Origin of the sequence: Bombella sp. ESL0385 (assembly GCF_009725755.1) — a bacterium.
GTDB classification, from domain to species: Bacteria; Pseudomonadota; Alphaproteobacteria; order Acetobacterales; family Acetobacteraceae; genus Bombella; species Bombella pollinis.
The window spans coordinates 1-56,929 of record NZ_WNIJ01000001.1; the positions used below are offsets into that span (position 1 = coordinate 1).

The window sequence follows — 56,929 nt, forward strand, 5'->3', positions numbered from 1 at the left end:
ATCCCTTCCAGTCTCTACTTATTAACCAATATTCAATTCTCAATGACCACCCAAACAACCCCAGAACTCCCGCCCCAGCGCCGCCGGTAGAGCGCCTTATACCCACACCACAAAACCCACGCAACCCCAAAAAATAGGAAAATGAAAAAAACTTTTCATTCCTCTCATAAAGGTGAGTTTTGCATGAACCACGCACCAAAACTCTGTACGCCATCCTCCAGCGAGGTCCGAGCGCGCCATGGAACAGTTTGCTGAAGCAATGTTGTATCAGCCCATGTTTTTAAAACATCTTCGAATGGTTTTGGAGCTCTCTGCACAATAGCCTTTTGACCCAAAGCTACCTCTAGCCCCTTGATAAGCTCCGCCACAGGGCGTGGCTGACCATAGCCAACATTAAATACGCGGCTTGTGCCCCGCTGAGGTGGTGTATCCATCAATAAGAGAATCGCCTCTACAACATCATCAATATAGGTGAAGTCCCGTGCGAGGCCGGCTTCGTCCCACAATGTCAGGGGAATACCATCCCGAATCGCGCGGGCAAAACCATAACACGCCATATCGGGTCGCCCCATTGGGCCATAGACTGTAAAAAACCGTAAGCCTGTTTGCGCAAACCCGTAAAGATGACTGTATGTCTGCGCAGTAAGTTCGTTCATCCGTTTAGTTGCTGCATAAAAGGATGCCTGCCCTTCTAAAGGCACGGATTCGGAAAATGGCAACGGAGTCGCTGGTCCGTAAACCGAAGACGAAGACGCATAAAGGCTGTGCCTTAAATGCGGTAAAACACGGCATGCTTCTAATAAGGACACCTGCCCTGCTATATTATCCTTAATATAGGCATGAGGATTCAGGCGCGATTGCCGCACGCCTGCTCGCGCCGCGAAATGCAACACCGTATCAATTTCTGTATGTTTGGCGAGGAGCGTTGTGAGAGCGTCTTGGTCGCATACATCCATTTTAACATATTGAAACCGCGCCATCCCCCGTAAGGAAGCAAGCCTTAAAGGGGCTAGGGCGGGGGCTGATTGCTCTGTGTCGATTCCTAAAACGCTCCAGCCCTGTGTACATAGAGCCCGTGCGACATAAGAGCCAATAAAGCCTGCAACGCCCGTTATGAACGCTACCCGTGAATTACTCACTCTACGGAGCCTGACAAAGCAAAACTTGTAACGCGATCCCCAACAACAATCCCTAAAGTTTCGGTCGTACCCGCAGGTAGTTCTAACACAGCACGAACAGGACCATGACTACTAATAATGCCTTCACTCAAAGGGGTTGTGCGCTCTTCTATCGCATGAATACGATTCTGATCATCTATAAAGACCATATCAAGCGATACATAAGTGTTCTTCATCCACATGGCGGTGTTTTGCGCGACCGGCCAAATGAATAACATGCCTTGATTGGCAGGAATCTGCTTGCGAAACATCTCCCCAACCTCTTGCTCATGTGGGGTCTTGGCGAGCTCTACCGTAAAAGGATGTTTTTGTCCTTTTTGGTCGGTAATCGTTAAAGAAACGGACGGTAAAGGAGGTTGTGCTTGTGTTATGGGCTCTGCCGCCTGCGTACTATAAAATCCCCCACAGCAGCCTCCAAGAATAAGGATACAATACCCTATTATCTTTCCTAATTTCACAGCTCTCTCCTCCTTAAAGCCCTACCGTTGGAAGGCTGGATTATGGCGACGTTCCTCACCTATTGTGGTGGGTAAGCCATGCCCGGGCAAAACGACTGTCTCATCTGGCAAGCAAAACAGCCGCTCCCAAATGCCTTCTAACAACTGACGCCCATCCCCATAAGGGAAGTCCGTCCGCCCCACAGTGCCACGAAAGAGCGTATCCCCCGTTAAAGCAAGCTTTTCCTCATGCCATAAAAACACAACATGCCCCGGTGTATGACCGGGAATATGTGCGACTTCTATCTTGCACCCTAAGAAAGACAGAATCTCCCCATCACGCAGAAAGCGATCGGGCTCTACACTTTTCATCCCCTCTAACCCCAATGTGGCGGCTTGTTCTTCAATCCTTTGTAGAAGAAACGAATCCTCCTTGAGGGGCCCAAGAATCGGAAACTCGCTTTTTTGCCGCGCCTCCACTATTTTTTTGAGGTCTGCCGCACCACCTGCATGGTCTAAATGCCCATGAGTGAGCAGAATCGCCTCTAACTGTAGCCCCTCCAGCTCTTGGGCTAAGCGCACGCTCTCCCCACCGGGATCAACAATAACTGCACGACCCAACTGGTCTGACAGGATAGTGCAATTTTGCCGAATCGGTGTAACGGTTACTTTTCGCAGCGTTAATGTCATGAAAAAACCTATAATCCATGTTATATTGCCCCTATAATTTATAGGCTCTCATGACATTCAACAAGAAATGACCCCTTATCACGGCAAAGAGCCTTATTTTTGACAAAATATTCTTTAAAATAAAAGTTAAATGAAGCGAGCTTAATATATGCACCATCTTTACAATCGAAGATTATGTCTCTCTTTCTATATTGTTGGTAAATATTTAGTTAAGGTCTTTTTTATTCTTCTCAAAAATCTTTCTTTATTATTTATGTTTACCAATGTTAAATCTTGTTTAGATTATATGCTCATGAAAAGCTGATATTTAACTTGTCATAAAGATAGAGTCTCTGGTATATCCCTCCCCATCGTCGGGTAAAACGACATTCATTTCGGTTTGGATTTGTAAGACGGGAAGATGCACCATGCGCCGTACCGGTAATCGGTTGTTTTTATCATGCTTGATTTTTTCTGCAGCGGCCTGTTGTACCCCTAACGCAGAAGCACGTCATTATACGCGTCACGCAAGCCGATTGATAAAAACAGGTCATGGAAGCCATAGAACATCCCGTCATCACGGGCATATTCTCCAGTGTGTTGCTTTCGTCCGTCAAAATACAGATTTCAATATTCGTGGGAATGCACGTGACTGGTGGAGCCATGCTGAAGGGATTTATGCCCGTGGTACACAACCAGAGGCGGGAGCTGTGCTAAGCTTCCGTCCCACACGCCACATGCCTCTCGGCCATGTCGCTGTGGTCCGCAAACAGATTGATAGCCGCACCATCCTCATTGACCAATCCCATTGGAGCTCCAACGGCGTCAGCCGTAATGTGCGTGTTGTGGATGTCTCTCCTGCCAATGATTGGTCAGCTGTTCGCGTGGCTCTTGCTGGTAATGATGGCCGCTTGGGAAGCATCTACCCAACACATGGCTTTATTTATGCGCGCAGCGAAGGGAGCCAGCCTGTCAATGCACCTATTCGTAACGTATTGGCAGAAAACACCCACCTAGAGACGGCCTCTGTTCCTTCCGATATTTTTGGCGAGGAAGCCCCGAGCCGCTCTCTCCAATAAGACCTCTGTAGAAAAAACTTCCTTAAAAGCCGCCCCCCTAGGGACGCCCGGCTTTATGATATGGATGCCCCGTTTGAATCGCTTGCGCTCGGAAAAGCTGCTCTGCGAGCATCACACGCACAAGCATATGAGGCCATGTCAGCTTGCCTAGTGAGAAAAGAGCATCGGCGCGCTGAATAATAGCGGCATCTAGCCCTTCTGCCCCGCCAATCATGAAGCACACAAGTCGGCCTGTTTCCTGCCATTGCTGTAACTTTGCAGCAAAAACGGGACTATCCATCAGCGGGCCACCTTCATCCAATACAATAACAAACGCATTATCGGGACAGGCCGCTAAAAGGGCGTCAGCCTCTCGCCGTTTTTGTTCAGTAGGGGAGCCACGCCCTTGAGCAACCTCAACAACTTCAAGCTTGGGCCGCAGCCGTGCCCTATAACGTGCGAGTAACTCTTGCTCTGGCCCAGCTTTTAACTTCCCAACGGCGATGAGCTTCATCCCATATGCCCCACGCCTTGTTGTCTCTTACTCAACGGCGATTTCTTCATCCGCATGGTCAAAATCGCCGCCCCACATGCGCTCTAACGCGTAAAGCTCCCGGCTTTCTGGCATAAAGAGATGTACTACAACATCGCCAGCATCCAACAAAACCCAATCGCTCCCTTGTTCCCCTTCAATCTGCGGGCGAGCTAGCGACTCTTCTTTTAAACGGGTTTCTAAATGGTGGGCCATAGCGGAAATCTGACGCTCAGACATACCAGAGGCAATAACCATGCGCTCCGCAAAACCGGCGCGGCCTGTCAGGTCCAATGTAATGATATTCTCAGCTTTATCCTCATCCAAACTCTCGGTAATGACGGATAAAAGACGGGCCAACCGTGCCTCATGAGACGAAGGGGAGGAGGATTTAGTCATGGTGATAATCGTTTTTACTCCTAATGGCGCGCAAAGCCGTTGATGAAATAGCGTTTTGAGGGGCTAGTAAAAAGGTCCAGCCCGGCCCCCCTTCTGCTTTTAGCAAAAGAGACGCTGCCCTGCCATCATGACGATACCGCCGCAAAACAGAACTCGCGCGCCCTTTTAGCGCAGGGATGACACTTCCAGGCCGCGGTAATACCGCTATGGGGACCAAATGAGCCAGCTTCCGCCAACCACGCCAGCGGGAGAACTGCGCTAGGCCATCCGACCCCATAAGCCATATAAAACGACAATGAGGGAAACGCTGCTTGAGCAACGCCACTGTCTTAACCGTAAAATGCTGGCCTAATTGATGCTCAATATCCACAGCGATGATGCGCCGCCCATCAGCAAGATGCCGCGCACTAGCTAAACGCTGCGCAAAAGGGGCCATCCCTATGCGGGATTTTAGCGGATTCCCCGGCGAGACCATCAGCCAAACTTGGTCGAGCTGCAAATGTGCCAAAGCTTTACGGGCAAGTTGAATATGCCCTTCATGCGCTGGATTAAACGACCCCCCAAGGAGACCGATACGCATATGCCGCCCATCGCCGAATCGCGACATTGCTGCCCCTAAAGGACGCTTACGCGATGAGCGATGAACGGTCTGTGCCTTCATCAATAACAATCACACATTAAAGCGGAAGAGCAGCACATCGCCATCTTGTACGACATAATTCTTGCCCTCTACGCGCAATTTACCAGCCTCACGCGCACCAGCCTCGCCTTTATAGGTGACATAATCATCATAAGCGATGGTCTCACACGCAATGAAGCCACGCTCAAAATCATTATGAATCACGGCCGCGGCTTGGGGAGCTTTAGTGCCCGCGGTGATTGTCCAAGCGCGTGTCTCTTTTGGCCCAACAGTAAAATAGGTTTGCAGGCCCAAAAGCCGATAGCCAGCAGCAATTACGCGGTCCAATCCGCTATCTTTCAGCCCCAAACCATCGAGGAACTCAATGCGCTCCTCCTCCTCAAGCTGACTGACTTCTGCCTCAATCGCCGCAGAAACAATCACAACGCCCGCCCCTTCTGCCTCGGCGCGTTTTTTCACCTTTTCTGAAAGGGCATTACCGGTAGAAGCCGCGGCCTCCTCCACATTACAGACATAAAGAACAGGCTTTGTTGTCATAAGCTGAAGGCGCGCAACTTCAACCTCCTTCCCCGCAGGGATGGCCGTGCGAGCTGGTTTGCCTGCTTGCAACGCCGCTAATAGAGGCTCCATAAGCTCTAGCTGCTCTTTCGCCTCACGGTCATTGCCACGGGCGCGCTTTTCCAAACCTGTTTTGCGGCGTTCTAAGCTTTCTAAATCCGCCAGCATTAATTCTGTCTCGATGATGTCAGCATCACGCACAGGGTCCACACCACCCTCTACATGGGTAATGTCATCATCTTCAAAACAACGCAGCACATGGATGATGGCGTCCACCTCACGAATATTCGCAAGGAACTGATTACCAAGTCCTTCCCCTTTGGAGGCCCCCCGCACCAGACCAGCAATATCCACAAACTCTAGGCTCGTGGGTAAAATACGCTGGGACTGCCCCACTTTAGCAAGGACCTCTAGCCGCTCATCAGGCACAGCCACGCGGCCCGTATTAGGCTCGATCGTGCAGAAAGGATAATTTGCCGATTGCGCCGAGGCCGTTTGCGTCAACGCATTAAACAAGGTGGATTTGCCAACATTGGGGAGGCCCACGATCCCACAATTGAACCCCATGCACTCTCTCCCATTTTCCTAAAATGCCGCTGTTTTATGGTCTGCCTTTATCCCATAGCAACGCGCATATTACAATTTACCTTAGCTCCGCCACAGAGCTGTCTTTGTCATAAAGGCTTCTGGCTCATCCTGCGCGAGTAATGAAGTCGCATCGGCCAGCTCATCTAACCATCGCTCTAAATCTGGCCGCTCCGTGCTAGAGAAGTCCCCCAACACATGGCCATGCACCCGCTCCCGGCTACCGGGATGGCCAATGCCTAGACGCACCCGCCAATAATTAGGGCTAGGCAATGCTTTATCCATAGAGCGCAACCCATTATGGCCCGCTGCACCGCCCCCTTGCTTGACGCGCATTCTCCCAAAAGCGAGGTCCAACTCGTCATGAAAAACAGTCATATCCTCAAGGGGGATTTTATAAAAATGCGCGGCTTGCTGCACGCTCTCGCCAGAGAGATTCATGTAGGTCAGCGGCTTGAGGAGAAGAATCTTCTGCCGCCCGACCATACCTTCTGCCGTCTCCCCGCGAAAACGCTTACGCCACGGGCTAAAACCGTGGCGTAGCGCAATCGCATCAACGGCCATAAAGCCGATATTATGCCGGTTGCGGCTCATTGACGCCCCCGGATTACCGAGTCCGATCCAGAGCTTCACAACCGCATAACCTCTTTATTTGGACTCAGCAGGAGCCGCTGCGCCTTCAGCCTCAGCACCGGCCTCAGGCTCCTCCTCCACTGTTGGCGGAGCGATAGAGGCAATCACAAAGTTGGGGATATGCAGCGTTGGTGTTGCATGCTCCGTGCCTTGGAGGTCATCCCAACGCACATTGTCGTTGATGTCTAGCTTGCTGAGGTCCACAGTGAAATGCTCTGGAATATTCTCAACAGGCACTTCCACATCCACAGAGTGACGAGCAATATTCAGCACACCACCGCGCCTAATGCCGGGGGCGTCTTCCTCACCGGTAAAGGTGATGCCAACCTGCACATGCACGCTCTGGCCGGGGACCAAACGCAGGAAGTCGATATGAATCGGCGCATCAGACACCGGATGGAACTGAATATCACGAATCAGCGCGTGAACTTGCTCACCACCAATATTGAACTGATAAAGGCGAGACTGCCAGCTACCGCGATGCAGCTCCTTCATGATGATGCGGGGGTCGATGGAGACGAGGGCCGGCTCCTTCTTACCACCATATACCACGCCAGGGACGAGCCCTTCACGTCGTGTAGCGCGCGCTGCCCCCTTACCTGCTTTGGCGCGCTGGGAGATCTCCAGTGTCGTTATTTTCGCCACGTTATACGCTCCTGCGTTCTAAAAATGAATATAACCGTACGGCCTCCAGGGGTGCCTACGGCTGCTCTGCCCTAACCGAAAAACACGCAAAAGACAATTTTTTTATCACGATGATGGTGTAATTGCTCGAATAATAGAAAGCTGCCGCCCTGTCCGCCCATCACCTCTCAGCGTAGCTCGGCGATGGCTGAAGAAGCATGATTCCGCTGCGGTATCACGCCCTACCCACTCTGCGCGCACATGAAGAGCCTCTAACCGCGCACGACAAAATGCGGGAAGGTCGAACTGGTAATGCCCAGTGCGTGCAGCCGGTGTAAAGAACCTCTCCCCAGAGGACTCATGAGCCAATACAGCGCACCGCATATCCTCACCGACCTCGTAAGAAGCAGGCGCAATGCACGGACCAATCACGGCGCGAATCCCCTCGGCCCCCAAAGCGCGCATCTGCTGTACCGTAGCTTCCAACACACCGGCTACAGCCCCGCGCCACCCCGCATGAGCAGCCCCAACAACACGCCCATCATGCGAGGCAAATAACACAGGCGCGCAATCTGCTGTGGCAATCCCTAGTGCAATGGTGGGGCAGTCCGTCACCAGGCCGTCCCCTTCTGGTAAAGCACCACAAGAGAAGGACGGCACATCTTCAGAGCCTCGCAACGTCACGACCTCTGCCCCATGCACTTGTTGGAGGGCGGCGAGATGCACCTCCTCCACCCCTACAAGTGCGGCAATACGCCGTCTATTTTCCTGCACATAGGTAGGGTCATCCTGCGTATTGACCCCGCCATTCAAACTCTCATAAGGCGCGCGGGACACACCGCCTTGCCGCAAGCAAAAGCCATGCGGGACAGGCAATAAAGATGAATGAATGACCGGCGGCAAACTCATGACGTTACCCAATCACGCTCCCGCGCAGGACGGCGGAAGGCATAGACCATCAGCGCAATCCCCGCGATGGCCATAGGCACACAGAGCAACTGCCCCATTGTGGTGCCCCCAGCAAGGAAGCCGATATTATCATCAGGCTGGCGGAACAGCTCACAAAAGGCGCGTGCGAACGCATAGCCAAAAAGGAACAAGCCAGAGAGAAAGCCCGCCCGCGCCCGCAAAACAGGCCGCCCCACGGCCATCAACATAATGATGAATAATAAAAGCCCCTCTGTTAGGGCCTCATATAACTCAGAAGGATGGCGCGGCTCTGGCCCAACGGCTGGGAAAATCATCGCCCATGGCACCGCATGGACTACAGGCCGGCCCCATAATTCCCCATTGATGAAATTAGCACAACGGCCTAGCCCCAACCCAATAGGCACCACCACGACAATCCGGTCCGCAAAGGCAAGGAAGTTCAGACGCCGCCGCCACGTAAACCAAGCCAGCGCGATAATGACCCCTGCTGCCCCACCATGAAAGGACATACCGCCCCGCCATGTTGCAAAAATCTGCAACGGATGAGCTAGGAAGAAAAGAGGACGATAAAAAAGGACATAACCTAAACGCCCCCCCACCAATACGCCAAGCACGGCATAGACGAGAAAGTCATCCACAGCGAGACGAGTGGCAACCTTCGGCCCTAATTGAACCAACTTCCGTGCGATAGGCAGGGCTATGAGAAATGCCGTTATATAAGCAAGCGCATACCAACGGACCACCAATGGCCCTAGATGAAACGCCACCGGGTCCAACCCCGGAAAGATAAGCGGTTGTGTCACAAATACGGCCTTCCTGATGCCAGATAATCTTTAATATAAAAGCGGATACCATCTTCTAAGCTGGTAAAGGGTGCATCATACCCCGCTTTACGCAGTGCCTTCATATCCGCCTGCGTAAAGGATTGATACTGCCCCTGTAAGCTTTCTGGCATAGGAATATACTCGATATTTACCCTTTTCCCTGCCGCATCGCATACAGCCCGCGCAAGGGATTCATAAGAGCGTGCCTGCCCTGTCCCGCAGTTAAACAACCCACTGACTGTAGGATGCTCCAACAGCCAGAGCAGCACCTTCACCACATCCCCAACCCAGATGAAATCCCGCTTCTGCTCGCCATCGGCTAAGCCGGGTTTATCTGATTGAAAGAGCCGCACAGGGTTGCCAGCCATGAGCTCATCATATTTTACCTTAATGACCGAAATCATCCGCCCTTTATGATATTCATTCGGCCCATAGACGTTAAAGAACTTCAACCCCGCCCATTGCGGGGGAGTAGGCTCACCTGCCTCTATCGTCCGCTTTACCCAGAGGTCGAACGCGTGCTTAGACCAGCCATATAAATTGAGTGGTTGGAGCGCCTCGATAGACTCCAACCCATCTTGAAAGAGGGCGGGTTGGTCTGCCGCGCCATAGGTCGCTGCGGAAGACGCGTAGAGAAATGGGACCTCCTGCTCTGCACACCATCGCCATAGCTGCTGAGAGAGGGCAACATTACTCTGCCATACGAGGTCACCATCCCGCGCTGTAGTCTCGCTAATGGCCCCCATATGAATGACAGCCTCCACCCCCTTCGCCTCTGCCAAAAACGCCGTTAAGCCCTCTGGCGGCACGATAAGATGAGGGGGGTGCGTGGCAAGGTTACGCCACTTCCCTTGGTCGTGAAGATAATCCACAATAACAGTCCGCCGCCCCTGCTGAAACAGAGCGTGATGCAGACAAGACCCAATAAATCCGGCTCCACCGGTGACGATAATCATTCTTCCTGTATAGTCTGGTAGGAAGCGGTATCCAACATAAGAACGCACAGAAATGAGGGAGAATTGGTTGACAGACCTACCTTTGCTTCTGAAAGAATTGCGACAGACAGATAGGTCCGTTTTGGAAGACCACCTATAAAGGAGTTGATAATATGGCCATACGCCCCCGTTTCTTCGATGATATAGCCGGCTTTGCTGGAACGGCGTTCTCTGCCGCGACTGGTGTACGCGAGGAGATTCATACGCTTATTCGCAGCCAGATTAACGAGATTCTTTTCTCCCTTCATCTTGTCCGCCGTGATGAGTTTGAGGCCGTGCAAGAGATGGCAAGCCACGCTCGCCTCGCTCAAGAAAAGGCCGAGCATCGCCTCGCTGCGCTAGAAGCCCGTTTAGACGAGCTAGAGCAAAGCCTTACTGCTCCTTCCTCACAGCGTTAATCCCTTTTTGGAGTTTCCTCATGACCATCCCTGCACTTCTTCTCGTTGGTTGCGGCAAAATGGGCGGGGCCCTTATGCGTGGGTGGGTAAGCAGCCCAACCCCGCCGCGCATCTTTATCCTAGACCGTAAGCTCCAAGACGCCCCGGCAGGATGCACCATCTTCCGCACGCCAGAGGAGATTACGCCTGACGTAAAACCCGATATTATCGTGCTGGCCGTTAAACCTGCGGGGGCAGAGGCGATGCTCTCATCCCTTAAAACCGTTTTGGGCGAGCGGATGAATCATACAGCTCTCCTCTCTGTCATGGCTGGTAAGAGCTGCGAAAAACTAGCAAGCTGGTGTGGCCGTGCGGATATGCCTGTCATCCGCACCATGCCCAATACGCCATCCTGCGTTGGGGCCGGGGCGACGGGGCTTTATGCCTCCCCCCATGTCAGCCAAGCGCAAAAGGACCTCGCCATCCGCTTGATGGAACAAGTAGGTACCGTTGTTTCCGTCCCGCATGAGGAGGACCTCCGTACCGTCATTGCCATTGCTGGCTCTGCCCCGGCTTATGTATTCTACCTTGCTGAATTGCTGGAGAAAGTCGGGCAAGATTTCGGCTTAGACGCTCATGCTTCACGCGCTCTTGTCCGTGGCATGATTTATGGTGTTGGCAAGATGCTCCATGAACTTCCTGAAGATGCAGAAACACTCCGCAAAAACGTCACCAGCCCCAACGGCACAACCGCTGCGGCTTTGAGCGTCTTTATGAAGGAAGAACATTGGCCACGCCTCATCCCTGAAGCGGCCAAAGCTGCGATTAAACGCTCACGCGAGCTTGATGATTAACCATCCCATCGGACCGGTGGAACATAACCCGCTCTATCGGTCCATCTCACACGCTTAGGCATAAAACGCATAATGATGACCAATTCCCCCCACGACCCTTCTTTTGACAGGGCGATGATTGATGCCACGTTACAGCTTGCTCAGCAGCATGGTTGGCAGCGTACCTCCCTCGTAGAGGCAGCGCGCGAAGCAGGCTTGCCCCTCGCCCGTGTACGCCAACGCTTCCCCTTTAAAGCGATGATTTTATTACACCTGAATCGCCACATTGATGAAGCGGCCCTCTGTGGGGAACGCTATGGCACCACCGTGCGCGAGCGGCTTTTTGACCTCCTCATGCGCCGCTTTGATGCAATGCAAGATTATCGTGCAGGACTATGCGCTGTCATGCACACTCTCCCCCGTGACCCAGCCCTAGCGGCCTTCCTCGCTGCAACGACAATGGAAAGCCTACGCTGGATTGCCGATGCAGCCGGGCTAGAGTGTCGCGGCTTGGGAGGCATCATCCGCCAAAATGCTCTGCTCGCCTTATGGTCGCGTACCATTGTCAGTTGGGAGAAAGACAGCTCACCAGACCTCACTACGACCATGCAAACACTTGACCAAGCCCTTACTCGTGCGGAGCGGCTGGGTTTGCTCAAAGCGGCATCCTCTCATCACCTCTCCGATTCTCCCTTACAGGATGAAGGCGGACTGCCCGACTATGTCGCCCCCAAAGATGAGGACGAGATTTTATAACATCTTATGTAAAAAAAACGCTTACGCACCCTTTACCCATTCGTCTGTTCGGGATATTAAGGAGCCAGCGTTGGGGCGTAGCCAAGCGGTAAGGCAGCGGATTTTGATTCCGCCATGCGGAGGTTCGAATCCTCCCGCCCCAGCCAATGACTCTCCCAAAAATTAAGATAAAAAATACCGCCCCATCGGGACGGCATTCTTGTACGCTCTGTATACAGCTCATAAAAAATCACCCCTCCGAAGAGGGGTGAGTATCTATTAGAAGCTATGGAAATCTTTAGGATGCAACTGCTGTTGGTCTAAGAAGGTAATCTGACCTTGGTCGTTTGGCAAATCAACCGTCACATTACCACCAGTGATTGACTGATGCTCAAGCATCTGACCAATCTCCTGCTGAGTTGCTTTAAGCCCAACCTGATTGCCTGCAGCCTTCCCGAAATCGGCGATGGTATAATGCCCGCCCTTATTATTCAGGAACTGGAAGAGATTAGCAGACCCACTACCGCCGCTTAATGTCGCGCCAGCATTGGTCCCGTTAACCGTGTTCTGAACCGAAATCGTATCAGAGGCATCACCACCTTTGATGGTGTCCCCAAGGCCAGCAAGCGCATCCAAAGACTGATGGGAGTTCGAAGCATCAAACAGAATATTATCTGCGCCCGGTGCTGCCCCATAAAATTCTGGACGGAACACGCTGCTCCCATCCGTTGCCTGCTGAGCGTAATGATACACGCTATTAGCGGTGCCAAAGATGGTGGCATTATCCCCGACCGAACGCGTCCCGGAGCCAACACCACCGAGGAAGCTTAGCGTCCCCCCGAGAGAAAGCTGGCTAGAGCTCCCGTTGGTCCCATCTCCTGCAGCAGAAATTGTATCCTGCCCGCCAAGAAAACTTGCCTGAGAATCGTCATCGGAATCCAAAGACTGCCGAAGGTCAAGTCCGTCATTACCCACACCAGAGGAGAGGGATGACATCCCACCTTCGTCATCGTCAAAACCGGAACGGTTCATTAGCGACTGGAAGGAGTTTGCAAATAAAGCACCGAGATCCTGCGCCCCCTGACTAGGAAGCCCAAAGAAATACTGTTGCCGCAAACCTGATACTGTTGGAATTGCCAAGAGACTACACCTTACACAACATAATCATACGACCCAAACTGACAAGCTGCTCTTATTCCGGCCCCTTCTTGCCCTCTGATGACAGAGAGAAGATTGCCTACCTTCGTGGCTCCCTCACGTCAGAAGTGAGAAAACTTTATGGCAACCTACAAAGAGCCCCTCCTAAGAGACGCTGTCGGAATTAGGTCGAAATGACCCGCAACCTGTTAACAACAGATAACAGATTAACCAATGGCTTACAAATGTTTTGTGTGTAATTTCTATTCGATTTCAAAATTGATAATGAGAATGTATACGCAATTTTTTGATACATTTTTGATAGAAATCACACAAATATACTGAAACGATAGAGAGGAATAACAAAAAAATTTTCTTATATATTTGTTTGATAAAAATAAATCTTATTTATTTCCAGATAAAGAAAATTATTTTCTCTTTATTTTAGTAGATTTTTTGTATGACTATCCTTGCGGCATTATATGGCCACACAAAAAAATTAACTTTATCATAATGATTTCTGCATCATCGCTCAAATAAGGGGCGCACAGTTATCACGACCTTGCCTTCGCAGAACCCCCTTATAAGGAATTGTCATCTCACAGTTTATACGATTCGATGTCATCCAAATCGGCCAACCATAGAGTCGCCGTACCGTCCGATGGCGCGCGCCAATCGCCCCGAGGCGATAAGCTCCCCCCTGCAACAACTTTCGGGCCGTTAGGCATGGCCGACCGCTTAAATTGGCTTGTGCCAAAGAATCGCTTTAGAAAAACGCGACTCCAATGGATGATTGTTGGCAGATCATAAGCAATACGGTCTTGCTCTGGGTAATTAAGGGGCCACTCACCCTTTTTTGCATCGCCCCACGCATGTAATTGCAAGAAGGCAATCTTCTTAGGTGCGAATCCATAACGCAGAACATAATAAAGCGTGAAATCTTGCAACGCGTATGGGCCAATCATTTGTTGGGTACTTTGCACACCCTGCCCCTGATTCGGCACAAGCTCTGGGCTAATCTCTGCTGCGACAATCGACTCCAACACCGCACGCGCTGCCGGGGATACGCTCTTATCATGACCCGAGGCCCAGCGAATCACATGCTGGATGAGCGTCTTAGGCAGGCCCGCATTAACATTATAATGAGCCATCTGGTCACCGACTCCATAGGTACACCAGCCCAAAGCTAGCTCGGACATATCGCCCGTACCGATGACCAACCCTTGATGATGATTGGCTAGACGGAAAAGAAAATCCGTCCTTAACCCTGCCTGTACATTCTCAAAGGTAATGTCATATACAGCTTCGCCACGCCCATAAGGGTGATCAATCGCTGCCAACATGGCCTGCGCGGTCGGCCTGATATCCAGCTCTCCAGCACGCACACCCAAACTCTCCATCAAGCCATGCGCCAACGCGAGGGACTCGCCGCCTGTGGCAAAGCCGGGCATGGTCCGGGCGATAATTTGCGTCCGCTCCCAGCCAAGACAATCCGCCGCTTTGACCGCCACCAAGAGGGCCAGCGCACTATCTAACCCACCTGACACGCCAATAATCATTGTTTTGGCATGAGCGGCTTTTAACCGCTGGCACAAAGCATGGACCTGAATATTCCATGCTTCCCGGCAATCTTGCTCACATAAGGCAAGGCGCAAAGGCACAAAGGGGAAGCGTGGCACCTCACGCTTTAACCCCCAATCCTGAAGAGGAGGATTTACGGCAAAACGAATCCGGCGAAAGTTTTTCGCGTGAGTTGATGCGAAATACCCCGTCTGGAGTCGCTCCTGCCGCAAACGGTCGAGGTCTATATCAGCGACCACCATATCCCCTTTCGGGGCAAAACGGTCTGATTGGGCAAGGCACTCCCCGGCCTCATAAATCAAAAGCTGCCCATCCCATGCGAGGTCCGTTGTCGATTCCCCCACCGTGGCAGCGGCATAAAGATACGCACTACTCGTCCGCATAGACTGTGCAGCACATAATAAAGCGCGATGCTCGGCGCGCCCAACCGTTACGGGAGAGGCAGAAAGATTCGCAATAACGGTCGCCCCAGCCACCGCCAAAGCCCCGCTTGGTGGTTGCGGTGCCCAGAGGTCCTCACAAATCTCCACCCCGAGGGTTAAACCGGCAATATCCTCTGCCTCAAAAAGCAAATCGGCCCCAAAAGGCACCTCTTGCGTACCAAGCCTGATCGTACCAGAACAACCCGCCCCGCTGGTGAAATGCCGTGCTTCGTAAAACTCGCGATAACGTGGGAGCATAATCTTCGGCACAACGCCCAAAATACGGCCTTTATGAAAGATGACCGCGCAATTATAGAGGCTATCCCCCCAACGCAATGGCATCCCAACAATGCCAACGCTCATGAGGTGAGCCGTGCGCTCCACCAAGGCTAACAAAGCCTCTTGGCTGCGCTCTAACATCAGTTGCTGGAAGAACAAATCCTCCAACGTATAGCCTGTCAGCCCTAATTCTGGGAAAACCGCAATCGCAACCGCTTGCTCATGGCACCGCTCTAACCATTGCTGAAACACTATGGCGTTATGATGAGGCTCGCCCAGCGCAATCGGCGTTGTACATGCAGCAACCCGTGCAAAGCCTTGCCGGTATAAGCATAAGAACTCATCTAAAGCCATAACCGCCCTCCCGCGCTTTCTATCTATAATCTCATGCGTCCACTTGTTGCCGCACAAAGCGGAATAACCGCCATGTTTCCCACAGTGCGAGAACAAACACACCAAACGCATAAAGAGCCGCAAGACTCGTCAGTGACACAGGCAAACCCAACGGGTAATCGGGCTGGTCGCAAGGTTTAGTCGGATGAGCGGGTAAATGTGCCATCCAGTCTTTAAAATCATGCGCTTCGACAGGGGTCACGTGGCATTCCGCCGCGGGGCTGGGCCAAAGCCCATGCTCTACGCCCACATGCAAAATACCTAACCCCACACTCACCAACAAACACACCAACCCTATACAAGCGAGCCAACGCGCATAACGCGGGGAAAAGACCAGAACCAACACGCCAATCCCTATCAGCACCCGCCACGGCCCACGCTCCCACAAGCACAGCTCACAAGGGACCATATGCAAGAAATTTTCCGCAATGAAGGCAATAAGAAGAGCAAAGAGGGCGGATAGAATATAAAGCCCTCCGACACGCCATACAGCACGTATCTGTTGTTTATCCGTAAACAGCATGTCCCTCTCCTTCTTTTATAAACATCACGATGCTTCCATCCACCATACCCCTATGGGGTGGAAAAAGCACTTCATCCCCTCACACCATCCCCTTAGGGCTGCGTCCCTTCACCCTGCCCAGCCTGCGGTGCTGGGGCAGGTGTTGGCGGTAATAAAGAGACGGGCCCAGATGCCCCATTATCCCCTTGATGAACATTCTGCCCTGCCGTGGGAGAGGAGGACTTGCCCTCGCCATCGGCCTCCACATGTGGGGCCCCTGCTGTTGCAACCGACGGTACAGATGGATGGGGCAACGGCCCTACCATAGGGGCCACAGCATCACCATCGCATGAGACGACCTGCACATCATACAACGCCCCAGCATAAGCCCCTAAAGCGGGGTCATTGGTAAACATCCATCCCTCAAATGTAGGGCTGCCAGCCTCTTGGTTTTCCTCAATCTTTACCTGCGCTGCGGCTTGGGCGGGAAGGCCTTCAGGTTTTTGCAAGCAACGCTCTAACGTTAAGGACAAAGTGCCATATTGCACCACCTCCCCAACATGCAGCGAGACAAGCCCGACATGAGAATCCAACCGCCGCATAATGCGCATCACCGCCTGATTACGCCCCTGCCAACTTGTTGCGGGATACGTCGCAGGAGGGGCTACAGCACGCACACCCTCAGCATGCAAGGAGGATAATACCGCCCCACCCAGCATAGAGCCTAACAAACAGACCACCAGCCCCCTAAAACGCCGCTTTTTTACGCCCATAACCCTCATCCTTCCCCCTGTTCCATCGCATCAGCACCATTGGTACTTTTTGTGCCCTCTATGGCCTCTGCGACTATCGCAGCCATAAGCTGCTCCATATGTTGGCGCAAATAAGCAGGGGCTACATCCATCAATAAGGCATCCGCACAAGCCTCTTTAATAACTTGCCGTAACTCCTCCTCATTCTCCCGCAAAACACGCAATTTACCTGTACAATGTATCGGCTGCCCTGCACTATCGAGCCAGTCTTGCTCTGCCATAAAAATGGTCTCACGGGGTCAGTTGAGCAGGGGCTTGTGCTGAGGAAGGATTTGGCTCGGTAGGCGGCGTGGCGGGAGGAGCCTTCTTTTGTAATGAATCCGTGACGGAGAAAATAAACTTGCTCAAAAGTTGCTCTAAACTAATCGCCCCCTGCGTTTCCCCAATCACACCATCTGCTTTTAACATGGTCGCATCCCCGCCAGGGGTGAGGGCAATATATTTCCCCCCTAAGAGAGAATCAGAAGTAATAATCGCACCGCTATCAGCCGGGAGCTGAATATTCGGCGCAACACTGAAAGTTACCTCTGCTTGAAAATTATGCGGGTCCACCTGCAAATGCCGCACATGCCCCACTGTCACACCAGCAAGGCGGACATCCGACCCCACGCCAAGCCCATCAATATGACTAAATGCCGCATGGAGAGGGTAGCCCCGGTCTTGTGGATGCTGCCGCCCGATAAAGGCAATGACAATTAACACCGCTAGAACACCTGCTGCAACAAGCCCTACAGCGAGTTCTAAGCGGTCCTTTCCAGCTCGTCTTACGGCCATATCCCCCACATTGCCCGTAACCATCGCTCTATCCTTTTTACCGTCACAAAACCATCACATGCGTGAATGTCCTTAACGCTCTAGCGGACTCCACGCGTTACGTCCAATCCCCTGCCACACTCACCAGCATTTTTCTCTTTTACGGGCTGATAAAAAGTTATCCACTATATCCCCGTTTTCCTGAACGCTTATGCCCGTTATCCCCCTCTAAGGATGGTTTCCTCCTCACTGCTTCATGACTAGACTCGTCATCATGAAAGCGCATCTTCACTGGAATGGCGTTCATATGAGAACGCTTCAAATAAGCATAGACTCGGACAGCTCTAACCTGCGTTCGGTGACCGTTCCCTCTGTGTGGAGTGATGATGCCGCTCAGGCACTCATCCAGCTCACCCCGGCAGAAGGCGGGCCTATCCGCCTCGCAAGTGAAGCCGCGCGCTGGGTGGACCTTATTGATTCTACACCGCTCTTACCCCACACCCCCCAAGGGACCCCACCGGCGGGGCGGAGCTTATCGTATCTGCTTTTAATGCAGCAAATGGCCCCCAATGCTGCCCTATGGCGCAATGACCCTGACGGACAACCGGGCTTTATTGTAAGGCTCTCCGGCTTTGTGCAGGATGGTCTTTTTGCAACTGAACATTTTGCCGCTTGCCTTAAATTAGCCTGCGATAGCTTGCGCCGGTTAGACGCAGCGCAGCGGCCTTATCGCAGTGGGGAACTTCCCCTCTTTGATGATCCTGCCCCTGCTCACCATGATGATGGGCCTGTCGGGCTAATCTTATTGAGCGACCTTGATGCCTGCCTTGCCGCCCTTGGTATGGAATATGACAGCACAGAAGGGCGTGATTTTGCCAAAGCGATAAGCCATCTTACGCAGCTCATTGCCCGTGCTGGCACAGCAAAACCGGCTAAGGCCTTCCACTGCCCTCATCATCCAGAAATTGAGAAGACCGCTATCGCCATCACTAGCGCACTACAGAGCGTAACCACCCTCAGCCCTATCGAGACGGGCTTTTCTAGCCCCGGCATGGTTGATGCTCTACTTGATGTCGAAGCCTGCGGCTTAGGGCCAATTTTCTCCCTTGTTACGCAACACGGCACATTGCGAGCCTCAACTCTCAACCGCCTCGCCCATAAGGGCCTCTCCCCAGAGGCCGCTTTAGCCCTCACATTGGAGGGACAAAGCCCACTTCATCCCGCCGGTGCGGAAGCTCATGCACAGATGCATGAAGCTGTTATGCCTTTTTGCGATTATCTTCCTGCTCTGCCTGAGCCAGAAATAGATGACCTAAAAGACAAGCTAGGCCGTGGCGTCCGCCGCCCCTTACCCATGCGGCAAGGCGGCTTTAGCCAGCGCACCTCCATTGGCGGGCATCGCCTTTTTATGCGGACCAGCGAGTTTGAAGATGGCAGCCTCGCCGCCCTATCCCTCGCTCCCCCACGGGAAAGCCCCATGGCACGCGGCCTGATGGAGTGCTTCAGCCAAGCCGTGAGTATTGGCCTGCAATGCGGTGTACCTTTAGAAATGTTTGTCGAGCAATTTGCTTATTCTCGCTTCGGTGCGTGCGGTACCGTTGAAGGCGATGATGTGGCCCGCTATGCGACCTCTATGCTAGATTATGCCTTCCGTGCGTTATCGGATGCGTATCTTGGTCATCATATGCCTGATGCTCCAGCGGACTCTAACGATAAACAACAAGAGCCGCCCATGCTTCCTTTTGGGCCAGATGAGCATAAAACATCCTCTCGCACAAAAAACCAAAGGTTGCGACTTGTTAGCTAAGGGTTGTTTTTTCACTATAATTTAGTAGCCCTTCGCTCAGTGGGCAGGAGGGATGCGCTCAGGTCGTTGACATCAGCCTCATGCCCTGTCTAGCTACTTTGTGTCCATCGCAATGATGCAGGACATTTTGGGGTATTGTAGCGTGAGCAACCACGACACAACCAGATACAGCCAGTTCAATGAGCGTCTTGCTCATATGGAGCAAAAGCTGACCCCAAAAAATACCCCCCGAAAAACTGCCGCCTTGTCCGAAGATTCTGCATTAGGAATGGCCTTCCGTATTGCAAGTGATCTCGTGGCTGGTGTTGCCGTTGGTCTGGGCATTGGTTATGAACTTGACCGATGGACAGGATGTAAGCCTGCGTTTATGATTGGCTTTGCTATGCTTGGCATGGCAGCCGGCTTGCGGAATGTCTGGCGTGTTGTGAATGTTACAGATGCCCCTCAGAATAGGGCACAAGAAAACGGGAGAGACCAGCGTGGCCAGCGGATCGAAGATTGACGCGCTCGGACAGTTTGAACTGCATCCGATTTTGGGTTCTTTCGGTGAGGCACTGCGGTTATCCCAGTCCCCGCTATTTATGGTAATCTCCGCCGCTGTGGTGCTTACGTTCCTCTATGTTGGGATGAAGCCAAAAGCCGTGGTGCCTGGTCGCCTACAAGCCGCCGCAGAGGTGAGTTACGACTTCATCCACGGTTTGGCCGTTGATACTATCGGGGAGGCGGGAACGCGCTTTTTCCCCTTTGTGTTTGCCTTATTCTTCTTCATTCTGACGGGGAATTACATCGGCCTACTGCCGTTCTCCTTTACCTTCACCAGCCATATTGTTGTTACGCTGGCTATGGCAATGGCGGTGTTTATCCTTTGCATCATCACATCTTTGCGTGTGCAGGGGCTAAACTTCTTCAAGCACTTCATGCCGGAGGGTGCGCCCATTGCCCTCTCCCCTTTGCTTGTACCGATTGAGATTCTCTCCTACATCTCCCGGCCCATCAGCCTGTCCATTCGTCTTTTTGCGAATATGGTAGCAGGGCATGTGCTGTTGGAGGTTTTTGCAAGTTTTACGATCATGCTTGCCGGTCTTGGCGTTGTCGGCGATGTGCTGGCAATTACCCCTGTTGTTCTCAACATCGCTTTGACGGCACTTGAGCTGCTGGTAGGGCTTCTACAGGCTTATGTTTTTGCCATCCTTACCTGCATTTACCTGCGTGAGGCTGTCGCCCATTAATGGGCTGGCAGTGCCTGCGTTTCTCTTTGTCCTGTCCTTATAAAGGAAGCTGAACCATGGATCTTCTTCATCCCGCTCGTGAGATTGGTGCTGGTCTTGCCGTGATTGCTCTTGCCGGTGTTGGTGCTGGTATCGGTAACATCTTTGCTGCGCTGGTAAACTCTATCGCTCGCAACCCGGCGTCTCGCCCGCATGTGTTTGGCCTGGGTATGCTTGGCTTTGCCTTGACAGAGGCTATTGCCCTCTTTGCCCTGCTGATCGCCTTCCTTATCCTTTTCGTCTGAGGGCAAGACCGATGCGCCTTACGCCTCGTTTCCTCCTGTCTGCCGCCGCCCCCCTTGCGGCCTTACCGGGCCGGGCCGTGGCGGAAGGCATGCCCCAGCTCCACTTTAACGACCCTTATGTGCAGGGCCAGGTGCTCTGGGGTGCCATCATCTTCTTCATCTTCTATCTGCTTCTAAGCCGCTCTGCTTTGCCACGGGTTGCTAATGTGCTGAAGGCGCGTGACCAACGCATCAAGAGCGATCTTGACCTTGCCCGCCGCGCTAAGCAAGATGCTGACAAAGCCCAAAAAGAGCTCCATGAAGCACGCGATAAAGCTTTTGATGATGCTCACGCTATCATTCAAGAGATTCGCGATACAGCTAAGAAGAACATTCAGCATGAGGTTAGCGAGACACTTGCTCGCCTTAATACTGAAATCCGTGATGCGGAGACCCGCATTGCACAATCGCGCACCAAGGCCCTCAATCATGTTAGTGGCATCGCTACAAATACCGCCACAACTCTTATTGAACGCCTCATTGGTAAAGCCGATCATCACTCTGTAGCCTCTGCTATAGAGCGCGCTCATACTGCAGGAGGTGAGCATGTTTCATGAACCCCGTTTTTGGTCATCTCTCGCTTTCGTTCTGTTCTTCGTCATCTTTGGGCGTAAGCTCTGGAAAACCATAGCCTCTAAGCTTGATGAACGCGCAGATGAGATCCGCAAGGATTTGGATGAGGCAACACGCCTCCGCCGTGAAGCTGAGCAAATGCTTGAGGATTCCAAACGCGACCTAAAGCACGCTCAAGAGGAAGCCCAACAGCTCATCACATCCTCCAAGCTAGAGGCACAGCGTCTGCGCGCCCAAGCTGAGCGTGATGTTGATGATATGGTGGCCCGCCATGAGAAACTTGCTCGCGAGCGCATTCATATTGCAGAGCAAGCCGCCCTGCGTGACATTCGTGAGCAAGCCGCGGCCCTCGCGCTTGCTGCTGCAAAGGATGTCCTCCAAAAAGACCTCGCGGCAGATTCCTCCCTTGCTCATAAACTCATCACTGATGGGCTAAAGCAACTGCCGCAAGCCCTTAATGACAAGGCTGCATGACCAGCACACTGACAGCCAGTAAGCCACATAATCCCTTGCTGGCTGTCGTCATTACCGTTTTTAACGAGAGCGATAATATCCTCCCCGTATGTGAGGAACTCTGCACAGTTTTAACGGACCTCCCTCCAGCGGAGGTTATCATTGTTGATGACGGTAGCACCGATACAACACAGCAAAAGCTGCTAGAGGCTAAAGTACACCTCCTCCCCCAGTTGCGGATTATCGTTCATCCCACGCGTATGGGAAAATCCGCCGCACTCCGCTCCGCTATTCGTGCCGCGCATGCGCCGTGGATTGCCACAATGGATGGTGATGGGCAGGACAATCCCGCTTTCATCCAAACCATGCTGGCTGCGCGCCACACTTATGAGACAACCCATGGGGTGAAAAGCCCAGCCCCGCTCATTGTTGGGGTCCGCCGGAAAAGGCGTGATTCCTTCTCTCGCCGCTTTGCGACCCGGCTTGCAAACACCCTTCGTCAACATCTTCTACACGACCATTGCCCCGATACCGGCGGGCCGCTAAAGCTCTTTCAACGCGACCTTTTCCTTACCCTTCCCCATTTTGAGGGGCTTCATCGTTTTTTACCTGCTTTAATGCAAAGCTATGGTGCCCCGCTCATTTGTATAGAAACACAACATCGCGCAAGACTGCATGGGCACTCTAAATATAATAATATGAATCGTGCCCTCGTTGGTATTTTCGACCTTTTGGGTGTTCTCTGGCTGCAAAAACGGACACGCCCTCTCCCACCGTTAAGCGAGCGATAAGCCTCTCTCTGTATCCTTCCCCCTTTGCAAGCCTGCCTTTTATGACCCTCTCATCCCGTCATTATATTGTGCTTGGCTTGTTAGCCTTTTTACTCGCTCTGCCAGGGCGGCTTAGCCTCCCCCCGCTAGACCGGGACGAGCCACGCTATATGCAAGCTACCGCGCAGATGCTGGCAACGGGTAACTTCCTCGATATTCGCTTCCAAGACCAGCCTCGCTATCATCAGCCTGCTGGCATCTATTGGTTAGAGGCCGGTGCTGTTAAAATCACAGAGTTCATCACGCATGATACAACCCTGCGCCATCACACTTGGCCGTATCGTCTGCCCAGCCTCGTAGCATCTATTTTAAGTACACTCCTCACCGCATGGATTGGCGCGCGCCTCTTTGGGCCAAAAACGGGGCTGCTCGCTGCTGGCTTTCTATTGGTGACGCCTCTCTTTGCCGCAGAAAGCCGAATGGCCACGATTGATAGCGTCCTTTTGCTAGATATTCTGTGCTTGCAAGCCCTCCTCCTCCGGCATTTTGAAGATGCACGCGCCCATATAAAAACACCTTGCGGCTACAGCATCCTTTATTGGTGCGCCCTTGGCATGGGGTTGATGCTCAAAGGCCCCATCGTTCTCATCCCTAGCTTTGGGACACTCCTCGCCCTTTGTTTGGCCACACGCACCCTTACCCTCTGGCGGCATTTACGGCCCGCTTGGGGATGGATAATCAGTGCGTTAATCGTTTTGCCATGGTGTATAAGCATTGCTTTTGTCAGCCATGGGGAGTTCTTCCGCCGTGCTGTAGGCCATAATCTGCTCGGTAAAATCACCAGTGGACAAGAAGCACATGGCTTTCCTCCCGGCTATTACCTTCTGCTTGTCTCGCTCGCATGCTGGCCATGTGCCCTTTATGCCCTCCGCGCCTTACCCACCCTTTGGCAGAAACGAAAAGAGCCGGAGCTTCTCTTCCTCCTCTGCTGGATTGTCCCTCATTGGCTGTTTTTTGAGTGCCTCGCGACTAAACTCCCCCATTATGTTCTGCCCACCTATCCCGCCATTGCCATTCTCACAGCCGCTAGCTTGCTCAACTGGCCATGCACCCCACTGCGTACCCTCTGGGCCAAAATAGGGGTCGGGATTTATGCAACCCTTTGGTTAAGTATAGGGCTGCTGCTCTCTGCTGCGGTGCCTTTGCTCCTTTACGCTATGGAAGGGCACTTCTTTACCGATAGCTTCATCCCCCTTTATGGTAGCCTCCCGCTCCTCATCGCCACGGGGTGGTTTATCTACCAACAAAAATGGCGAGAAGGGGCCTTTTGCTCCCTTGGTGCCGCGTTGTTAAGTGAGATGGGGCTTTTCTTATGCCTAATCCCCTACCTTACCAGCATCCAACTTTCGCCTCGTATAGCCCATAGTTTTGAGCAACTTCGCCCCTGCCAAGAAAGCCCCCTGCTCTCCCCATCCTATAAAGAGCCAAGTCTCATCTTTTTAACTGGCGGGGCGACACGCATCCTACCCACCATAGCCGCTGCTCAAGCCTTACATGAAGATGCACATTGTGCCCTCGCCCTGATAGACCAACGCGATGAAGCAGAGTTTCTGCACGCTTTAAAACAGCAAGGAGAAAGCGCAATTCTTTATGATCAATTTGAGGGGCTGAATTACTCTAATGGCCGGAAAATGCATCTGCGACTTTATGCCGCACATGAGTAATTCCCTTTCTAAAAACCTCTTGAAATATAGAAATAATCTTACAGCATACCCTCTCCCGCCCCCTCGCTTTTCTTACATTTATGTTATAGGGTTTTCATTATGAGACGCTTTATTGGCATAACGATGTCGCATCCTACCCAACGCCCCACAGTAAGGGCACAGCAAGGACTGGCCTTATGCCTGTGACGGAAATGCGAGCCGCTACCTCATCTCCTGCACCCTCTTGGGCCCTCCAAGAGAGCAAGGGGCGTTTGTGCCTCGCCCTCAAGGGCACATGGAACATCCAAACGCAGAATGGCATAAACTTCCCACAAGATAGCTTCGCCTCTGTTGCCTCTATTGCAGATAAGACAGTAACGGTTGATGTCACGGGCCTCCAGAATTGGGATGTCAGCCTCATCGCCTTTTTATGGGACGTTAAAAAAGCGGCGTGTCAGGCCTCTCTTACCTTGGATGAGCAAACACTCCCAGATTCCGCACAGCGTTTGCTCGCTTTATTGCCAGATAAACCCGCTGAGGTTACCCCTCATCAAGAGCATCATGAGGGCTTCCTCTCTCGTGTCGGGGGTAAATGCCTGAACAATCTTAATGAGATTGGCACAATGGCGACCCTTACGATGGATGTCTTCCGGGGGGCCATGCAGGCCTTCCGCGGTAAGAGTGCCATGCGCCTAAAAGACCTCCTCGTTGATGTCTGGAATGCCGGTCCCTCCGCTTTGTTAATTGTCAGCATCGTTAACTTCCTTGTTGGGGCTATTTTAGCCTTTGTTGGGCTGATTGAACTGCGTAAGTTCGCTGCGGAGATTTATGTCACCAACCTCGTAGGGATTGCCTCCGCACGTGAGATTTCCGCCATCATGACGGCCATCATCATGGCAGGGCGTACCGGCGGGGCTTATGCGGCACGCATCTCTACCATGTTGGGGAATGAGGAGATCGATGCTCTCCAAGTGACGGGCATCCCCGTTTCGGGCTATATTTTACTGCCCTCCATCCTCTCGCTCGTCATTATGATGCCGCTGCTTTACCTCTATGGTACGATGGTCTCCATCTTTGGCGGCTTTGTTGTCGCTATGGGCATGATGGATATTTCCCCCATTGGGTACTGGCTCGCGACATTCGATGGTGTTGAGATTAGCCAGTTTGTTTTTGGGTTCATCAAATCTCTTTTCTTTGCCGCTTTTATCGCTCTTGCCGCTTGCCGTGTCGGCCTTAAAGCAGGCCGTAGCGCGGCTGATGTTGGTATCGCCGCCACACGCGCTGTTGTGATTGGGATTGTGGGCATCATCGCCTTGGATGCTGTATTCGCCGTTATTGCTAATGCTGTCGGGATTTGATTGATGTCTGAGCAAGAAACACTTATCTCCGTCCGCGATTTGCAATTATCCTTCGGCCCAAAGATCATCCAACAGAATGTTTCGTTCGACCTTAAACGCGGATCTATCTTTGCGGTTATGGGTGGATCCGGTTGCGGCAAGAGCACACTTCTCCGCAGTATTGTAGGCTTGCTCCGCCCTACAGCAGGGCAGATCATGGTTGGAGGAGAAGATTACTGGGCTCAGCCTGATGACCGCCGTACAGCGATTAACCGCCGCTATGGTGTTCTCTTCCAAAGTGGTGCGCTATGGAGCTCCATGACAGTGGGCGAAAATGTTGCCCTCCCGTTAGAAATGTTTACATCCCTCAGCCAAGCCGAAATTACCGAGCTTGTCAGGCTCAAGCTCGGCCTTGTTGGGATGGAACATGCGATAGACCTTTTCCCTTATGAAATATCAGGCGGTATGTGCAAGCGTGCAGGCCTTGCTCGTGCTATCGCCTTAGAGCCTGATATTTTATTCTTTGACGAGCCCTCAGCAGGGTTAGACCCCATCACATCGGCGCGTTTGGATGACCTCATCCTCAGCCTCCGTGATGGGCTTGGTGCGACAATCGTCATTGTAAGTCACGAGCTACCCAGCCTTCTTACAATTGCTGATGACGGCATCTTCTTAGATGCAAAAACGCATAGGCCCATCACCCATGGCTCGCCGCGTGCGCTCCTTGATTGTACTATTCCGGAGGTGACAGCCTTCATGCATCGCTCTGCCACCATCCCCTCCCAGACAGAACAGAAGGCCGAACAGCATGTCTGATACCACAAACAAAAAAACCCAAATCGGCGCGTTTGTGATCCTTGGCAGCGTGCTGCTTATCTTTATCATTATGGCGTTTGGCCATATGCGCTTATTTTCCTCTACAAAGGAGGTCGCGCTGGTCTTCCAAAACTCCATCTCTGGTCTCTCTGTCGGTGCCCCTGTAAACTTCCGTGGGGTGAAGGTTGGGTCGGTGAAAAGCATCACCCTCCATTTCGACCCACAGGATAAGAAGGCCTATATCCCTGTTATTATCACGTTAGAGCCTAGCCAAATGCATGTTGTCCACGATATGCCGGACCATACCCGCATTAGGTTCCAAGAGATGATTGATAATGGGCTACGCGCTGGGTTGAATCTGCAAAGTTTAGTTACTGGGCAGTCCGATATTGAGTTGGATTTTGATAAATCTGTCCCGGCTGTATTTCATCCTCGGATTACAAATCTACCGGAAATCCCCGTGCGTCTATCAGCTATGGAGAAGCTGAAAAACACATTAGAGCAGATTCCCATCAAGGATATTAGCGAGCATGCTGATACGGCCATTCTGTCCATCACCGCACTGAGCGACACTCTGCGCCAGAAACTACCGCCCTTGATTGATAGCGTCAAAACAACCTCCGACCATGCACAAGATACCGTTCTCGCTGCCACTGAGACCATCAAGGACCTTCATGCGCGCCTTGATGATACCTTGCTGAAGATGAACCAGCTCCTTGATGCGGGCACAGGTGAACTTAACCAGCGCGGGAAGGACCTTCATATGACGCTCGTCTCAGCCACTAAGACGCTGGATTCCCTGCAAGATATCCTCTCCGAACGCTCTGCTGATCGTGCTAATTTGGATGCCGCCCTGCGTGATATTGCTGTCACAGCGGCCTCGCTGCGCGGTTTTGCAAGCGATGTAGAACGCAACCCGCAACTCCTACTGATGGGACGCAAGCCATGATGTTTCCTTTCCGCCGCACTGCTCTTGCTCTCTTGGGGGGCTGCGCTCTCCTTACTGGCTGCGCTTCTCCTGCTTTGCGCCTCTACACATTGGGGATTCCTGCTCATAGTGACGATAAGTCATTTCGGGTTCCCCCTAATGCAACTATCGTGGCGATTGATCGCGTGGTCATACCCGATTATTTGGACTGCCAAGATATTATCTCCCGTAATGGAGAAGAAATTCGCCGCAGCCAAAACGCCCGCTGGGTTACGCGCCTTTCCCTTGGGGTGACCGACCTCATCACAAACGAGATCGCCGCAACCCAACCGCATATGCTCTTTACAGATCAACCTTTGATCGAAGCAGCTAATATGCGCGTGATGGTTGCGATTTCGGAGTTTGATGTCGATGTGAATCATCACGCCGTATTAAACGCCCATTGGGCGATTGTCCCTCATGATTCAACAAAACCCATCACACAGAATATTGTCCATCTCTCCGCAGAAGGCCCCGCGAATACTGATGCCGATATCGCAGCCCTGATGCGTAACCTTGTGGTGCAGTTAGCGGATCATATTTCTCGCTCTATCCCCACAACACCATAATAGTTTTATCCCCCCTTCTCATGCGTGCTTTGCCCATATGCACAATATAAGAAGGGGGGTTTTTACACCCTGATATCCTCTTAAACACACAGCTTTTAAAGGGGGAAATCATGGTGGAGCTAAGGGGATTCGAACCCCTGGCCTCCTCATTGCGAACGAGGCGCTCTCCCAACTGAGCTATAGCCCCATGATGTCTGCCCTATAAACACCATGTAGGCTCTTACCTGTCAAGGTAAAAGCGTATAAATAAGCCACACGGTTATAGAAACCCCGCCTTTCATTCGCTTTCATATCGTCAGACTTAGCAAAGCCTGCTACATAGGGGATTATACCTAATTCGTATCAGGGACATCACCTTTTATGACTGCTGCTAATCTTTATATGTTTATCGTCAATCTTATTTTGATGGTGCTGGATATTTATACATGGATCATCCTTGCTTATTGCTTCGCCACAATGGCCATCAACTTTGACGTTATTGACCCCCGCTCCAACCGATTTATACAAGCCCTTACCGAGATGCTTGCACGTTTGGTGGAGCCTGTATTACAACCCATTCGTAATATCCTCCCCCCTACAGGGATAATGGATTTCTCACCGTTAGTGCTATTACTTACTATCCAATATGCTCCCCACTTTATCTTTAAAACGATCTTCAAATTAGTATTCTTAACACATGCCTAATACAAAAAACCCCTCGTCCCTTTAAAGGGACGAGGGGAAAAAAGCCCGCTCTAACAAACTTAGCTCTTAGAAGACGGCGAACACCGCAACCTGTGGGGAAATAGAACGAGACGTATTATGCCCTGCCACCGGTAAAATCACACCAACGATTCCCCCGATGCTTGACGTCCAGTTATATTCAATACCCGGGCCTACGTTAAATGCACCGGACCAACCTGTCCGATAATGGATATTTTTATTCGTATAACGGTTATATCCATTTACCGAATTAGACGTGGACCAAACATGGTAAAGGTCTAAAGCAAAGACCCATTTTTTTGTAATCCCCAGCTCTACAGAGCCACCTTCATTCCCATATGGGCCAGCATGGCCGCGGCCTGTAAAGCCTTTCTCTGTCCCATAGCTCGTAATGTTCCGCAATTTTGTACTGGCCACGGGGTGACGCACCTGCGCCCAAAGACGCACACGCATCGCATGCTTAAAGAAGGGGAGCGCAAACTGGCTATGCACACCGTAACGCAACGCCCAAACACCTTGCCCCACACCCTCTGATGCATTGGAGAGGTTTTTATAATCCCCTGTTGGAGTATTCACACCAAAATAAAGCGTGATAGATGGCGTATAATGTGGCGTTAAACGGTACTGAAACTCCACCGGCAGGTCATTAAACTTCAAACCGGAATGTTTCTGGTGGTCACCCCAGCTATAGCTATAAGTCGGCAATAAATAGAGCGACAGATGGTCGGTAATCCCGTATTTTGCCAAGGAGAACTGACTAATAGAGTGCTGTCCCCCCGCCCCTTTGCGGGTATTTAAGTGACCATTGGAATCAAACGCACCAGCAGGCAAACCAGCCGCCACATACGGCTCCACCGCAATCATCCCCGGGGCAGGCAAAGCGGGAGAAGGGGAGTAAAGCGAGCCCGTATACCACTGCTCTGGCAATGGTTTAGAGGCTGGTTTTTCAGCAACCTGCACAACGGGCGGCTTGGGCGTTGCGGCTTGTGTCGCCACTGTAGGCGTTGATGTTGACGCTGTTTTGTCTGCTTTTTTAACAGACTTCACCTTCGCTTTATCATCAGACATGGTGCTAACACTATTAGTCCCCGCTGCATCTGCAGCATAGAGTTGCGCAGTGGCACCATAGGTACCTGCAACGAGGCTGGAGAGAAGGGCTGCGTAACGCACGGACTTCTTCATAGCGATGCACCATCAAAAATTGTTGATGCGAAAACATTACGACAGCAAAAAGATACTTTGCAATAGTGTAATGAGAAATATTTATATCTGAAACATATTCCATTTGTTTTATCTATGCCCCCTTAAAAAGAAGAGCACACAGAATAACACACCGTAATATACTGTTTTTAAAAGATTCTAAGTGGCCGTCCCGCCGATGGTCAGCCCGCTCACTTTTATCATCGGCTGCCCCACACCAACAGGCACACCCTGCCCCGCCTTACCGCATGTTCCTATACCGGGGTCTAATGCCATCTCTGGCCCAATCATGCTGATTTGCTGCATGACATCGGCACCACTACCAATCAAAGTAGCACCACGCACAGGGGCTGTAATGCGCCCCTCCTCAATCATATAAGCCTCTGATGCCGCAAAGACGAACTTGCCGGAGGTAATATCAACCTGCCCACCGCCAAAATTACGCGCATAAAGCCCTCTTTTAGTGGAGCGAATCATCTCCTCCTCCGAGGCCTGACCGCCTGCCATGATGGTGTTGGTCATACGCGGCATAGGCGCATGCGCATAAGATTGACGCCGCCCATTGCCCGTCGGGGCAACACCCGTCAAACGAGCATTAAGCCGATCCTGCATATAACCTTGCAGAATACCATCCTCAATCAACATAGTGCGCCTTGTCGGGGTGCCTTCATCATCCATCATTAACGACCCCCGGCGTTCTGGCAATGTCCCATCATCCAACACCGTAACGCCTGGCGCGGCAATGCGCTGGCCCACACAGCCGGAGAAAACGGATGTCCCTTTCCGGTTGAAATCCCCTTCCAACCCATGGCCTACGGCCTCATGCAACAAAATACCGGGCCAGCCCGCCCCTAACACTACGGGCATCTCCCCCGCTGGGGCTGCAACGGCCTCCAGATTCACCAAAGCCTCCCGCAAGGCTTCTTGCGTCATCGCTTGCCAACAAGATGGTGCCATCAAACGGGCCAGTGCATAACGGCCACCTTGGCCCATACGCCCACTTTCTCGCCGTCCTCCTTGCTCCACCATCACAGAAATATCCAACCGCACAAGCGGGCGAATATCCACCAGCGGACCAGTCTCCCCACGGCACAAAGCCTCAGGACGAAGAATCCGTACGACCTGCCATTGCGTGTTCAATGTGGCATTGACCTGCACGACCCGGCCATCTAGCCCACGGCCATACGCGTCAATCTCGCGCAATAAATCCGCCCGCTGGGCAAAGCGGCTCCCCTCTAGCGGATGTGTCCCGCTATACAGGGCTATTGCATGCCATCTATCCGCCCCTGATACAGTGCCTTGCGGAGCAGAGTTGGTAGGTAGTAACGCCGCAACCTCTATATGACGGAACCCTTCTGCCGCGCGTTGTAATGAATCCATCCCCAAAAGGTCCGAGTGGGAAAAAAGGGTCTGACTCCCCACAACGCCACGCAACCCAAAGCCTGAGGACTGATTGAAACTAACAGTCCGTAGCAGGCCATTCTCCAGCCCAAGCGTTTCATCCTCACGATATTCGAGGAACAATTCCCCATCATCCATGCTGGCAAGACTATGGGTGAGTTGTTTGTTCACGTCATCGTGATTCCATGAAGAACCATCATGAAAAAACAAAGTGTCGGATATTTGTAGGGGTGAGATGATAGACATGACCACCAGATGGGCTTTTTAGCCCGAAAATGCAAATCCTATCAGAAAAAGGAGCCAACTCGTCTTATAAAAGGAAGTTTATGTGCAAGCACTCGACAGATGGCTCATTGTCCCGTAATCGTTTTGGTATCAGTCCAAAATATGCGAGGCACGCAGCCATGGCAAAAAAATCAGCATCTACTCCTTCTGCACAACGCCCTTCCCCTCAAAAAGCCGCTATCCAGCGCGTTTTTGAGTTGATTGAGGAGCATGGCATTGAATTTGTCGATCTCCGCTTTACCGACACAAAGGGCAAATGGCAGCACACCACGCAGACTGTCCGCACCATTGAAGAAGATACATTTACAGATGGCTTCATGTTTGATGGCTCCTCCATCCAAGGGTGGAAGGCCATCAATGAGTCCGACATGGTCCTCCTCCCTGACCCTGAGACCGCTGTGGTGGACCCTTTCTCTGCCCGCCCTCAGCTCATTCTCATCTGCGATATTATCGACCCTAAAACCAACGGCTATTACAACCGCGACCCACGCGCGACAGCAAAACAAGCGGAAGAATACCTCAAAAAAAGCGGCCTTGGGGATACCGCCTTCTTTGGCCCGGAGGCAGAGTTCTTCATCTTTGATAGTGTCCGCTTTGGTACGGGGGAGAATTACGGCTCCTACCACCTCGACAGCATCGAGGGGCCAGAAGCTTCCATGAAAGATTATCCTGAAGGGAATATGGGCCATCGCCCTGCCCGTAAAGGCGGTTATTTCCCTGTTCCGCCTGTGGATAATGAGAGCGACCTGCGCGCCGAAATGCTCGCTACAATGGGTGAGATGGGCTTACCGATTGAAAAGCATCATCACGAAGTCGCCCGCAGCCAGCATGAATTAGGCACGGCTTTTGCAACGCTTGTTAAATCTGCTGACTTTATGCAGATTTACAAATATTGCGTGCATAATGTGGCTCATTCCTACGGCAAAACAGCAACCTTTATGCCAAAGCCTATCTATGGTGATAACGGCACAGGTATGCATGTTCATCAATCCGTTTGGAAAGATGGTAAGCCGCTTTTTGCTGGTAACCGCTATGCTGACCTCTCTGATGAAGCTTTGTATTACATCGGTGGGATTATCAAACATGCCAAGGCTCTTAATGCCTTTACCAATCCTTCCACCAACTCTTACAAGCGCCTGATCCCGGGCTTTGAGGCCCCTGTGCTGCTGGCTTATTCCTCTGCTAACCGTTCGGCTTCTTGTCGTATCCCTTATGCGACAAGCCCCAAAGCAAAACGTGTGGAGGTTCGCTTCCCCGACCCAACAGCGAACCCTTACCTCGCCTTTAGTGCCATGCTGATGGCAGGCTTGGATGGTATCCGCAATAAAATCCATCCGGGTGAAGCGATGGATAAAGACCTCTACGAGCTTCCCCCTGAGGAGCTGAACATGATCCCAACGGTCTGCGGCTCCCTGCGTGAAGCTTTGGAAGCCTTGAAGACCGACCACGCCTTCTTGCTGGAAGGGGATGTCTTCACCAAAGATCAGATTGAGAGCTACATCACCCTCAAGATGCAAGATGTGTATCGCTTTGAGCATACACCTCACCCTGTTGAGTTTGAGATGTATTACTCCGTCTAATATAACGAACGTACTGCTCTGCCACCTCTGGCAGAGCAAGCTCATAAAAAACCGCCCGCTCTATAACAGAACGGGCGGTTTTTATAAAATGACGCTGGTACGTTTAGTCCGACTTACTATGTATGCGTCACGCCACTCTCACTCACATCCCACAGCCATGCCGCACCGCGCACGCCAGAGCTATCACCATGGCGGTTCTGCACAATTGGGGTTGTGCAAGGTGACGTAATAACATGACGCGGCAGCAATTTCGGCACACGCTCATAAATGCAGGCTAAGTTAGACACCCCACCACCCAACACAATTACATCTGGGTCTAGGAAGTTCACAGCCTGTGCACAGGCCCGCGCAAAACGGTCCATATAGAGGTCTAATGCGCGAATCGCGGCCTCATCACCATTACGCGCGGCTTCCTCAATCCCATTAGGGGAGCGATTGCCTTCGCCTTTCCACTCCGCCCCAAGGACCGGGCCACAAAGATAACGCTCCTGACACCCCTCATTCCCGCAGAAGCATTTCCGCATCGGGAAATCTTCTTGCTTAGCCCATGGCAGAGGAATATGGCCCCATTCCCCAGCAATATGATGCCGCCCGGGGAGAATACGGCCATTAGCAACAATGCCCCCACCCATGCCGGTGCCAATAATTACACCCAGCACTGTAGCATAGCCTTCTCCCGCGCCATCGGCCGCTTCGGAAAGGGCAAAACAATTCGCATCATTTTCCACCCGCACAGGGCGGCCAAGGCTTTCCTCCACATCCCGCTTAAAGGGATGGTTGTTCAGCCATGTTGCGTTGGAGTTCCGCACAAGCCCTGTCTCTGGGGACATCGAGCCGGGGATACCAATGCCCAACGTGGAGGTTAGTTGCGTCCCCGTAATACGATGAGCAGGAACACAACCAATCTGCTCATCCGCTTTACGAACTAAATCCCGGATGGCCTCAATGGCCTTATCATAGACGCCGGGATTAGGAATACGCTCGCGCAATACCTCCTGCCCTTTGCGGTCCAACGCCAGGATCTCGATTTTCGTGCCACCAAAATCAATGCCCAAACGATAATCAGCCATTAAGTTACACTCCTTATTCTGCCGTTTATGCGGCGGGATGCAGCGGTACTTGGCGGATGACTTCCAGCTCTGCACCATGTTCCTTAGCGAAAGCCGCTAACACGCCGAAATGCTCTGTCGCGAGATGCGCCTCGAAGCCTTCTTGGCTGGCCCAAATCTCGCTCACAGTAAAGCGACCTTCATTCTCAGCATCACGCGCAATTTCGTAACGCTTGCAGGCTTTCTCTTGCAGGGAGTGCTTCGCACATTCCTGCACAACTTTTTCCAGATCTGCCGCTTTGCCCTTATCAATTGTCGCTAATGCCAGAATATGAACAGCCTCGCTCATACCACATCTCCTTAACCATCTTATAAACTCCCAAGCCGGATGCTTAGGGCCGCAGCAGGGCCGGAGAGACCCCTCCCCGCCTGCTATTGCCGAGCCTCACCCAAAAAAGGCATGGCGTAAAGCCCTATTAAGGAAAAGGAGCTAGATTTAATACGGCTAGAGGGTCACCGCTCCGCAAGGGGGACAAAAGGCAGAGCCGCCACTGTGATAGGCTGCATGGTACCATCATCCATTTTGGCAAAAATCTGACTACCCACCTCAACATGAGCCGGTGTGACATAGCCCATGCCAATCATGACCCGTAATGTCGGGCTTAAACAGCTTGAGGTAACACGGCCAATACGATCCTGCCCTTCAGCATCAGAGAAAATCTCCGCCCCATTAGGGAGGGATGTTTCATCACTCGGCTTTAACCCTACGCGCTGGCGATAAATCCCATGCTCTAATTGCCCTGCGATAGTCTCCGCACCGGGGTAGCCTCCTGCGCGCTCACCACCGGGCCTACGACATTGTGCAATATTATTGGCAAGTGCGGCCTCTACCGGAGAGGTCGTTTTATCAATATCCGTCCCATAGAGGCATAACCCTGCCTCCAAACGTAACGTATTACGCGCCAGCATACCGGCAGGCTCTAGCTCTGGATGCTCCAAAAGACGGCGTGCAAAAGCTTCTGCGAGATTTGCTGGCAGACAAATATCAAACCCATCCATCCCCGTATAGCCAAAGCGCGCAACCGTAATGGTCCCATTTTCCCACGGCATATCATGGCAATCACGATACTTCATGGCAGTAATGGCACTTACCCCTAGAACAGCCCCCAACACATCTGCTGCTTTTGGGCCTTGTAGGCTCACCATCGCCCGGTCGAACTCACGGCTTACTTTGCAATCCTCACCAAGGGCATTCTCAATATAATCCGCATTGCTTTCACGATTGCGCCCATTGAGGATGAGTAAAAAATCATCCTCTTGCCGGGAGATAACAAGGTCATCTCGGATGCCGCCTTGGTCTGTTGTGAGGAGACCATAGAGCATCCGGCCTTTTTCCATCCCTATAACATTGGTTGGCAAAAGCTGCTCTAAGGCCTCAGCCACAATGGCGAGATTCCCCTCCTTAGAGCGCACACGCAACTGCCCCAAAAAGGAAATATCAAACAAACTAGCCTGTTTGCGCGTATGGAGGTGCTCTACCTCAGCCCCGGAGGGATATTGTGCTGGCAATTCGTACCCATCAAACCCATCCATCTGAGCTTTAAGCTCCTCATGGAGTGCCCGAAGGGGGCTAGGTTGTATTGTCTCATCCATCATGTCTATCTTTATTCCTGCAAGACAGGGAAAAGCGGCACTTTGCCAGCTTCCCCCCTCTCTGACAATCTCACTCCGCTGTAAGAGCGGCCAAAATATCGGGGGCCATACTGACACTCTGCGCCTTTGTGGGGAAGGAGCCTTCCTCCACCTGCTTTACATAATGAGATAAAGCCCCAACCATCTGCGCCCCAATTTCTGCAAAACGATGCGCATGACGAGGCGATTTCCCCTCGAATAGCCCTAGCACATCATGCCAGACTTGGACCTGCCCATCGCACCCCGCACCAGCCCCAATGCCGATTGTGGGAATACGCACCTCTTTAGAGACTAAAGCCGCTAAATCTGCCGGGATAACCTCCAGCACAATCCCAAAAGCACCAGCCTCCTCTAACGCACGCGCATCATCAAGTAATTTACGCGCCGCCTGCACCTCTTTTGCCTGAGCACGCAAGCCGATTTGATGTTGCGCTTGTGGCGTAAGCCCCAAATGGCCCATCACCGGCACGCCCATTGCTGTTAAACGCCGCACTATCGGGGCAATCTCACGCCCGCCCTCCAATTTAAGGGCTTGGCCGCCCCCCTCTTGCATAACGCGCCGTGCTGCATCCACCGCATCTTGCTCTGTCGCGTAAGACAGAAAAGGCAAATCCACCACCACAAGGGCTTTACGGCTCCCGCGCATGACCATGCGGGCATGATAAATCATATCCTCTACACGCACAGGTAAGGTTGTGTCCTGCCCTTGCATAACCATGCCGAGGGAATCCCCTACCAAAATAGCCGGCACGCCCGCTTGCTCCGCAATTAAAGCCGAGGCGTAATCATAGGCCGTCACCATGGCGATGGGCCGGCCTTCATCCTTCATCTTCTGGAAGTCCGCAAGTGTCATCCGGCGCATGGTAGGGGTCCTTCTCTATACCATTATGAGCGTGGGAGGTTTTGGGCGATATAAGGCGGAAGGCTGAAAGAGGCAATATGCACCTCTGGCGTCCAATACTGGCAGCTTTCCGCAATCTCGCTTTCTTGCGCTCTTTTTTGTAACGTCGCTAGCTCTAACTTATGCGGTGCGGTGCCCTTTTTCGCCATCCCAAGGGTCATAAAACCACCAACATAAGTCGGCACTGCCGCAAGATAGGCCGTTACATGCGGGAAGAACTTCGCCCGCCGTGCTGTGGTCTCCCGCAGCTCATCCGCCTGTTGGAAGGGCACACCGCATTGATTCACGATAATCCCTTCATCTGAGAGGATGCGCGCGCAATTCTTATAAAAATCATCCGTAAAGAGTACATCACCCACGCCGATAGGGTCTGTACTATCAACGATGATGACATCAAACGCCCCATCATCAGCTTTTTTGACGTAATCAATCCCATCCCCCACGATGACATCAGCCCGCGGGTCATCCCACGCATCCTTGCCGAACATCGGCAGGTGCTGTTTGGAAAGTTCGATCACATCGCCATCAATCTCCACCATGACGGCTTTTTCCACCGTTTTATGTTGGAGGACACGGCGCAACACCCCGCCATCACCTGCGCCGATGATTAAAACGCGCTTAGGGTACGGATGCATGAAAAGTGGCACATGAGCCAACATTTCCTGATAAATAAACTCGTCACGCTCGGTAATTTGGATGATGCCATCCAACACCAAAACACGGCCGTGGCTGCTGCTCTCAAAGATACGAATATCTTGGAAAGGCGAGCGTTTATGCACAAGCTCTTTCACCACTTTAAAGCGTTGGCCCCAATCAGGATATAAAGCCTCGTTAAACCACGCCTCGGAAGATATGCCAGAAGACACGGCCCATCCTTTCATCATGTCATCACCTAGCCATGGATGCGTGCCCACAATAAGTACGCTCATAGCCAGCTATGCCCCGCTGCCTTACAAAATGCAGGGGCCTATAACCTTTTATTATAGGGAAATTGGGAAGACGCCTAAACCCCTTCCCCGCTCGGCTTACCGCCCTGTATGCCTTGTCGCACTGACACGCCCACGCTTGAACGCGTCTATCTCCACACGGCCAGCTTGAAAAAGCTCCTGCATAACAGGGACCGACCGGTTAGGGTCGCACACACCACACATGAAGATATCCACCGCTGCGAAGTGACGCTCCGGCCATGTATGGATGGAAATATGGCTCTCAGCCAAAACAATCACGCCAGAAACCCCACCATTTGGCGTAAAATGATGGAAATGTCCATGAAGAATCGTTGCCCCTGCTGCCTTTGCAGCCCGCCTTAACGTAGCGTCTATTTGTTCGGGGTCGTCCAGATTTCTGGCATTCCAGAAATCAACAAGCAGATGATTACCTGCATAGGTCTCACCACCTTGCTTGATAAAAAAGTCCTTACAGTCTTCGACTGCGTGAATTGCCTCAGTGTTCTGGATATCTCTCGGAAGGTCCGATTCCATCCCCAGTCGAGCAAGTGCGTCCATAACGTACTCCTGAACCAGCAGATTATCGCCCCCCTTCCCGAATGAAGGAGCGTCGAACTCGTTTTCTAAGAAAATATAACGCTAAACGCAACTTTTTTTTAAAAATCTGCTAAATGGACGCAATAATACTCCATAAAAATGGGGAGGAAAATCCTCCCCATTAAGCCATAACCACTCTGTGATTATAAAACCGCAACCTTTATTAGTTACGTGTTTTATCAACCAGCTTGTTCTTGGCAATCCACGGCATCATCTCACGCAATTTTGCCCCGACCTTCTCAATCTGATGTTGTTCATCACGGGCACGGGATGCCTTAAAGCCAACATTGCCGGACTGATTCTCCAAGATGAAGTTCCGCACGAATGTCCCATCCTGAATATCCTTCAGCACAGCACGCATGGCATCTTTTGCCGCAGGGGTCACAACGCGCGGCCCGCTGACATATTCCCCATATTCCGCCGTGTTGGAGATGGAGTAATTGACGTTGGAGATACCACCTTCATAAAGCAGATCCACAATCAATTTCATCTCATGCAGACACTCAAAATACGCCATCTCTGGGGCATAGCCTGCCTCAACCAGCGTCTCAAACCCGGCTTTGATAAGCTCAATCGTCCCACCGCACAGCACGGCTTGCTCACCAAACAAGTCTGTCTCCACTTCCTCACGGAAGCTCGTCTCAATCACGCCAGCGCGCCCACCACCAACGGCAGAGGCGTAGGACAGAGCAATATCCTTCGCATGGCCAGAAGCATCCTGATGCACAGCCACCAAGCATGGGACACCACCACCACGCTGATATTCAGAGCGCACCGTATGGCCGGGGCCTTTCGGAGCAATCAAGAACACATCCATCTCGGCAGTTGGCTCAATCAGGCGGAAATGGATAGCCAGACCATGCGCAAACACCAGAGCCGTGCCGGGTTTTAAATGCGGGGCCAGATGCTCTTTATACAGAGCGGCCTGACCTTCATCTGGTGTCAAAATCATCACAACATCGGCCCAAGCGGCGGCCTCGGCGGGTGTTACAACGCGGAAGCCCGCTGCCTCTGCCTTTGCGCGCGCCTTAGATTCTGGCCGCAGAGCGACAACAATATCCTTCACCCCGCTATCACGCAGATTGTTGGCATGGGCATGGCCTTGGCTACCATAACCGATGATGGCAACCTTCTTGCCACAAATCAGATTAATATCCGCATCGCGATCATAATAAACACGCATTGTACTCATCCTTCCTTTCCAAAACACACAATAGCGACCCGCCGCTTAGGCAGCCCGTAAAACCCATCTCTCAAACGAGGCGTTTGCCTTCTTCTGTCAGCTTCGCCCCGCCAAACACACGCCCCGGCCCTAGGAGCATCTGGTCATGGCTGGCCCCAGAGGGAATCATGGGGAAGCAACATTCCTCTTGCGCTACATGGACATCCACCAACACCGGCCCATCATGCGCCAACATAGTGGTAATGGCCTCATCCAACCCGCCCAGCGTCTCAACCCGCAACCCACGGATGCCAAACGACTCCGCCAGCTTCACAAAATCCGGCAAAGCTGCACTGTAAGACTGAGAATAGCGGGATTCATGCACTAACTCCTGCCATTGGCGTACCATCCCCATATAATGATTATTGAGGATGAAGATTTTCACCGGCAGGCGATATTGGGCGATTGTTCCTAACTCCTGAATATTCATCAGGGTAGAGGCCTCACCGGCAATATCAATCACTAAAGCATCAGGATGAGCAATCTGCGCGCCTTCTGCTGCTGGCAGGCCATAGCCCATTGTACCTAGCCCACCGGAGGTCAACCAATGGTTAGGCTCATCAAAACCGAAATATTGCGCCGCCCACATTTGATGCTGCCCAACCTCGGTCGTAACAAAACAATCCCGCCCGCTAGCCTTCACCTTTTCATACAAGCGGCTTAACGCATATTGCGGCTTAATAATGGCTGTATCGGCTTTATCTTGCTCAAAGCCAAAGCCCTCAACAGCGCGCCATTGGGCAATCTCCTGCCACCAGCTGGAAAGATCCGCTGCTTGCGTATCCCCCCATTCTGCCAGCAAGGCCTTTAAAGTCGCCTTGAGGTCCCCCTGCAAAGCGACATCAACCTTTACAATCTTACCAAACTCACGCGGGTCAATATCCGCCTGAATCTTGAAGGAATGAGGGGAGAACCCATCCACACGGCCCGTTACCCGGTCATCAAACCGTGCCCCAAGGGCTACCAGCACGTCACAATCATGCGCGGCCATATTCGCTTCAACCGCCCCATGCATCCCCAGCATGCCTAAAAACGGCTCACTAGAGGACGGATACGCCCCTAAACCCATCAGAGTAGAGGTCACGGGGAAGCCCGTTTTCTCCGCTAACTGACGTAGCAATTTTGCGGCTTCCGGCCCGGCATTAATAACGCCACCCCCCACATAAAGCAGCGGCTTACGGGCGTTCTTCATCGCCTCAATCGCACGCTTTACCGCATGCCCCTCCAGAGATGGACCCGCCTCTTTACAAGCAGGTTGTGCCGGGCGCGGCGGCAAGGGGGCTTCCGAGACTGTGATATTCTTAGGTAAATCCACCAAAACCGGGCCGGGCCTGCCAGAACGCGCTACGGCAAAGGCCTCGCGAATCGTAGGGGCTAAAGCCGCAGCCTCACGCACTTGGACGCTCTGCTTCGTAGCGGGGCGCGTAATGCTCACCATATCCGCCTCTTGGAAGGCATCCTTCCCGATTAAGGGAACAGGCACCTGCCCAGCCAAACAAACAAGCGGGATGGAATCCATCTTCGCATCCATCAGACCTGTTACGGCATTGGTTGCACCGGGGCCGGATGTCACCAACACCACACCCACTTTACCTGTGGAGCGTGCATAAGCTTCCGCCGCATGGGTTGCCGCTTGCTCATGCCGGACGAGAATATGACGGATCGCCTTTTGCTTAAAAAGCGCATCATAGATAGGGAGGACCGCACCACCGGGATAGCCGAAAATGACATCCACGCCTTCTTCTTCAAGAACGCGTAAAATGACCTCAGCACCTGTTGCCATCATCGGAGCTGTCTCGCTGGCAGGCATGGCGTATATCCTCTCGCCGGTTAACGCAACGCTTCTGCTCTATCGCTCTAAACCGGCTCCGTCAATTCTAGATGATATAAAATATTCAATTTCGCGCATTTTTTTACTCGAAAAGAACTCTTTTCCGCTCGTTCTGTGAAATATTATTTCGCCATCTCCATCTTTGCTAAGAGCATGATGGCGGAACCATGTCGCTTGGCGGCGCGTATAACGGCCAATGGCGCGGGTCGCTTGTAGGCGAGCTTCATCAAGGCTCCATTGTTCCTCTAGCACTTGTCCTAACTCTGGCACACCATGCGCCCGCATAGCAGGGAGGCTCTCAGGGAGGTTCTGCCGTCGTAGCGCGGCGACTTCCTCCATCGCCCCAGCCTCCAGCATGGCATCAAAGCGTTGAGCAATGGCAGAACGTAACTCATCACGCGGAGGATCCAGCATGAGGGATATAAACCGGTAAGGTGCTGCCGGTAGGCCCTCCGCCGCCCTCCATGAGGCTAAACCCCGGCCTGTTCCCATCAGCACTTCCCAAGCCCGACTCACACGTTGAGAATCTTGTGGGTGAAGATGAGAGGCTGTTTGAGGGTCTGCCTTCATCAATTTTTCGTGTAACGCTTCAGGCCCAATCTCCATAAGCAGGGCGCGGGCTTGTTGGCGTGCCTCTGCCCCAGGGTCGGGGACTTCCACAAGGCCATCGGTCAAGGCGCGTAGATACATACCCGTCCCCCCGCAGAGGATAGGCAACCGCCCTGCGGCGCGGCATTCTGCCATTATAGCGAGGGCCTGCTTACGCCACCATGCAACACTACCTGCTGTAGCCGCAGGCAAAACCCCATATAAACGATGCGGAATCGCCTCCTCCTCCGCCTCACTTGGGCGGGCAGTAAGGATGCGTAACTCCCGGTAAACCTGCATAGAATCCGCATTAATGACCGTACCACAATACAGGTCTGCCAAATGAAAGGCCAAAGCTGACTTGCCCGAACAGGTTGGTCCGGCCACAATAAGGGCGTTTTCAGAAGAGCTCATACACTTATTCTGCCATATCTTCTGATGTTTTAGCGAGAGATGTCATGTCCCTACCTTGTGTTCTGACTCTTGTTGCCAATCGCCGCAATGGGACCCTTCCCAAAGAGGCGATCGACATTGCCCGCAATCTTGTCAAAGGTGAACCGCCGGTCGTGCTGTCCGAGGGTGAAGCCGTTGATATTTTTTGCCCGCCTCCCGGCCCCGGTGATGCCACGCCTGCAACAATCCGTGCCGCCCTTGCCCCTTATAAGGTCGATGCTATCCTCACCAAGACGCGGGGCCGCCGTAAGGCTGTCCTCGTCTCCGATATGGATAGCACCATCTTTGATGGCGAAACGCTGGATGACCTTGCCAAGGCCACCGGCACAGGTGACTATGTCGCCGAGATTACCAAACGCGCGATGAATGGCGAGATGGAGTTTGATGAATCCCTCCGCAAACGGACCATCGGGCTAAAAGGCCATCCTGAATCCTTGCTAAAGGACGTGCTAGAGAAGCTCCCCTTCACCGATGGGATTAAAGAGCTTGTCCAGACCATGAAGGCCAATGGCGCACGCACGGCTCTCATCTCCGGTGGGTTTGACTGGTTCACCGAGCGTGCGGCTAAAAAACTCGGCTTTGATGAGCATTACGGCAATCTCCTTGAGATTAAAGACGGAATCATCACAGGTCAGCTCATTGGCGATATTCTCGGCCCAGATGCTAAGAAGAAACATCTTGAGCAAATTTGTGCCGAGCGTGGTGTTCAGCTCTCTGCCAGCATCACAACTGGTGATGGGGCTAATGACATCCCCATGCTCCAAGCCGCGGGGCTTGGCATTGCCTATCATGCAAAGCCAAATGTCCGCCAAGTGGTGGAGCAACAAGTCAACTTCACAGGGATGCGGACGCATCTCTTTGCCCAAGGCTATAAAGCCTCCGACATTGTCGGCGGGGAGTAACCTTCCCCTCACCCCTATGCCTTCGGCATCTCCATAACGGAGAGCCGGGGTCTAGGGCCTCTCCTTATGCATCTTATATTTTAGGCAAACCTAAAAACGCCTCTCGCGTTTCACACCTTGTTTTTTTGCCAAAACATGGCTGCCCAGACGCTCCAACACTTCTTTAAGTGATTCATCATCTATACCCTCCACTGCGACAGACGCCCCATTGCATTGCTTAGGGCGAGGGGAGGATTTTCTCTTTGGTTGGACCGGGCGATCCTGCAATAATTTAATCTGCGTTAGAGCATCTGCCCCCGATAAACCACAAGCTGTATTAATATTGGCCAAAATACGCGGGGCTGCATATTGCATCTCCACCGCTGCGGGGCCACAACATCGTATCGTCAATACACCCGGCCGCAAACGGCATGGCTCGCTCACCTCTGCCAAGGCTGTCCCTACAAGCGTCTCCCACTCCATAAGCAGACGCACATAAAGGGGCGATTTTTTACGGAAGATTGGCTGGGTTAATCGTGGTAAAAGCGCACCTATCATCCGCCCCCCAACCCGACGATACTCTGTCTTATCCGCTTTCTTTGTCTTTTTTTCCGATGAATCTTCCGTCATATACTGCCCCATTATTCCCCCCTCATCATAGCGTACTAAGCCCATCGTGACACCTAATTCCGCCCAACTTCTCCAATGGTATGACCGCCACCGCCGTAACCTCCCATGGCGTGCAGCCCCCGGCCAGCAAGCAGAGCCTTACCATGTCTGGCTCAGTGAAATCATGCTCCAGCAGACTGTCGCACAAACAGTCATCCCTTATTATGAGCGTTTTTTAGAGCATTTCCCCACAATTGATGCTCTCGCCGCTGCCCCCTTAGAGACAGTCCTCCAACTTTGGGCGGGGCTTGGTTATTATGCACGGGCCCGTAACTTACATGCATGTGCCAAAGCAGTTCACGAGATAGGAGGATTTCCCCGTAATATTGAAGCCCTACAAAAACTCCCCGGCATTGGGGCTTATACCTCCCGTGCAATTGCGGCCATTGCTTTTAATATTCCCACCGTGCCTGTTGATGGCAATGTGGAGCGCATCACAGCACGGCTCAATGCTGTGGAGGAACCTTTACCCGCCTCGCGCCCGCTTTTAGCTCAGCTTGCCAGCCATCTAAATGATGACCCCGCCGCACAAGCGCGCCCTTCCGATTTTGCACAAGCTTTGTTCGACCTCGGGGCTAGCCTATGCTCTCCCCGTTCGCCCTCCTGCTTAACCTGCCCATGGCATGAAGAGTGCCTCGCCCGAATACGCAATCTAGCCCCCCTGCTCCCTGCACGGGAGAAGAAAAAACCACGCCCCACGCGCCATGCCATTCTTTTTCGCATCATTGATGCCCAAGGCCGCGTCTTACTCCGCCCCCGTCCTCCATCAGGCTTATTAGGTGGCACAGATGAACTCCCCGGCACGCCATGGGCGGATGACAAAATAACCCCCTCCCTTACACAGCTTAAAAAAACAGCTTTTACGCATGATGCGCCCTTCCCCACCCAATGGGAGCATTGCGGGGAGGTGAAGCATATTTTCAGCCATTTCACCTTAATGGTCCATATTTACGGTTGCACCTTACCGGCTAAGAGCAACTACCCTATCCCTGCCTCTTATGGTCGTTTTCTCCCCTTTAAAGAGGCCATTCTCTCTAGCGTGATGAGGAAGTGCCTCCTCATCGGGACACAGCATAAACCTGTTATGCGCTAAATTGTTTCACATGAAACATAGAGACATAAAAAGGGAGGCTAGACCCCAGCCTCCCTTCCCTCATAAGGTCACATGCCAGCAAAATTAGGCAAGCTTCTTTACCAGCCCTGCCACATGCTGCCCGAGGAAGCGCGCACCCTCTAGCTCTGTCTCACTTGGCTGACGAGAGCCATCACCCGAGGCAATTGTCGTTGCCCCATAAGGTGCACCACCGGTAATCTCATCATTACGCATCTGCCCTTGGAAGCTATAAGGTAGCCCACTAATCACTAAGCCATGATGCAACAAGTTAGACATCAAAGAATAAAGCGTTGTCTCCTGCCCACCATGCTGGGTCGCTGTGGAGGTAAAAACAGCACCGACCTTACCAATCAATGCCCCTTTTGCCCAAAGACCACCCGTTTGGTCCCAGAAATTGGCCATCTGTGCTGGTAAACGCCCAAAGCGCGTAGGTGCCCCAACAATAATACCATCATAATGAACCAAATCATCAGGCGAGGCGATTGGGGCTTTTTGATCCACTTTAAAATGATGCGCCTTCGCCGCCTCTTCGGGCACTAATTCCGGCACACGTTTTACATCTACCTCTAGCCCAGCTTTGCGCACACCCTCTGCAATATTATAGGCCATTGTCTCTACATGACCATAAGAGGAATAATAAAGAACAAGAATCTTCGACATATTACGCCACCTTTTCCGCGTGACCTTCTCTATCAAAAGGTCACTTCACCCCATACGCTAATGGTCAGATCATGAGGCGCATAGAACAAAAATAGAAAGGGAGCTTTTCACGTTTCTATAGCCTTACCCTTCCGCCATGCAGGAGCTTCAAAATGGCGTATGAGATGCTCCATCAACAACGTAACGCGTTGTGGGCGCAAAGCCCGCCCCGTTGTGACAAGATACAACCCTACATCCTCCACATGCCAACCGGGGAGAAGCCCCACCAATCGCCCTGCCTCCAGCGCGTCACTTACTAAAAACTCTGGTAAAAGACTAAAGCCTAACCCCGCTTCTAAAGCCGGAAGAAAACCCTCTACATTATCTGATTGAAGGCGCGCCTTTTGGGAAAGCATATAAACCTCCCCTTTATGCACCCCCTCCCCCATAAGGCGAATCATCCCCGGTGCCACACCATTGCTATAAATAAAGCTCTTTTGGCCTTCTAAATCCCGTGGGTGTGTTATCCCCCCTAAAGAGGCCGCATAGGAAGGGGCTGCAACAAGCAACCGCCGCACGGTACACAACTTCCGCGCAGTTAGTGCGGAATCAGCTAGCCGCGTAATACGAATTACAAGGTCATAACCTTCGGCAATCAGATCCACAAAAGAATCACTAAAATTAACCATAAGGTCAATCTCTGGATAATTTTCCAAAAATGAAGGGAGAATAGGCGAGATATGCCGAATACCGAAAATCGTAGGGGCTGCTATTTTAATAAGACCAGAAGGCTGAACCTTCCCCCCACGCGCCTCAGCCTCTGCTAGCTCCGCTTCTAAAAAGATACGATTTGCCCGCTCCAACACCATATGCCCAGCTTGTGTGATGGACATATGCCGAGAATTACGGCTGAATAACGACACACCTAAAGACTGCTCTAAACGACTCACCGCTTTAGAGACAGTCGGCGGGGAGAGTTGCAGTTCCTTCGCTGCCTGCGAGAAAGAGCCATATTCAGCCACTTTGGCAAAAATAGCCCATGCTTCAAAGTCTGGTAATTTCATGGCGTCTCATAGCCTCCCGATAAGGAAGTTAATTTTATATTAACAAAATGGTGCAAAATTAAGACGATGATAGTTTTAGAACAAATAGCTTTCTTTTCTTTCTATACACTATCTATCTCTTAGATTTTAGACTCCTCCTATCACCTTATGAAGGAGTTCTTCTATCATGATAGACATCCGTCCCTTTGCAACATTGGGCCATGCGCATCATGGGTGGCTGGACGCTCATCATCATTTTTCCTTTGCTCATTATATGGACCCTAAGCGTATGAATTGGGGCCATCTCCGCGTATGGAATGATGATATCATCGCCCCCGGTACAGGGTTTGACACCCACCCTCATCGGGATATGGAAATCATCACCTATGTGCGTGAAGGGGCTATTACCCATAAAGATAGCCTCGGCAATAGCGGGCGGACGGAAGCTGGTGATGTACAAGTGATGTCTGCTGGGACGGGGATATTCCACAGCGAATATAATCTTGAGGCCATCCCTACCAAAATATTCCAAATATGGATCATCCCCACATCCAAAGGTCATGCGCCCTCCTGGGGGACGCGTCATTTTCCCAAAAATGACCAAACAAGCCAAATGAGCATCCTCGCCTCCGGCTATGCTGAGGACGAGGGGGCTTTACCTATCCACGCAGATGCCCGTGTGGTTGGCTTCAATTTACAAAAAGGTCACGATATCCGCTATCAATTAGGGAAAGACCGGCTGGGCTATCTCGTCCCCGCTAAGGGCAGCCTCCTCCTTAATGGGCAAAGCATCACATCCCGCGCTGGGGCCGCCATCGCCCAACAAGAAGCTCTAACACTAAAAGCCCTAGAGGATACGGAAGTGGTTTTAGTCGATGTAACAGCCTAACCCCAAACCTACCGGGGTGCAATTTTATGGTTTCAACTAGAATGTTTCCCGTGAAACCTATATGCCACCTATATGCCTATGAGACACCCCGGTAGGATTTTTATGCCTCTTTCTTCCCCTTTTGAGCATATGACAGCAGCAAACGCCCATCATCTCTGGCTATTAGATGCAACAGGCCAAATGATGAGCCATGATAGCCTTGCTGATGCAATTATCCTCCAACCCTTTACAGCACATCAGCTCCCCGGCCTTGCCCTTTATCTAAAGGCTCCTCTCACCTCTTATGAGGATAACCCCCCTCTCAAGGCACGGTTTCATAAACGCATCTCCCTCCCCTTCCCTCTGCCAGAGAGTGACATCATCCCCACATCACGCGGTTTGATAACCCTCCGCAATGCAGAAACAAACCGTCATTGGCTTACCTTTAGGTCGGAGGATAATACGCTTGATTTCACTGCCGAGAGCCAAGATGAAGCAAGCTCTTTCCTCCCCTTAACACTAGAGGGCTATAAAGGGCTTGCACGCCTCATCGACCAAAACCACGCTGAACTCCGCGCGTTAAATCAGCATGTTATTGGCCCAGCTCATGTTTCATCAGAGGTGCCCTTCCATCTCCATATTGGAGAGATTGACGTCCCCCTCCCTGAAAATCTTTCTGAATTAACACGCCTTGGGCAACTCCCCGCCGGACAACAAGATGTCATCACCCTACAACATGGTGATGATCCCTCCCTTGCCTCTACCTTCATCATCCATATCAACACATAAAAAAGCCCTCTGCGCCTATAACGCAGAGGGCTTTTCCTTAGTTTAGCGTAGATGCTTAAACCAGCTTAGCAGCCTTTTAGAGCCTTACGGACCCCTTCGGCATAGGCAGGGTCAACCTTCTCAAACAAAGCAAGCTGACGGTCGATGATATTTTGCGGCACACCAGCCATAGCCCCTGCGATATTGTTGAACAGACGCTGCTTCTGCCCTGCATCAAACAGATGGAACAAAGCACGCGGCTGAGCGAAGTCGTCACCATCCTTACGATGCTCGTAATAGGTGGCATCCCCACTAACACGCAGCGGCGGCTCCATCGCTGCTAAATCCTCTACCGGGCCACCAAAGGAGTTTGGCTCATAATAATCGCCATCGCCACGCTTTGGCACATCATGAAGCATCGGCCCATCAAGATGATAATTCTTCACCTTGATTTTAGGACGGTTAATCGGCAATGCCTCATAATGCGTCCCAACACGGTAGCGATGCGCATCTGCATAGGCGAAGATACGCCCCTGCAACATACGGTCAGGAGAGAAACCAATACCCGGCACAATATTGGATGGAGAGAACGAAGCCTGCTCAACCTCAGCGAAGTAATTCTCTGGGTTGCGGTTAAGCTCTAGCTCACCAACCTCAATCAACGGATAATCCTTATGAGACCAAACCTTGGTTACATCAAACGGATTAAAGTTGACGCGCTCGGCTTCTTCTTCTTCCATTACCTGGATATAGAACGTCCATTTGGGGAAGTTCCCCTTCTCGATGTTCTCATACAGGTCTTCTTGTGTGGATTCACGGGTCTTAGCAACAACCTCGGCCGCTTCCTCAGTTGTGTAGAACTCATGACCTTGCTGGGTCTTGAAGTGGAACTTCACCCAGAAGCGCTCACCTTTCGCATTCCACATGGAGTAGGTATGGCTGCCATACCCGTTCATGTTACGGATGCCTTTAGGGATACCACGATCAGACATCAGGATAGTGACCTGATGCAAGCTCTCTGGGCTAAGAGACCAGAAGTCCCACATCGCCGTAGCAGAACGCAGATTAGTGCGTGGATGACGCTTTTGCGTATGGATGAAGTCCGGGAACTTGATCGGATCACGGATGAAGAAGACCGGCGTGTTATTACCCACCAAATCCCAGTTACCGTCATCGGTGTAGAACTTCAACGCCCAACCGCGCACGTCACGTTCAGCATCGGCAGCCCCGCGCTCACCAGCAACGGTGGAAGCCCGCAAGAACATCTCCGTCTTCTTCCCAACCTTGGAGAAAAGAGACGCACATGTATATTTCGTGATGTCCTTTGTGACAGTCAATGTCCCATGGGCACCAACACCCTTAGCATGGACAGTACGCTCTGGGATACGCTCACGGTTCTGGTGAGCCAGCTTTTCAATTAGCTGATAATTCTCCAGCAGCAACGGACCACGAGGACCAGCAGATTTACTGTCCTGATTGCTCACCCAAGGGGCACCGGCTGTTGTACGAATGATGTTTTTATCAGACATTTAAAGGACTCCTTCCTTACTATCTGATGTCAGAAAATAGGTAGTACCTACGCGAAAAGGAAGATGATTAATCCTGTTTCTCTAATAAACAGTTCCAATCCACTCCGGTATTAACCTTCAATGGGGGAGGATAAGCAGGTTTGCGGATGCTGTCCATCCCCTTTTTCTTTAAAAGAATGACATAATCGTCTCTCATAATTAGTACCGATATAAGACTGTAAGTATTTATTATGATAATAATTTGCAACAACGCTCTGTGCTACTGTTTCCTTCCTTTATTTGTCTAAAAAAGCCGTGCCATCTTCATAAAGATGAAGGTCACAATCATGGCCGCGACACACAACCCTCCCGCAAAGATGGTGCCTAACCCGCCAGAGGCTAGGAACATACCGCCGGTATTCATCCCAAAGAAGCCCGTTACTAATGTGGCAGGGAGCATAAGGGTCGTCACAATAGAGACAATGCATAGGCGGCGGTTTGTTTCTTCAGCTTGGCTAGAGGCAAGCTCATCTTGCAGCGAACGCGCGCGGTCTTGTAAAGCGATGAGGTCATCCAACGCAGCATGAATCTGTCGCTCGGCACGGTCACGCAAATCATCCTCCGCCCAATCGGGGAGGTCGAGATCTTCATCACGCAATACACGGTCAATCGGCATGACAACGCGCCGCAGCTCTGTCGCACGGCGGCGCACTTTACCTACAATCCCACCAAGATGCCCAAGGTCGGAGCCATGCTCAATAGCTAAGAGGACATCTTCCGCGCGGTCTAATTCATCATCAAGCTGGCCCAGTTGGCGGCGTACCGTCCCGGTAAAGTCCCTCAAAACACGGTCTATAACCCCAGCGGGATTACGCGGGACACCTTGTGTCTGCAAGGAGCGATAAGCCGAGCCTAAAACAGGGATGGGCGTGCGGCGCGTGGTGATGAGCAAATTTTGCCGCATCGCAAACCGCCATGCACAAATCTCGCGATCTTCCTCCGCTAACGCATCATCAAAAGCCGGTAAAGCCCCCCAAACCGTATCATCCGCGGCTTCCAACGCAATGCCGTAATCCGTCTCTGCTAACATCATGCCAACATCTTCTGGCATACCGGGCAAACGCCCTACATGGCTGCGTGCAGAGCGATGAACCGTATCAAAATGCAGCCAACACCATGAGTTCGCCTCTAACAACACATCATTTTCTGGGTCTTCCACAGCGGGAGATTGCAAAATACGTTGGACCTCATCGGCTTCCAACGGGGTGATGCCCTTCCCCGGCACAGCCTCAATCGCCCAAACAAGCCCTTTAATGCGTGGGACGGAATGAGCCTCCTTTAAAGCAGGGTCCAGCACTGTAAAAGAGAAAGTCGGAACAGTATTGTCGGGCATAACCACCCCCATTACAGTTTTTAACCCGGACCGAAGGCACGGCCATCCCTCCCTCTGGGAGGTATAACGCCCCTTATTTAAAAGCGCGCTTTGTTCTCTGGCACGTTGCTAAATAGGACGCAATATAGGGAGGCTTATTTTCTGCTGGAAACTCTTAACCTCCTCTCCTTCCCACCGACTATGCAAGGCTCTATAGTTATGAGGTCCAAAAACAGCAAAAAGCTGAGGAACAATAAATGAGTAAACAGGATTACAAAGTCCGCGATATGTCCCTTGCCGATTGGGGCCGTAAGGAAATCTCCATCGCAGAAGGGGAAATGCCGGGCCTGATGGCTCTGCGTGCCGAATATGGCAAAAGCCAGCCGCTTAAAGGCGCGCGGATTGCTGGCTGCCTGCATATGACCATTCAAACCGCTGTCCTTATTGAGACACTCATCGCCCTTGGGGCAACGGTCCGTTGGTCCTCTTGCAATGTCTTCTCCACCCAAGACCAAGCCGCCGCAGCCATTGCTGCAGCAAATATCCCCGTTTTCGCGTGGAAGGGGATGAATGAGGAGGAGTTCATTTGGTGTATTGAGCAGACCATCAAAGGCCCTGATGGCTGGACACCTAATATGATCCTTGATGATGGGGGGGACCTTACAACCCTCATGCACGAAAAATACCCCGACCTTCTCAAAGAGGTTCGCGGTATCTCTGAAGAAACCACAACAGGCGTGCATCGCCTTTGGGAGATGGAACGCAAAGGGCTGCTGAAAGTCCCTGCTATCAATGTTAATGATAGCGTGACGAAATCGAAGTTCGATAACCTTTATGGGTGCCGCGAGAGCTTGGTTGATGCCATCCGCCGCGGGACTGATGTTATGATGGCTGGCAAAGTCGCTGTCGTGGCTGGTTATGGTGATGTGGGTAAAGGCTCTGCCGCCTCTCTGCGGAGTGCTGGCTGCCGTGTGCTGGTCACAGAGGTAGACCCAATCTGCGCCCTTCAAGCTGCTATGGAAGGGTATGAAGTCGTCACGATGGAAAATGCCGCTCCGCGTGGGGATATTTTCGTCACCTGCACCGGTAATGAGGACATCATCACCATTGAGCATATGCGTGAGATGAAAGACCGGGCCATTGTCTGCAATATCGGGCATTTTGATAGTGAGATTCAGGTCTCTGCCCTGCGCAACCATAAATGGACCAACATTAAACCACAGGTTGATGAGATTGAGCTTGCCCCTAACCGCCGCTTAATCCTCCTCTCTGAAGGGCGTTTGGTGAATCTTGGTAATGCAACAGGTCATCCCTCTTTTGTGATGTCTGCCTCCTTTACCAACCAAACCCTTGCACAGATTGAACTTTGGAACGCTAAACCCGGCCAATATGAGGCGGGGAAAGTGTACACATTGCCAAAGATTCTTGATGAAAAAGTCGCTGCCTTGCATCTCGCAAAGGTCGGAGCCACTCTCTCTAAGATGACGCAAGCGCAAGCTGATTATATCGGTGTTTCCCCAACAGGGCCGTTTAAGCACGACCTGTACCGATATTAATCACTACTATCAGTCATGCTCCTTGCTTTCATATAAAAATGAAGGCAAAGAGCATGGCCCAACCTTTTCACTCCTATTTGAAGGAAGGACTACATCATGGGTCTTTTTAACGACATCGTCTCCAAAGTCTCGCACTTTGCCAAAAGCCTGCTTGGCACGTCCCCTGCGGAAGCCGCTGACAATGCTGCACCATCTGCCACGCCTTCTGTTGCGCAAGTCGATGTAGATGCTGTTCTAAAAGAGCTGGCTGCTAAGGCAGGACAACCTTTGAACTATAAAGAATCGATTGTTGATCTTCTCAAGCTCCTAGGGCTCGACAGCTCCTTACAGGCTCGTCAATCCCTAGCTGATGAGCTGCATTATACAGGCGATAAAAACGATACCGCCACGATGAATGTATGGCTCATTAAGCAAGTTTACACCGAGCTTGCTAACAATGGTGGCAAAATCCCCGCTGGTTGGGGCCATTGATAATCAACACCCCCTTATAACCTTACCTCTTTAACAAAACCCCCTCTATCCAATCAGAATAGAGGGGGTTTTCTGTACCAATTAGCTTAGGGTCAAATATCCAAAAGCAAACGGCGTGGGTCTTCAATCAACTCTTTTAACCGCACGAGGAAGCTTACCGCCTCACGTCCATCAACAAGCCGATGATCGTAAGAGAGGGCCACATACATCATAGGCCGGATGACCACCTGCCCATTGCGGGCAACAGGCCGCTCCTGAATTGCATGCATACCCAACACCCCAGATTGCGGGGCATTAAGAATGGGCGTGGAGAGCAACGAACCAAAGATTCCACCATTCGTGATGGTAAAGCTCCCCCCTTCTAACTCTTTAAGAGCAAGGCCACCTTTACGGGCCCGTTTCCCATAATCGGCAATGCGTTTCTCTAGCTCCGCAAAGCTCAACGTCTCTGCATGACGCAGAACAGGCACCACCAAGCCGCGCTCTGTTCCCACAGCAATGCCAAGATTAACATGATCCCGATAGACAATCTCTTGGCCGTCAATCTGTGCATTTAGGATAGGATAATCCTTTAAAGCCCCTATAACAGCGCGAGCAAAAAAGGACATAAAGCCCAATCGGGCACCTTCATGCTTCTTCTCAAACAAATCCCGATATTGAGCGCGCAATTCCTTCACCGCGCTCATATCAACCTCATTAAAGGTTGTAAGAATAGCCGCGTTATTTTGCGCCGCCTTTAAATTACGGGCGATGGTTTGGCGAAGGCGGCTCATCGGTACGCGCCGTTCTCCTTCATTCCCCTCAGCCACATGCTCTATGAAAGGTTCTTTCTCTTGCCTATCATCTTTCACAGATACAGCCTCTTGAGGGGCGGGAGAGGCCGGTGGGGCATCATCAACCACCGCAAGCGCAGGCTCTGGGGCGTGTTCATCCACCGTCTCTTTTGGAGCAACGCGCGGCGGTGGTGCTGTCTCATCAATAAGAGCAACAACCTGCCCAACATCAGCATCAATGCCCTCAGCAAGGTCATATGTTAATTGCCCTGCCGCTGGTGCGGGGACATCTAGGGTCACTTTATCCGTCTCTAGTTCTAAAATCGTTTCCCCAGCCTGTACATATGTACCAGACTGCTTGAGCCAACGTGCCACGGTTGCCTGATTTAGGCTCTCCCCAAGCACAGGGACTTTAATTTCAACCGTCACCTTATGTCTCCTGCTTTTTTAGAACTTGAAAAACGGGTTTTACCCCCCACTTGCCAGAAAAGGCCTCGCATTTCATTCCCTTATATCTCCTGATGAGACAATAGGGTAAAGCCTTCTCTTACTTTTTTCATCTTTCTTATAGGAAAAGACCATGCCACGCACACCCCCTGATTTCCTTCAATCAGACCATATATCAGCCCGCACGCGCTCTGCGCTGTTACAACGTATGGAGGATGAACAAGGCAAGAGAGAGCATCTCTCTGCATCATCTTTCGATTGTTTAGAGCAAGTTTGCGATGATATTTTGCCACAAAGCTCTCTGCTTGGTGATGTTCACCTTAACCTTGCTGTTATGATTGATAAAACCCTCGCCGGGCCGGGTGATGGGTGGCGTTTTGCCGACCTCCCAACTGACTTAAAAGCTTGGGAGATGGGCCTAGCTTCTCTTAATGATTACGCTCAGCATCTTTTTAGCACCTCTTATACAGCCTTAAAGGCTGAAGATCGTGGCTCTCTGCTTGATGATGCTTTTGCAGGCACATTACCAGCTTGCTCTTCCGCTGCTTTTTCCCCTGCCCAGATGGCTTTGTGGAGTGGGGATATGCGCACGGCGATTGTATCGTCTTTTCTGGCGCATCCTATAGCGCAAGATAAGCTTGGTATTTCTGCCAATATGACCGGTGGAGATAAGGAAATACAAGGATTTTCGGCTCATAGCTTAGAGCAAAAAGAAGCGTTTGAGCCTGAAAATGAACGCCGTTTTTTGAATCGGAATCATCCATAAAACATGGTGGGATAAAGGGCTATATGTGAGAGAAAAGTTCCATCCGTAGAGGGTTCAGCTTTAAAGCGAAAATGACGTGAAATCATAGCGTGCGTGAGAAGAAAGACCGACAACACAACATTTTAATTTATAAAATTATAAATTGATGATGTGGTTAAACCCTGTGAAAACTGGGGTACCCGGCTTTCTAAAAATGTACCCCAGCTTACTCACACTGTGTACAACTTCATTGAGCAAGAAGACTCAAGGCCTCCAGGATGTTATCCTTCTTTTTCCACAATGGGCCTGTGTACAATCCCCTTTTTATAAGGGGGTACAGTACCGTCCCCAGTACTCGGTACCTCTCTCATAAAAGCCCGTACAATCCCCATGTACCCCAACCTAAACCACTTTATCCATAAGGTGATGGACATAGTTTGATGACGCAGAACATGATGAATGATGTTTCACAACAAATTGCTGATGTTGTTGTTATCGGTACAGGGGCCGGTGGTGCCCCTCTTATAGCGCGGCTGGCCCAAGCAGGGCGAAAGGTCGTAGCGTTGGAAGCAGGACCGGCTTTTCAAGCGCGGTCCCATACGCCTGATGAGCCAACCGCGCAGGAGCTTTATTGGCTGCATGAGCGGCTCTCCGGTGGGAAGACCCCACAAGCCTTTGGTGGCAATAATAGCGGGACGGGCCTTGGGGGCTCTTTGCTTCATTACGGGGCATTTTTACCACGAATGGATAAGCGGGAGTTTCATCTCCATAGTGAGACCGGCCAAGGGGTTGATTGGCCCTTCGGTGCTGAGGAGATTCAACCTTATATAGAGGAGGTTGAACGTTTTATCGGGGTTAGCGGCCCAGCGCATTATCCGTGGGATGAAAGCCGCCATTATGCCTATCCTCCTTTGGCCCCTAATGCAGCAGCCCTTAAAATGCGGAAAGCGTGCGATAATGTAGGGTTACGCCATGCGGATGGGCCTGTAGCTGTGATTTCGCAAGGGCGTGAGCAGCCTCATTTTGGTCATCGTGAAGGGTGTGTTAATTGCGGGGCCTGCCATCAAGGTTGCCGCAATGGGGCGAAATCAGGTGTTGATAATACCTATCTACCGCTAGCTTGCGCTCATGGGGCGGAGCTGCGTCCCGGCTGTATGGCAACAGCTTTTGAGCGTGATAGTCAGGGGCGGATTA

The 56,929-nt window shown here is 51.9% G+C and carries 61 protein-coding genes and 2 tRNA genes (1 of these 63 cut by a window edge); 27 read left to right on the forward strand and 36 right to left on the reverse strand.

Going from position 1 to position 56,929, the window contains the following annotated elements; genetic code table 11:
* Positions 1-164: 164 nt before the first annotated feature.
* The 3 genes from GM557_RS00005 to GM557_RS00015 are packed head-to-tail and all read right to left on the reverse strand — an operon-like array spanning position 165 to position 2,305.
* On the reverse strand, positions 165-1,139 hold the full coding sequence (locus GM557_RS00005) for an NAD-dependent epimerase/dehydratase family protein (protein ID WP_266137367.1): 975 nt from the start codon (positions 1,137-1,139) through the stop codon (positions 165-167).
* Positions 1,136-1,636 (reverse strand): DUF192 domain-containing protein, encoded by a 501-nt coding sequence (locus GM557_RS00010; protein WP_370513389.1) that lies wholly within the window; start codon positions 1,634-1,636, stop codon positions 1,136-1,138. The genes GM557_RS00005 and GM557_RS00010 overlap by 4 nt, the downstream gene beginning before the upstream one ends.
* A gap of 21 nt (positions 1,637-1,657) precedes the next feature.
* Positions 1,658-2,305, reverse strand: a complete 648-nt coding sequence (locus GM557_RS00015) for an MBL fold metallo-hydrolase (RefSeq protein WP_155572463.1) — start codon at positions 2,303-2,305, stop codon at positions 1,658-1,660.
* Between the two features lie 407 nt (positions 2,306-2,712).
* Here GM557_RS00015 and GM557_RS00020 point away from each other — a divergent pair, with 407 nt between their 5' ends.
* Positions 2,713-3,363: a CHAP domain-containing protein gene (locus GM557_RS00020; RefSeq protein WP_155572464.1), complete on the forward strand. Its 651-nt coding sequence runs from the start codon at positions 2,713-2,715 to the stop codon at positions 3,361-3,363.
* A 37-nt stretch (positions 3,364-3,400) separates the two neighbouring features.
* Here GM557_RS00020 and GM557_RS00025 read toward each other — a convergent pair whose 3' ends face one another.
* From GM557_RS00025 to rfaD, 9 genes are all read right to left on the reverse strand, one after another.
* Positions 3,401-3,856 (reverse strand): 23S rRNA (pseudouridine(1915)-N(3))-methyltransferase RlmH, encoded by a 456-nt coding sequence (locus GM557_RS00025; protein ID WP_155572465.1) that lies wholly within the window; start codon positions 3,854-3,856, stop codon positions 3,401-3,403.
* A 27-nt stretch (positions 3,857-3,883) separates the two neighbouring features.
* Positions 3,884-4,273, reverse strand: a complete 390-nt coding sequence (gene rsfS, locus GM557_RS00030; protein ID WP_155572466.1) for a ribosome silencing factor — start codon at positions 4,271-4,273, stop codon at positions 3,884-3,886.
* Positions 4,266-4,853: a nicotinate-nucleotide adenylyltransferase gene (locus GM557_RS00035; protein WP_230873368.1), complete on the reverse strand. Its 588-nt coding sequence runs from the start codon at positions 4,851-4,853 to the stop codon at positions 4,266-4,268. Before GM557_RS00035 ends, rsfS begins: the two co-directional genes overlap by 8 nt.
* Before the next feature lie 90 nt (positions 4,854-4,943).
* Entirely contained in the window at positions 4,944-6,038 is a 1,095-nt protein-coding gene (gene ychF / locus GM557_RS00040) for a redox-regulated ATPase YchF (protein ID WP_099026660.1), read from the reverse strand.
* A gap of 81 nt (positions 6,039-6,119) precedes the next feature.
* Entirely contained in the window at positions 6,120-6,689 is a 570-nt protein-coding gene (gene pth / locus GM557_RS00045; RefSeq protein WP_370513390.1) for an aminoacyl-tRNA hydrolase, read from the reverse strand.
* A 15-nt stretch (positions 6,690-6,704) separates the two neighbouring features.
* The gene (locus tag GM557_RS00050; protein WP_266137364.1) at positions 6,705-7,334 is read right to left on the reverse strand and encodes a 50S ribosomal protein L25/general stress protein Ctc; all 630 of its coding nucleotides are present in this window, start codon (positions 7,332-7,334) and stop codon (positions 6,705-6,707) included.
* 105 nt (positions 7,335-7,439) lie between these two features.
* Positions 7,440-8,222 (reverse strand): peptidoglycan editing factor PgeF, encoded by a 783-nt coding sequence (gene pgeF, locus GM557_RS00055; RefSeq protein ID WP_155572467.1) that lies wholly within the window; start codon positions 8,220-8,222, stop codon positions 7,440-7,442.
* Entirely contained in the window at positions 8,219-9,046 is an 828-nt protein-coding gene (gene lgt, locus GM557_RS00060; protein WP_370513391.1) for a prolipoprotein diacylglyceryl transferase, read from the reverse strand. The genes pgeF and lgt overlap by 4 nt, the downstream gene beginning before the upstream one ends.
* The gene (gene rfaD / locus GM557_RS00065; RefSeq protein ID WP_155572468.1) at positions 9,043-10,023 is read right to left on the reverse strand and encodes an ADP-glyceromanno-heptose 6-epimerase; all 981 of its coding nucleotides are present in this window, start codon (positions 10,021-10,023) and stop codon (positions 9,043-9,045) included. The genes lgt and rfaD overlap by 4 nt, the downstream gene beginning before the upstream one ends.
* 152 nt (positions 10,024-10,175) lie before the next feature.
* On the opposite strand from rfaD, the gene GM557_RS00070 reads away from it, so the two are divergent.
* The 4 genes from GM557_RS00070 to GM557_RS00085 all read left to right on the forward strand — a co-directional run bounded on the left by GM557_RS00070 (position 10,176) and on the right by GM557_RS00085 (position 12,174).
* Positions 10,176-10,460 (forward strand): accessory factor UbiK family protein, encoded by a 285-nt coding sequence (locus tag GM557_RS00070; RefSeq protein ID WP_155572469.1) that lies wholly within the window; start codon positions 10,176-10,178, stop codon positions 10,458-10,460.
* Positions 10,461-10,480: 20 nt separating this feature from the next.
* A complete protein-coding gene (gene proC, locus GM557_RS00075; protein WP_155572470.1) occupies positions 10,481-11,293 on the forward strand; it encodes a pyrroline-5-carboxylate reductase in 813 nt (270 codons plus the stop codon).
* Between the two features lie 72 nt (positions 11,294-11,365).
* A complete protein-coding gene (locus GM557_RS00080) occupies positions 11,366-12,028 on the forward strand; it encodes a TetR family transcriptional regulator (RefSeq protein ID WP_230880549.1) in 663 nt (220 codons plus the stop codon).
* A 71-nt stretch (positions 12,029-12,099) separates the two neighbouring features.
* Positions 12,100-12,174, forward strand: a tRNA-Gln gene (locus GM557_RS00085).
* Positions 12,175-12,286: 112 nt separating this feature from the next.
* Here the strand turns inward: GM557_RS00085 and GM557_RS00090 are convergent.
* The 6 genes from GM557_RS00090 to mlaD all read right to left on the reverse strand — a co-directional run bounded on the left by GM557_RS00090 (position 12,287) and on the right by mlaD (position 17,931).
* Entirely contained in the window at positions 12,287-13,147 is an 861-nt protein-coding gene (locus GM557_RS00090) for a hypothetical protein (protein ID WP_155572471.1), read from the reverse strand.
* A 596-nt stretch (positions 13,148-13,743) separates the two neighbouring features.
* Positions 13,744-15,780: an NAD(+) synthase gene (locus GM557_RS00095; protein ID WP_155572472.1), complete on the reverse strand. Its 2,037-nt coding sequence runs from the start codon at positions 15,778-15,780 to the stop codon at positions 13,744-13,746.
* A gap of 31 nt (positions 15,781-15,811) precedes the next feature.
* A complete protein-coding gene (locus GM557_RS00100) occupies positions 15,812-16,342 on the reverse strand; it encodes a disulfide bond formation protein B (RefSeq protein WP_155572473.1) in 531 nt (176 codons plus the stop codon).
* Positions 16,343-16,434: 92 nt separating this feature from the next.
* Complete coding sequence (locus tag GM557_RS00105) at positions 16,435-17,094, reverse strand: DUF2155 domain-containing protein (RefSeq protein ID WP_196424550.1); 660 nt, start codon at positions 17,092-17,094, stop codon at positions 16,435-16,437.
* 5 nt (positions 17,095-17,099) lie between these two features.
* Positions 17,100-17,354 (reverse strand): hypothetical protein, encoded by a 255-nt coding sequence (locus GM557_RS00110; RefSeq protein WP_155572475.1) that lies wholly within the window; start codon positions 17,352-17,354, stop codon positions 17,100-17,102.
* A 10-nt stretch (positions 17,355-17,364) separates the two neighbouring features.
* Positions 17,365-17,931, reverse strand: a complete 567-nt coding sequence (mlaD, locus tag GM557_RS00115) for an outer membrane lipid asymmetry maintenance protein MlaD (protein ID WP_155572476.1) — start codon at positions 17,929-17,931, stop codon at positions 17,365-17,367.
* Between the two features lie 313 nt (positions 17,932-18,244).
* Here mlaD and GM557_RS00120 point away from each other — a divergent pair, with 313 nt between their 5' ends.
* The 12 genes from GM557_RS00120 (at position 18,245) to GM557_RS00175 (ending at position 28,433) form a co-directional block, all read left to right on the forward strand.
* Positions 18,245-19,693 (forward strand): vitamin B12-dependent ribonucleotide reductase, encoded by a 1,449-nt coding sequence (locus GM557_RS00120; protein ID WP_266137362.1) that lies wholly within the window; start codon positions 18,245-18,247, stop codon positions 19,691-19,693.
* 142 nt (positions 19,694-19,835) lie between these two features.
* Complete coding sequence (locus tag GM557_RS00125) at positions 19,836-20,195, forward strand: AtpZ/AtpI family protein (RefSeq protein ID WP_196424551.1); 360 nt, start codon at positions 19,836-19,838, stop codon at positions 20,193-20,195.
* On the forward strand, positions 20,173-20,922 hold the full coding sequence (locus GM557_RS00130; protein ID WP_266137361.1) for a F0F1 ATP synthase subunit A: 750 nt from the start codon (positions 20,173-20,175) through the stop codon (positions 20,920-20,922). Before GM557_RS00125 ends, GM557_RS00130 begins: the two co-directional genes overlap by 23 nt.
* A 56-nt stretch (positions 20,923-20,978) precedes the next feature.
* The gene (locus tag GM557_RS00135; protein ID WP_018979931.1) at positions 20,979-21,206 is read left to right on the forward strand and encodes an ATP synthase subunit C family protein; all 228 of its coding nucleotides are present in this window, start codon (positions 20,979-20,981) and stop codon (positions 21,204-21,206) included.
* Positions 21,207-21,217: 11 nt separating this feature from the next.
* Positions 21,218-21,802: a hypothetical protein gene (locus GM557_RS00140; RefSeq protein WP_155572480.1), complete on the forward strand. Its 585-nt coding sequence runs from the start codon at positions 21,218-21,220 to the stop codon at positions 21,800-21,802.
* Complete coding sequence (locus tag GM557_RS00145) at positions 21,792-22,292, forward strand: F0F1 ATP synthase subunit B (RefSeq protein WP_155572481.1); 501 nt, start codon at positions 21,792-21,794, stop codon at positions 22,290-22,292. The genes GM557_RS00140 and GM557_RS00145 overlap by 11 nt, the downstream gene beginning before the upstream one ends.
* A complete protein-coding gene (locus GM557_RS00150) occupies positions 22,289-23,062 on the forward strand; it encodes a glycosyltransferase family 2 protein (RefSeq protein ID WP_155572482.1) in 774 nt (257 codons plus the stop codon). Before GM557_RS00145 ends, GM557_RS00150 begins: the two co-directional genes overlap by 4 nt.
* A 41-nt stretch (positions 23,063-23,103) precedes the next feature.
* Positions 23,104-24,765: a glycosyltransferase family 39 protein gene (locus tag GM557_RS00155; protein ID WP_155572483.1), complete on the forward strand. Its 1,662-nt coding sequence runs from the start codon at positions 23,104-23,106 to the stop codon at positions 24,763-24,765.
* Between the two features lie 176 nt (positions 24,766-24,941).
* Positions 24,942-26,102: an ABC transporter permease gene (locus tag GM557_RS00160; RefSeq protein ID WP_155572484.1), complete on the forward strand. Its 1,161-nt coding sequence runs from the start codon at positions 24,942-24,944 to the stop codon at positions 26,100-26,102.
* 3 nt (positions 26,103-26,105) lie between these two features.
* Positions 26,106-26,897, forward strand: a complete 792-nt coding sequence (locus tag GM557_RS00165) for an ABC transporter ATP-binding protein (RefSeq protein WP_370513392.1) — start codon at positions 26,106-26,108, stop codon at positions 26,895-26,897.
* Entirely contained in the window at positions 26,890-27,846 is a 957-nt protein-coding gene (locus GM557_RS00170) for an MlaD family protein (RefSeq protein WP_155572486.1), read from the forward strand. The genes GM557_RS00165 and GM557_RS00170 overlap by 8 nt, the downstream gene beginning before the upstream one ends.
* Positions 27,843-28,433: a membrane integrity-associated transporter subunit PqiC gene (locus GM557_RS00175; protein ID WP_155572487.1), complete on the forward strand. Its 591-nt coding sequence runs from the start codon at positions 27,843-27,845 to the stop codon at positions 28,431-28,433. The genes GM557_RS00170 and GM557_RS00175 overlap by 4 nt, the downstream gene beginning before the upstream one ends.
* Positions 28,434-28,544: 111 nt before the next feature.
* On the opposite strand, the gene GM557_RS00180 is transcribed toward GM557_RS00175, so the two are convergent.
* A tRNA-Ala gene (locus GM557_RS00180) sits at positions 28,545-28,620 on the reverse strand.
* A 173-nt stretch (positions 28,621-28,793) separates the two neighbouring features.
* Between GM557_RS00180 and GM557_RS00185 the strand changes: the two genes are divergently transcribed.
* A complete protein-coding gene (locus GM557_RS00185) occupies positions 28,794-29,117 on the forward strand; it encodes a YggT family protein (RefSeq protein ID WP_230873360.1) in 324 nt (107 codons plus the stop codon).
* 66 nt (positions 29,118-29,183) lie between these two features.
* Here GM557_RS00185 and GM557_RS00190 read toward each other — a convergent pair whose 3' ends face one another.
* Positions 29,184-30,317, reverse strand: a complete 1,134-nt coding sequence (locus tag GM557_RS00190) for a hypothetical protein (RefSeq protein ID WP_230873359.1) — start codon at positions 30,315-30,317, stop codon at positions 29,184-29,186.
* A gap of 177 nt (positions 30,318-30,494) precedes the next feature.
* On the reverse strand, positions 30,495-31,982 hold the full coding sequence (gene tldD, locus GM557_RS00195; protein ID WP_155572488.1) for a metalloprotease TldD: 1,488 nt from the start codon (positions 31,980-31,982) through the stop codon (positions 30,495-30,497).
* A 158-nt stretch (positions 31,983-32,140) separates the two neighbouring features.
* Here tldD and glnA point away from each other — a divergent pair, with 158 nt between their 5' ends.
* On the forward strand, positions 32,141-33,601 hold the full coding sequence (glnA, locus tag GM557_RS00200) for a type I glutamate--ammonia ligase (RefSeq protein ID WP_155572489.1): 1,461 nt from the start codon (positions 32,141-32,143) through the stop codon (positions 33,599-33,601).
* A 116-nt stretch (positions 33,602-33,717) separates the two neighbouring features.
* Here the strand turns inward: glnA and GM557_RS00205 are convergent, their stop codons facing one another.
* From GM557_RS00205 to miaA, 9 genes are all read right to left on the reverse strand, one after another.
* Entirely contained in the window at positions 33,718-34,671 is a 954-nt protein-coding gene (locus GM557_RS00205) for an ROK family protein (RefSeq protein WP_155572490.1), read from the reverse strand.
* 25 nt (positions 34,672-34,696) lie between these two features.
* Positions 34,697-34,999, reverse strand: coding sequence for a putative quinol monooxygenase (locus GM557_RS00210; RefSeq protein ID WP_155572491.1), 303 nt, complete (start codon positions 34,997-34,999; stop codon positions 34,697-34,699).
* 164 nt (positions 35,000-35,163) lie between these two features.
* A complete protein-coding gene (gene gcvT / locus GM557_RS00215) occupies positions 35,164-36,306 on the reverse strand; it encodes a glycine cleavage system aminomethyltransferase GcvT (protein WP_155572492.1) in 1,143 nt (380 codons plus the stop codon).
* A 67-nt stretch (positions 36,307-36,373) separates the two neighbouring features.
* Positions 36,374-37,204: a 3-methyl-2-oxobutanoate hydroxymethyltransferase gene (gene panB / locus GM557_RS00220; protein WP_155572493.1), complete on the reverse strand. Its 831-nt coding sequence runs from the start codon at positions 37,202-37,204 to the stop codon at positions 36,374-36,376.
* A 23-nt stretch (positions 37,205-37,227) separates the two neighbouring features.
* Positions 37,228-38,124, reverse strand: coding sequence for a polyamine aminopropyltransferase (speE, locus tag GM557_RS00225; RefSeq protein ID WP_155573404.1), 897 nt, complete (start codon positions 38,122-38,124; stop codon positions 37,228-37,230).
* Between the two features lie 144 nt (positions 38,125-38,268).
* On the reverse strand, positions 38,269-38,748 hold the full coding sequence (gene speD / locus GM557_RS00230) for an adenosylmethionine decarboxylase (RefSeq protein WP_099026633.1): 480 nt from the start codon (positions 38,746-38,748) through the stop codon (positions 38,269-38,271).
* A 202-nt stretch (positions 38,749-38,950) separates the two neighbouring features.
* Positions 38,951-39,970: a ketol-acid reductoisomerase gene (gene ilvC / locus GM557_RS00235; RefSeq protein ID WP_155573405.1), complete on the reverse strand. Its 1,020-nt coding sequence runs from the start codon at positions 39,968-39,970 to the stop codon at positions 38,951-38,953.
* Between the two features lie 70 nt (positions 39,971-40,040).
* Positions 40,041-41,819, reverse strand: coding sequence for a biosynthetic-type acetolactate synthase large subunit (ilvB, locus tag GM557_RS00240; protein ID WP_099026631.1), 1,779 nt, complete (start codon positions 41,817-41,819; stop codon positions 40,041-40,043).
* 39 nt (positions 41,820-41,858) lie between these two features.
* The gene (gene miaA, locus GM557_RS00245; protein WP_155572494.1) at positions 41,859-42,842 is read right to left on the reverse strand and encodes a tRNA (adenosine(37)-N6)-dimethylallyltransferase MiaA; all 984 of its coding nucleotides are present in this window, start codon (positions 42,840-42,842) and stop codon (positions 41,859-41,861) included.
* A gap of 44 nt (positions 42,843-42,886) precedes the next feature.
* On the opposite strand from miaA, the gene serB reads away from it, so the two are divergent.
* Complete coding sequence (gene serB, locus GM557_RS00250) at positions 42,887-43,783, forward strand: phosphoserine phosphatase SerB (protein ID WP_099026629.1); 897 nt, start codon at positions 42,887-42,889, stop codon at positions 43,781-43,783.
* A 90-nt stretch (positions 43,784-43,873) separates the two neighbouring features.
* Here serB and GM557_RS00255 read toward each other — a convergent pair whose 3' ends face one another.
* Positions 43,874-44,392 (reverse strand): DUF721 domain-containing protein, encoded by a 519-nt coding sequence (locus GM557_RS00255; protein ID WP_196424552.1) that lies wholly within the window; start codon positions 44,390-44,392, stop codon positions 43,874-43,876.
* 46 nt (positions 44,393-44,438) lie between these two features.
* On the opposite strand from GM557_RS00255, the gene GM557_RS00260 reads away from it, so the two are divergent.
* Entirely contained in the window at positions 44,439-45,524 is a 1,086-nt protein-coding gene (locus GM557_RS00260; protein ID WP_370513393.1) for an A/G-specific adenine glycosylase, read from the forward strand.
* An 84-nt stretch (positions 45,525-45,608) separates the two neighbouring features.
* On the opposite strand, the gene wrbA is transcribed toward GM557_RS00260, so the two are convergent.
* Positions 45,609-46,205, reverse strand: coding sequence for an NAD(P)H:quinone oxidoreductase (wrbA, locus tag GM557_RS00265; protein ID WP_155572496.1), 597 nt, complete (start codon positions 46,203-46,205; stop codon positions 45,609-45,611).
* Between the two features lie 107 nt (positions 46,206-46,312).
* Entirely contained in the window at positions 46,313-47,248 is a 936-nt protein-coding gene (locus GM557_RS00270) for a LysR family transcriptional regulator (RefSeq protein WP_155572497.1), read from the reverse strand.
* A 166-nt stretch (positions 47,249-47,414) separates the two neighbouring features.
* Between GM557_RS00270 and GM557_RS00275 the strand changes: the two genes are divergently transcribed.
* Together GM557_RS00275 and GM557_RS00280 are read left to right on the forward strand one after the other, a co-directional pair.
* Complete coding sequence (locus tag GM557_RS00275) at positions 47,415-48,116, forward strand: pirin family protein (RefSeq protein ID WP_155572498.1); 702 nt, start codon at positions 47,415-47,417, stop codon at positions 48,114-48,116.
* 102 nt (positions 48,117-48,218) lie between these two features.
* Complete coding sequence (locus GM557_RS00280) at positions 48,219-48,884, forward strand: hypothetical protein (RefSeq protein ID WP_155572499.1); 666 nt, start codon at positions 48,219-48,221, stop codon at positions 48,882-48,884.
* Positions 48,885-48,949: 65 nt separating this feature from the next.
* Here GM557_RS00280 and GM557_RS00285 read toward each other — a convergent pair whose 3' ends face one another.
* Both GM557_RS00285 and GM557_RS00290 read right to left on the reverse strand, forming a co-directional pair.
* Positions 48,950-50,392: a catalase gene (locus GM557_RS00285; RefSeq protein ID WP_099026622.1), complete on the reverse strand. Its 1,443-nt coding sequence runs from the start codon at positions 50,390-50,392 to the stop codon at positions 48,950-48,952.
* A 283-nt stretch (positions 50,393-50,675) separates the two neighbouring features.
* Positions 50,676-51,764, reverse strand: coding sequence for a CorA family divalent cation transporter (locus GM557_RS00290; RefSeq protein ID WP_155572500.1), 1,089 nt, complete (start codon positions 51,762-51,764; stop codon positions 50,676-50,678).
* 236 nt (positions 51,765-52,000) lie between these two features.
* Here GM557_RS00290 and ahcY point away from each other — a divergent pair, with 236 nt between their 5' ends.
* Entirely contained in the window at positions 52,001-53,299 is a 1,299-nt protein-coding gene (gene ahcY / locus GM557_RS00295; protein ID WP_155572501.1) for an adenosylhomocysteinase, read from the forward strand.
* Positions 53,300-53,395: 96 nt separating this feature from the next.
* Positions 53,396-53,770 (forward strand): DUF3597 domain-containing protein, encoded by a 375-nt coding sequence (locus GM557_RS00300; protein WP_155572502.1) that lies wholly within the window; start codon positions 53,396-53,398, stop codon positions 53,768-53,770.
* A 92-nt stretch (positions 53,771-53,862) separates the two neighbouring features.
* Here GM557_RS00300 and sucB read toward each other — a convergent pair whose 3' ends face one another.
* Positions 53,863-54,972: a dihydrolipoyllysine-residue succinyltransferase gene (gene sucB / locus GM557_RS00305; protein WP_370513394.1), complete on the reverse strand. Its 1,110-nt coding sequence runs from the start codon at positions 54,970-54,972 to the stop codon at positions 53,863-53,865.
* A gap of 151 nt (positions 54,973-55,123) precedes the next feature.
* Here sucB and GM557_RS00310 point away from each other — a divergent pair, with 151 nt between their 5' ends.
* Together GM557_RS00310 and GM557_RS00315 are read left to right on the forward strand one after the other, a co-directional pair.
* Complete coding sequence (locus tag GM557_RS00310) at positions 55,124-55,756, forward strand: gluconate 2-dehydrogenase subunit 3 family protein (protein ID WP_155572503.1); 633 nt, start codon at positions 55,124-55,126, stop codon at positions 55,754-55,756.
* A gap of 419 nt (positions 55,757-56,175) precedes the next feature.
* Positions 56,176-56,929 carry the 5' end (the start) of a GMC family oxidoreductase gene (locus GM557_RS00315; RefSeq protein ID WP_230880551.1) on the forward strand. It continues 791 nt past the right edge of the window, so the window shows 754 of its 1,545 coding nt (coding positions 1-754); its start codon is at positions 56,176-56,178; its stop codon lies beyond the right edge, outside the window.

Excerpts from the sequence above, each read along its gene's own strand:
- GM557_RS00015 (WP_155572463.1), bottom strand. The coding sequence starts at position 2,305 with ATGACATTAACGCTGCGAAAAGTAACCGTTACACCGATTCGGCAAAAT.
- GM557_RS00020 (WP_155572464.1), top strand. The coding sequence starts at position 2,713 with ATGCGCCGTACCGGTAATCGGTTGTTTTTATCATGCTTGATTTTTTCT.
- GM557_RS00025 (WP_155572465.1), bottom strand. The coding sequence starts at position 3,856 with ATGAAGCTCATCGCCGTTGGGAAGTTAAAAGCTGGGCCAGAGCAAGAG.
- rsfS (WP_155572466.1), bottom strand. The coding sequence starts at position 4,273 with ATGACTAAATCCTCCTCCCCTTCGTCTCATGAGGCACGGTTGGCCCGT.
- GM557_RS00035 (WP_230873368.1), bottom strand. The coding sequence starts at position 4,853 with ATGCGTATCGGTCTCCTTGGGGGGTCGTTTAATCCAGCGCATGAAGGG.
- ychF (WP_099026660.1), bottom strand. The coding sequence starts at position 6,038 with ATGGGGTTCAATTGTGGGATCGTGGGCCTCCCCAATGTTGGCAAATCC.
- pgeF (WP_155572467.1), bottom strand. The coding sequence starts at position 8,222 with ATGAGTTTGCCGCCGGTCATTCATTCATCTTTATTGCCTGTCCCGCAT.
- rfaD (WP_155572468.1), bottom strand. The coding sequence starts at position 10,023 with ATGATTATCGTCACCGGTGGAGCCGGATTTATTGGGTCTTGTCTGCAT.
- GM557_RS00070 (WP_155572469.1), top strand. The coding sequence starts at position 10,176 with ATGGCCATACGCCCCCGTTTCTTCGATGATATAGCCGGCTTTGCTGGA.
- proC (WP_155572470.1), top strand. The coding sequence starts at position 10,481 with ATGACCATCCCTGCACTTCTTCTCGTTGGTTGCGGCAAAATGGGCGGG.
- GM557_RS00080 (WP_230880549.1), top strand. The coding sequence starts at position 11,366 with ATGATGACCAATTCCCCCCACGACCCTTCTTTTGACAGGGCGATGATT.
- GM557_RS00095 (WP_155572472.1), bottom strand. The coding sequence starts at position 15,780 with ATGGCTTTAGATGAGTTCTTATGCTTATACCGGCAAGGCTTTGCACGG.
- GM557_RS00100 (WP_155572473.1), bottom strand. The coding sequence starts at position 16,342 with ATGCTGTTTACGGATAAACAACAGATACGTGCTGTATGGCGTGTCGGA.
- GM557_RS00105 (WP_196424550.1), bottom strand. The coding sequence starts at position 17,094 with ATGGGCGTAAAAAAGCGGCGTTTTAGGGGGCTGGTGGTCTGTTTGTTA.
- GM557_RS00110 (WP_155572475.1), bottom strand. The coding sequence starts at position 17,354 with ATGGCAGAGCAAGACTGGCTCGATAGTGCAGGGCAGCCGATACATTGT.
- mlaD (WP_155572476.1), bottom strand. The coding sequence starts at position 17,931 with ATGGTTACGGGCAATGTGGGGGATATGGCCGTAAGACGAGCTGGAAAG.
- GM557_RS00135 (WP_018979931.1), top strand. The coding sequence starts at position 20,979 with ATGGATCTTCTTCATCCCGCTCGTGAGATTGGTGCTGGTCTTGCCGTG.
- GM557_RS00140 (WP_155572480.1), top strand. The coding sequence starts at position 21,218 with ATGCGCCTTACGCCTCGTTTCCTCCTGTCTGCCGCCGCCCCCCTTGCG.
- GM557_RS00145 (WP_155572481.1), top strand. The coding sequence starts at position 21,792 with ATGTTTCATGAACCCCGTTTTTGGTCATCTCTCGCTTTCGTTCTGTTC.
- GM557_RS00150 (WP_155572482.1), top strand. The coding sequence starts at position 22,289 with ATGACCAGCACACTGACAGCCAGTAAGCCACATAATCCCTTGCTGGCT.
- GM557_RS00155 (WP_155572483.1), top strand. The coding sequence starts at position 23,104 with ATGACCCTCTCATCCCGTCATTATATTGTGCTTGGCTTGTTAGCCTTT.
- GM557_RS00160 (WP_155572484.1), top strand. The coding sequence starts at position 24,942 with ATGCCTGTGACGGAAATGCGAGCCGCTACCTCATCTCCTGCACCCTCT.
- GM557_RS00165 (WP_370513392.1), top strand. The coding sequence starts at position 26,106 with ATGTCTGAGCAAGAAACACTTATCTCCGTCCGCGATTTGCAATTATCC.
- GM557_RS00170 (WP_155572486.1), top strand. The coding sequence starts at position 26,890 with ATGTCTGATACCACAAACAAAAAAACCCAAATCGGCGCGTTTGTGATC.
- GM557_RS00175 (WP_155572487.1), top strand. The coding sequence starts at position 27,843 with ATGATGTTTCCTTTCCGCCGCACTGCTCTTGCTCTCTTGGGGGGCTGC.
- GM557_RS00185 (WP_230873360.1), top strand. The coding sequence starts at position 28,794 with ATGACTGCTGCTAATCTTTATATGTTTATCGTCAATCTTATTTTGATG.
- GM557_RS00190 (WP_230873359.1), bottom strand. The coding sequence starts at position 30,317 with ATGAAGAAGTCCGTGCGTTACGCAGCCCTTCTCTCCAGCCTCGTTGCA.
- tldD (WP_155572488.1), bottom strand. The coding sequence starts at position 31,982 with ATGTCTATCATCTCACCCCTACAAATATCCGACACTTTGTTTTTTCAT.
- glnA (WP_155572489.1), top strand. The coding sequence starts at position 32,141 with ATGGCAAAAAAATCAGCATCTACTCCTTCTGCACAACGCCCTTCCCCT.
- GM557_RS00205 (WP_155572490.1), bottom strand. The coding sequence starts at position 34,671 with ATGGCTGATTATCGTTTGGGCATTGATTTTGGTGGCACGAAAATCGAG.
- GM557_RS00210 (WP_155572491.1), bottom strand. The coding sequence starts at position 34,999 with ATGAGCGAGGCTGTTCATATTCTGGCATTAGCGACAATTGATAAGGGC.
- gcvT (WP_155572492.1), bottom strand. The coding sequence starts at position 36,306 with ATGATGGATGAGACAATACAACCTAGCCCCCTTCGGGCACTCCATGAG.
- panB (WP_155572493.1), bottom strand. The coding sequence starts at position 37,204 with ATGCGCCGGATGACACTTGCGGACTTCCAGAAGATGAAGGATGAAGGC.
- speE (WP_155573404.1), bottom strand. The coding sequence starts at position 38,124 with ATGAAAGGATGGGCCGTGTCTTCTGGCATATCTTCCGAGGCGTGGTTT.
- speD (WP_099026633.1), bottom strand. The coding sequence starts at position 38,748 with ATGGACGCACTTGCTCGACTGGGGATGGAATCGGACCTTCCGAGAGAT.
- ilvC (WP_155573405.1), bottom strand. The coding sequence starts at position 39,970 with ATGCGTGTTTATTATGATCGCGATGCGGATATTAATCTGATTTGTGGC.
- ilvB (WP_099026631.1), bottom strand. The coding sequence starts at position 41,819 with ATGCCTGCCAGCGAGACAGCTCCGATGATGGCAACAGGTGCTGAGGTC.
- miaA (WP_155572494.1), bottom strand. The coding sequence starts at position 42,842 with ATGAGCTCTTCTGAAAACGCCCTTATTGTGGCCGGACCAACCTGTTCG.
- serB (WP_099026629.1), top strand. The coding sequence starts at position 42,887 with ATGTCCCTACCTTGTGTTCTGACTCTTGTTGCCAATCGCCGCAATGGG.
- GM557_RS00255 (WP_196424552.1), bottom strand. The coding sequence starts at position 44,392 with ATGACGGAAGATTCATCGGAAAAAAAGACAAAGAAAGCGGATAAGACA.
- wrbA (WP_155572496.1), bottom strand. The coding sequence starts at position 46,205 with ATGTCGAAGATTCTTGTTCTTTATTATTCCTCTTATGGTCATGTAGAG.
- GM557_RS00270 (WP_155572497.1), bottom strand. The coding sequence starts at position 47,248 with ATGAAATTACCAGACTTTGAAGCATGGGCTATTTTTGCCAAAGTGGCT.
- GM557_RS00275 (WP_155572498.1), top strand. The coding sequence starts at position 47,415 with ATGATAGACATCCGTCCCTTTGCAACATTGGGCCATGCGCATCATGGG.
- GM557_RS00280 (WP_155572499.1), top strand. The coding sequence starts at position 48,219 with ATGCCTCTTTCTTCCCCTTTTGAGCATATGACAGCAGCAAACGCCCAT.
- GM557_RS00285 (WP_099026622.1), bottom strand. The coding sequence starts at position 50,392 with ATGTCTGATAAAAACATCATTCGTACAACAGCCGGTGCCCCTTGGGTG.
- GM557_RS00290 (WP_155572500.1), bottom strand. The coding sequence starts at position 51,764 with ATGCCCGACAATACTGTTCCGACTTTCTCTTTTACAGTGCTGGACCCT.
- ahcY (WP_155572501.1), top strand. The coding sequence starts at position 52,001 with ATGAGTAAACAGGATTACAAAGTCCGCGATATGTCCCTTGCCGATTGG.
- GM557_RS00300 (WP_155572502.1), top strand. The coding sequence starts at position 53,396 with ATGGGTCTTTTTAACGACATCGTCTCCAAAGTCTCGCACTTTGCCAAA.
- GM557_RS00310 (WP_155572503.1), top strand. The coding sequence starts at position 55,124 with ATGCCACGCACACCCCCTGATTTCCTTCAATCAGACCATATATCAGCC.